We start from the raw sequence: 57,671 nt of genomic DNA, 5'->3' as shown, positions 1-57,671 counted from the left end.
TTCTATCCCCTCCAACATGTTCTTATATTTTAGCTAATTGAATAAACTATTAAAAATATTATTTTAGGTACCTCTATTGAAGAAACTACATACCATAATAAAAGGAACTTTATATTTAACAATAGCCGGATTCATCAGCCGGATTATTGGCTTTTTTTATAGAATATTCCTCTCCCATACAATAGGTGCAGAAGGTATGGGAATTTATCAACTTATTTTTCCCGTTTACATTCTTTGCTTTTCTTTAACGGTATCAGGAATACATACTGGAATTTCACGATTTACTTCTGCTAAGCTGGCTACCAATGATTTAAAAGGAGCTCTTAAAGTATTATATGCAGGACTTATTTTGGCCTTAGTACCATCTGTTTTAATTGCATATTTAATTTACTCAAACTCTGGGTATATCGCAATTCATTTTTTGAAGGAAGAAAGATGTAGTGACCTTTTGAAAATTATAGCTTTCTCTGTTCCGTTTGGAGCGATACACACTTGTATAAATGGTTATTACTATGGAACAAAAAAAGCTGGCGTTCCTGCATTTTCTCAATTAATTGAACAAGTGATTCGGGTGATTAGTGTATATGTCATCTATGTTGTTGTAACAGATAAAGGAATTCCTGTCACTGCATCCATTGCAGCAATTGGAATCGTTACAGGAGAAATTGCATCTGCCTTATTTACAGTTACTGCAATTTTACTTCAGACAAATGTATCACATTCAACTTACCTAAATGGTCGCATTCCTTCTTATTATTTTAAGAATATATTTACTTTGTCTTTACCACTCACGGCTAATCGAGTTGTTATTACGTTATTGCAAAGTGTAGAAGCTGTCCTTATTCCCATACAGCTTCGAAAATATGGTCTAACAAACAGTGAGGCTTTAAGCATTTATGGTATATTAAATGGTATGGCACTGCCACTTATTTTGTTCCCGTCCTCTTTTACGAATTCTTTGTCTGTCATGTTACTTCCAGACGTTGCAGAGGCACAAGCCGCTTCTAATACGAATCGCATACAACGTACCTCAAAAGTAACCATTCAGTATTGTATCATCCTTGGAATATTATGCACGGGAATCTTTTTATGTTTTGGAGATGACATGGGGCGTATTATATTTAACAGTTCCCTATCTGGTGACTTTGTTGTAACGTTAGCGTGGATTTGTCCATTTCTATATTTGTCAACTACACTGACTAGTATTTTACATGGCTTAGGCAAAACAACTGTAACTTTTTTACATAGCCTTGCCTCTATCTTTATTCGAATTGCCTTTATCCTAATTTGTGTTCCACGTTTTGGAATACAAGGATACTTATGGGGATTATTGGCAGGACAATTGGCTATGACATTTTTAAATTACATTGTTTTAAATCTATACGTACCAATTTCCATATCACTTTATCAATGGGTTGTTAAGCCACTAGGTGTGTTATGTATTTCTATATGTTTCGGTGTATATACAAGCGTTTTATTAAAACATCTAAACTGGCAAAACAATCTAATCAATGTTGGTATTTCATGCACCTCAATTTGCATTGTTTATTTATTAATTTTATATTACCTAAAGCTTTTTCCGAGTAAGTCATAAATAATTAATAAAGGAACTGAATATTTTTACTAAAGTTTGACTAAGTATACAATCGACAACACATCTAAAATGTATTATAATAGTTTCAGTTCAAGCTTTGATACCATTGGTTACTAGAATAAAATCAATTGTGACCAAGCATAAAAGTTGAAAATACGTGTATATGAGGAGATAACCATGAGTTTTAAGTTTATAAGAAAATTACCTGTTCCAGAAGAAATAAGAGAACAATACCCTCTTTCAAAAGAATTAGTTAAAATAAAATCTGAACGTGATGCTCAAATCCGTGATGTGATTACTGGTGCATCCAATAAATTTTTGGTAATCATTGGACCATGTTCTGCCGATAATGAAGACGCCGTTTGTGATTATGTAAGCAGACTTACTAGGGTACAAGAACAAGTAAAAGATAAGTTGATTTTAATCCCAAGAATTTACACAAACAAACCTAGAACTACTGGTGAAGGATATAAAGGTATGGTACATCAGCCTGATCCTGAAAAAGAACCTGATTTATTTGCAGGTTTAATTGCAATGCGAAAAATGCATATTCGTGCAATTGAAGAAAGTGAACTTACTGCTGCTGATGAAATGCTTTATCCTGATAACTGGAGATATTTATCGGACATCTTATCCTATGTTGCCATTGGTGCACGTTCTGTTGAAAACCAGCAGCATCGTCTTACCGTAAGTGGTATGGAGATTCCTGCTGGAATGAAAAATCCAACCAGTGGTGACTTTTCTGTTATGCTTAATTCTGCTGTGGCTGCTCAATTGGGACATAGCTTCATCTATAGAGGTTGGGAAGTGCAAACTGATGGTAATGAATTAACGCACTGTATCTTAAGAGGCTCCGTAAACAAACGTGGGCAAAGCATTCCTAATTACCATTATGAAGATTTGAATCTATTATTAAATCTTTATAATGAACGTGATCTTGTAAACCCTGCCGTAATTGTTGATGCGAACCATGCAAATTCTAACAAACAGTATGCAGAGCAAATTCGCATTGTAAAAGAAGTAATGCATAGCCGTATTCTCTCACCTGACATCAATCGTTTTGTAAAGGGTGTTATGATAGAAAGTTATATTGAACCAGGATGTCAAAAAATTAGTGAACACATTTATGGTAAATCCATTACAGATCCTTGTCTGGGATGGGATTCTTCTGAACGACTCATTTATGAAATTGCGGAACTTAATCGCTAACAATCGTAAGTAAAGCTCACCCGCGGGGGTGAGCTTTTTTATATACTTCTCGTATTTTATTATGACTCATACTTGCATAAATTTGAGTCGTTGATATATCAGAATGCCCTAGCATTTCTTGAACTGATTTTAAGTCTGCACCGTTTTCTACTAGATGTGCTGCAAAAGAGTGTCTTAAGGTATGTGGTGTAATCTCAGAATTAATTCCTGCTTTTTTTGCATAGTGTTTGATTAATTTCCAAAATCCTTGTCTACTCATGGGCTTTCCTGAGCAATTTGTAAATAACAATTGATTTGATTCGTCATCTATTATTTGATTTCTTGCTTGATTCAAATAGTTCTCCAAAGCCATCTTTGCATTTTTGCCAAACGGAATGATTCTTTCTTTATTCTTATCATGACAAATTATGTAGCCCATATACAGATTAACATCTATGCATCTTAATGAAATAAGTTCGGTTACGCGGATACCTGTAGCATAAAGTAACTCTAGCATAGCTTTATCGCGAATCTCCTTAGGTGTTAAACATTTAGCCTGATTAAGTAATAGTTCTACTTCCTTTACGGTTAAAACATCTGGAACCTTCTTTTCTATTTTCGGTGACTTTAGCAATTCAGAAACATCACTCTTAATTTTGCCCTCTTTAAACATAAAATTAAAAAAAGCTTTAATCGATGCAATATTTCTCGATATGGTGGTTATAGCAAAACCTTTACGCTCAAGATATAGAATATAAGAATTCAGATTCGTAAAACTAATTTTACTAATGTCACTTATATTTTGTTGTTTAAAATAAGCTTCCATCTTCTTTAAATCTCTTTGATACGAAAGTTCCGTATTACCTGTTGTCTTTTTAACATCATGTAAATACCCGATAAATGCTACAATGTCTTGTTCCATTTTTTTCCCTCACAATTTTTACCAAAATGTTACAAATATATTATATAATTAGTATTATAATAAGAAAATGACGTAAAATCAAACATAATTTTACGTCAAAATTTTGGTTTACTGTGTTACATACAACATATACATTTTATAAGAATCAAAACTACTACATGTTGTAATAATTTCTTAATTTTTTTACTAATTTATAGGAATCGATTGTAACCTTCTAGGTATTTAAGTTGATTATACTTATAACCTTTTTTAAAATAATAGGATTAATATAAGATTCTAAGACAACTCCAAAAGATATTGCTATTAACCCAACTCCAATAAATAATATATATTGCAACCATTTTTGCTTTTTCAATGTACTTCTACCAGAAATTTTTAAATCAATTAGCTTATCGCAATATAATAGATATACGGGTATGTATATTAAAAATTGTGGGAACACTGCACTTAAGCATATCATAATACCCTTCATACCAAATTTTAATATGGCAACTGATAATAAGACACCACTGGAAAATCCAAGCCAGAGAATAAATGCGCCTATCACAAAGATACCTATATTGGTAACTCCTAATATACATATAACTAAAAATAACTTGATTCTTTCTTGAAATACATACATTAGAAGTCTATTATAATTAATCTGTGTATATTTAAAATGAAGTAAAAAATATTCTCCTAATAATCCTACTCCTAATATATATGCTTTTCCAAAAATATTTGTAAACAAAATGCCTATCAAAAATCCAACCATAAAAAGAATGATAAAAAATCTCTTATGAATAATTTTAAATTTTAGAATGATCCTCACCCAACTGAACATGCTGTTTATTCATTATATGCATCTGTACTAATTTGAATACCATATTTTCGTGTGTATCTTAGGTAGAATGAAAATTAACAATATTTTGTTTTATACGCTAACAATGCAGAAATTGTCTTGGCATCTTGTATTTCACCTGTGAAAATTTTATTGCATAACTCATCAATGTCATAAGCTTCCACATCGATAAACTCGTCTTCATCTAGATTCTGACTTGTCTTTACCAGATTCTTAGCTACAAAAACATCAATTCTTTCATTACAAAATGCAACTGCAGTTCTTATACTAATCAAAAATTCCAGATTATTTGATTGAAATCCTGTCTCTTCTTCTAATTCTCTTTTTGCACAGGTAAGCATAGGTTCATCACTTGTATTTAAACCTCCTGCAGGAATCTCAACAGTGAAGCGATCTATTGCATTTCTATATTGCTTTACCATAAGAATTTTTCCATCTTCTGTAACGGGTACAACTGCTGCTGCTCCTTTATGACCAATAAAATCCCATTCTGCCACTGTTCCATTTGGAATTTCCACATAATCTTTATATAGACTTATAATCCTTCCAGTATGTACCAGTTCTCTTTTTAACCGATAATATTTTTCTGCCATTCTATTCTCCTATTCTTGCATTTAGGTAGTTATTATACATTTTTATTTTATCTTTTCCGCCTTTTCATAACATGCATCAGTAGCTTTTATAATTGCATTACGAAATCCGTATTCTTCTAAGGCTGCAACTCCTGCTATTGTCGTACCTCCTGGGGAGCAAACCTGATCTTTTAATTTTGCTGGATGTTCTTTTGTAACAAGTACCATTTCAGCCGCTCCTTTCACCGTTTGAGCAACAAATTCGTATGCCTTGTCTCTTGGAAGACCGTATTTTACTGCACTATCAGCTAACGCTTCTATAAACATATATACATAAGCTGGTGAACTTCCACTGGCGCATGTCACAGCACTCATCAAACGTTCCTCTACATATTCCACCTTACTAAATGATTGCAATAGTTGATATACCGTTTCTATTTCCTCTTGTGAAAATAATCCTTTATCATATGTGATTCCCGTCATACCCATTCCTAGTAAAGCAGGGGTATTTGGCATTACTCTAATAATTCTTTTATCCGTTCCAAGCTTAATATTAAGTTCATCAATTGTAATGCCTGGTGCTATTGATATTACTATTTGCTCATTCGTTATCACATATTTTATATTTTTTATAACGGTTTCATAGTATTGTGGTTTTACTGCCAATATAATGTATTTATTGTTGTTTGCACACTCTGCATTACTGCTAAAGTAATGTACTCCTGTCTCTTCCATTATCTTTTTACACTGTTCTTGATTTACATCTGTAAATGTTATATCTTCTTTAGAAAAGGTATTTAAAGAACCTTTTAGCATGGCATAGCCCATATTGCCCATACCTATAAATCCTATTTTTGACATATAATTACTCCTTTACAACTTTTACATAATCTGTTTATATAAGATATATGAAGTTACCTATAATTAACATACGCTAGTTTCAAAGCAACCACTCCTGTACACTTGTCATCTTTTTGTATAATAGAACAGTTTAAGAACTTTCTTATTATACAAAAAAGGCCTTATAAACAAAGTTTATAAGGCTTTTTCAATCATCAATTCATATAAATCCATGCGAATCTTACTTCGCGTAGTCAATTACACGTGATTCACGTATAACATTAACTTTTATCTGGCCAGGATATTCTAATTCTGATTCAATCTGTTTAGAAATATCTCTTGCCATAAGTATCATATCAGCATCTGTTACCTGCTCTGGAATTACCATAATTCGAATCTCTCTTCCGGCCTGAATTGCAAAAGATTTATCAACGCCTTTATATACATTAGCGATGTCTTCAAGTTGTTTCAATCTGTTTGTGTACGTTTCTAGTGTTTCTCTTCTTGCACCCGGTCTAGCGGCAGAAATTGTATCTGCAGCCTGTACAATACATGCAATTAGTGTTTCCGGTTCAACGTCACCATGATGTGATTCTACTGCATTAATAACGGTTGGTGATTCCTTGTATTTTCTACATAAGTCAACACCCAATTGAATATGTGAGCCTTCCATTTCATGATCGACAGCTTTACCAATATCGTGTAGTAAACCTGCTCTTTTCGCCAATCTAATATCAACACCAATTTCAGATGCTAATAAACCTGACAAATGTGCTACTTCGATTGAATGCTTTAATGCATTCTGTCCATAGCTTGTTCTAAACCTCATTTTACCAAGTAATCGGACAAGTTCAGGATGAATTCCATGAACACCGACTTCAAGCGTTGCCGCCTCACCCTCTTCACGCATCATTAATTCCACTTCTTTTTGAGCTTTATCAACCATTTCCTCAATTCTAGCTGGATGAATACGTCCATCAACTATAAGTTTTTCAAGTGCGATTCTCGCAACTTCTCTCCTAATTGGATCAAAGCCTGATAAAATAACTGCTTCAGGAGTATCGTCAATAATCAAATCAACTCCCGTCATAGTCTCTAAAGTTCGGATATTTCTACCTTCTCTACCTATAATTCTTCCCTTCATTTCATCATTTGGAAGTTGAACTACAGATATTGTAGTTTCAGCTACATGATCAGCAGCACATTTCTGAATTGCTGTTACTACATATTCCTTTGCCTTTTTGTTTGCTTCTTCTTTCGCTCTGCTTTCTAATTCTTTAATTAGCTTCGCAGTGTCATGTTTCACTTCATCTTCAACAGTTTTCAAAAGATATTCTTTTGCTTGTTCGGAGGTAAGTCCAGAGATTCTTTCTAGTTCCTGTACCCTTTTTTCATGAAGTTCTTCAACTTCTTGTTTTTGTTTATTTAATAATTCTTCTTTTGCTGCAAATCCAGCTTCTCTCTTTTCTATGGCTTCAGACTTTTTATCCAAAGCTTCTTCCTTTGATAAAACACGTCTCTCATAACGCTGTATTTCAGCTCTTCTTTCTTTCGATTCTCTTTCGAGCTCATTCTTTGTTTTGAGTGACTCTTCTTTGGCCTCAAGTAAAGCTTCACGTTTTTTTGTTTCTGCAGTTTTAATGGCTTCATCTATTATTTCTCTTGCTTTTTCCTCTGCATCTCCCAACTTCTTTTCTACAATCTTTTTGCGATAGGAAATAGCAGCAACACAAGTAATAGGAACAGCTACAACAAGCGTGATAAATGCAACTAATATAATATCAGCTATTGACACAGGAGCACCTCCTTATTTAGTTTTCATTGTACAAAATACAATACTTAAATTTTATACTGTTTTAAACATTATGTCAAGTAGACACTACATTTTTTATCATTTTCATAGCAATCAATTTTGTATAATTATTCACCAAAATCGATTACATTCTCATTTTCTTCTTTCATCTTTTCAATTGCTTTATCGATATCTTCGTACTGAAAGCCTTTCCTACATAAGTACATATAAAGCTTTCTTCTTTGATTATGATCTATCTCATTTATATTACTCACTTTTTTCTTAATCAATTTTATAATTGCATTACTTTCATCAATCTCAATGGAATTATAAATACAATTAATTACTTCTTTTGATATACCTTTTTGTTTTAACTGTGAGGTTATTTCTAGTTTACTTTTGAACTTACTTTTATATTCTATAAAACGTTGTACATAACTTTCATCATTAATATAATTATATCCTTTTACATATTCAATCGCTTTCCCTATAATATCTTCTGTATAAAAACCGTCTTTTAATTTATTCCTTAATTCTTGTTCTGTTCGATCCATCTTTTTTAATAGATATAAGGTTCTCTTCTTGGCGCGCTTTAGTATAATCTCTTCTTTTATTTTTATATAATCTTCTTCTGCTAGCTCTTTTCCTAATTCTATTTTAAAATAATTCAGTTCGCTTTTGTATAATACAAAAGCGAACTGCTCATCCAAGTATATCTTATATCTACCCTTGGTATATTCCTCCAATGCTGTAACTAACATTATTCTTCCTCTTGTTGGACAGCTTGATCTTCTGGTTTGATTCCAGTAATTCCATACTGTTCTCTAACCTTAATTTCAACCTCTTCCATAATCTCTTTATGCTCTTTTAGGAAAATCTTAGCATTCTCTCTTCCTTGCCCTATCTTGTCACCTTCATATGCATACCACGCACCACTCTTACTAATAACACCGATATTAGCAGCCAAATCCAGTATATCTCCTTCTCTGGAAATTCCTTGTCCAAACATAATGTCAAACTCCGCTTCTTTGAAAGGAGGTGCTATCTTATTCTTAACAATCTTAACTCTTGTTCTATTTCCAATTACTTCTCCGCCTTGTTTTAATGTCTCAATTCTTCTTACATCTAAACGAATGGAGGAATAAAACTTCAACGCACGTCCACCTGTTGTAGTCTCTGGACTTCCAAACATTACACCAACTTTTTCTCGTAGCTGATTAATAAAAATTACAATACAATTTGATTTACTGATGACAGCAGTTAACTTTCTAAGCGCCTGAGACATAAGTCTCGCCTGTAAACCAACATGAGAATCACCCATGTCTCCATCTATTTCTGCTTTTGGAACTAATGCTGCTACAGAGTCTACAATAACAATATCAATTGCCCCAGAACGTACCATGGTCTCAGTAATCTCTAACGCCTGTTCTCCATTATCCGGTTGAGATATGTATAAATTATCGATATCTACTCCTATATTCTTGGCATAGGCAGGATCTAATGCATGTTCTGCATCAATAAATCCAGCAATACCACCCCTTTTTTGCATCTCTGCAACCATATGTAAAGCTACTGTAGTCTTACCACTTGATTCTGGTCCATATATTTCAACAATTCTTCCCTTAGGTATACCACCCATTCCAAGTGCAATATCTAAACTTAATGAGCCTGTTGGTACAGTTTCCACATTCATGCCAGTACCCGCATCACCAAGTTTCATAACGGAACCTTTACCAAACTGCTTTTCAATATTTGCTAATGCAGCATCCAATGCTTTTAATTTATCTTCTTTTACCATGACAGTCTCCTTTATGCGAACCTATGTTCGTTTTCTTATTATAATATTATTATACATTCGTCTACTTGTCAATCTTTTTATAATATAAAAATAAAATTTGAAATCACATCACTATTTCTTTTTATTAATTATTTAATCACATGATACATGAAGTGGAAATAAGGAAGAATAAAGATTATTCATTTAATCATTTAAAGACATTCGCGGTTAAGGTTGGATATACTGTCCGAACCATTAACCGCTCATACAGAAATACCAGATAGAAGGATTTATCGACTATAAAGCAAACACCGTAAAATACCTTCTGGTTGCTTTCTTAGACATAGAAAGCAGACTTTTGTTACCTGCTGAAATAAAATTGAAAACTTGAAATATCCACTCTTTTTGAAAAACTCGTTCTTTTAGCTCTCCCCTTGCTGAAAAAATTGAAATATTTTCAATGGATGATTCCATGCACCAATGTTGTGATTTAAACTTCACTCTTGTCCTTATTGACTGTACCGGTATATTGGTGCATCTTTGATAAGTACATGAATCTAACTTGATTCAAAGCATACTTAATCGACTTGACTAACTAAAAACTACTTCTACCGACAACCCCTTTTTTTCTGATATGAACTAAATCTTCTATCATACATAAGTAATCAGGTTATACACGTAAAATATTGGGGATTTATTAAAGATTACCGTATTATACAGCCACTAGGCATCTTGGAACGAAAGTTCCGGACATTTCCACTCATACTCCCCAGCCGAACATGACTGAAAGGCATAAAGACAATTATGTAAAGTCAACATGCTTCTTGAATACCTCTTTCGATATCAATTTCACATTTCTTACATATAATACCATATCATTTTTTAAAAATCAACCCTTTTTTACTTTTTTTTACAAAAAAATTAGTACTAATTATCCATTTTATTAATTCCTTAGTAATAGTCTTTGGTTAGAGATACTAAAGAAAGAAATAACGTTACTTATTAATAGAATATATTTAATTTATCTGAACATATTTTTGTAATTGTGACTTTGCATCCGTAAATGTAATGATTTTTTTATGTTAAATTTGTCTCATTTGACCTTAACCTTGCAAGTAACCTTTTTCCCATTACTGCTCTTTACGCTTATCACACAACTCCCTTTTTTCTTAGCAACTATTTTCCCCTTTTTATTAACCGTTGCTATTTTTTTGTTACTGCTAGTCCACGTAAGCTTATCTGTAGCGCTGATTGGAGTCTGTGTAACAACAAGAGTTGTACTCTTTCCTTTCTTCAAGGTTATATTCTTTTTATTTAATTTGAGTTTACTTGTACTTACTTTACTTTTAACAACCTTTATTTTACAGGTGGCTGTTGCACCACTTTTTGTGACAACCTTTACGGTTACATACTTATTTGATGTTTTTACACCTTTTAAGGTGATTGTATTACCTTTTAAAGAAGCTTTTAATATCTTATTGTTTGAAGAAGTAACACTTACAATGGGATCATCTGAATAGGTGGATGATTTTATTGCTAATGCCTTAGTTGTCTTACCTTTTTGAAGATTGAACTTAGTAGCATTTAACTTTATTATCCCTGGCTTTCTTTCTTCCTCTGGATTTTTTTTATTTCCATTGTCTGTGTCATTATCGTTTTTTCCGCTATCTGTTGTTGTAGAATCATCTGTCACCGTTATTTTGCAATATGCTTTTGTATGCAAACTGTTATCGTTACTATATGCGATTGCTTCTATATAGGTTGAACCTTTACCTACCGCCGTAATCAGTCCATCCGATGTAATCTTAGCAACTTTCTCATTTTGGCTTGACCAGTATGGTTCTTTAGTATTCTCTCCACGGGTTGCTTTAATTACCTTTTTATCTCCCTTTTTTATCGTGATAGCAGAATCACTCAAGGAAATAGTGGGGTTAATCACATTTTCTTGAACTTCAACAATATAATAGGCTTCATACCCATTAATCTCACCGATAATCCATGCTGAACCAGCTCCAACTGCTGTAACTAATCCTGTTTTACTTACAGTTGCTACATTAGGCCTATTAGATCTATATGATAACGTATCCGTGGTATTTGATGGAACAATAGTAGGAATGATTTGAAAGGTCTCTCCATTTTTTAATTCCCCAGTTGTCTGATTGAATTGAATGGATTGAGCTTTTATTTCAGCTGGAGTTGTTGGTTCTTTTACTTCGTTTGGATCTGTTACTGTAATAGTCAAATATTCACTTGTAGCATTGGCTATGATTTCTTCTAAATAAGAACATGACGATGCTTTTACTGTAGCAGTACCCGCTTTGAGGGCAACTATATTTCCACTTTTATCCAAACTAATGATTTCGTTATTTGAAACAGTAGACCACTTAAATATATCTGTAGTGTCTTCTGGAGTTACAGTTGCAAAAAGCTGATAACTGTCTCCTATTTTCAAGTTCAGAGAGTATCCAGTATTGGTTTTTAAAACTTTTTCATTCGTATTAATTGTTACGCTTGTCGCTTTCTTTTCATACGGGATCACTTCAAAGTCATAACTTATACTTTGCCCTTTACACGTTGCTGTAATTGTAGCCGTACCGACACCAGAAGCTTTTAACACTCCACTTGTCTTATCATAAGTAATAACCTCTTCTCCTGCTTTATCTGGATTATTTACTATATTAATTAAAGTATCTTGTGTAAGATTCGATGGTACTACTACAAGTGGCATTTCATATTCTGAATACTGATCAATGCGATTTCCCCTACCACTATTAAAACTCGTATTAAAGTTTACTGAACTTGCTCCACTGTAAGATACATCCACGTTAAAAGAGGCTGTAACTCCGCTTCGACTACCAGTAGCAGTAATCGTTGCAGTTTGTGTACCTTCTACATACCCCTTGTACACGGTTAGGATATATTTTCCATCTCTACTTTCTACCTTTGCCAATCTATCCCTTGTAGATGTGAACGTAATTGGTTCATTTGCATTTACTGGATCAGTTTCCAAAATAATTTCACACTCATTTTCTACGTAAGTGTCGAAGGAAAGTGTAGTATCATTAATAACTTTATTGTTACTATCTTTAATTGTAATATTTTTTGAATCTATTATTGATGGATCAATAATATTCACTTTACACACATTACTATCAATATAATTATCAATGTAATCATAAACTTTGAATTTTGTAATATATAATTCATTTTGGCCCACTTTTGTTCCAGTAATAAACAGTCTACCATTCTCTCCATATTCAAACTGTGCAGCTCCTGGTCCTGTAAATGTACGAGTATCAATTACGTGAAATCCTACATAGGAATCCTCTGGACCATATATTACTGGGATTTCTGTTCTCTCATTTAGATTGATAGAGATTTCATCTGGTAAGGTTATGCTAGTAAGTGGAATCCAATCGTGATATACAAATGGATCATTAAATGCTTTCGCATATGCTTCAGCCGGAGAATCTTTATATCCATATATACGAAATACATTTCTTGTATAACTTGAAAATATTCTATTTGCATCAGTTCCGTATTCTAATTCTGTATCTTTGTAAATAACAATTTTCCTTAAAGAGCTACATGCCTGAAAGGAAGAAGTTCTGATTAACTCAACCGAACTTGGTATCTCTATCTCCAATAGATTTTTACATCCCCAAAATGATAACTTTTCTAACAATTTTAATGTATTTGGTAATTCAACCGTTTCAATTACTAGATTACTTTCAAAAGCGCGAGCACCTATTGTAACAACAGGTCTTTCTTCGATATATTCAGGAATAATCATATGTGAGGAAGCTCCATTATATCCTGTAATTGTTATTTCATCATTCTCATCAATTACATAAGATAGTCCGCTTCCTGTTGTATAAGTAGTTGTATTTTCCTCTGCCTGAACTGGAGTATATGTCCCCATAAGCATTACAATACATAATATGTATGCCATTAACTTCTTTAGTCTTTTCATTATACTTCCCCCAAGTATATTTTTCTATCTTTAATAATTCCCCTTATATTATATGGTAATAAAGAAGCACGGTATATTAACCGTGCTCTTTTATTTTATACTTTTAGAGAAGTTCTGTCAATATTTGCCGTTAGATATTATATTTTATATAAAGAGTATCTTCACCTTTTGCAAGGAATCGATTAAATTCTCTATTTTCAATCTTAATTGCTACATTAATATCTGAATGTGTTTTTACAAATCCTTTGCTAAATACAAATTTAAAATCTTCACTAGAGGCATTCATAATCATAATTTTATTGGTCTTAACCAAATAGAATTCATCTTGTTTCTTCGCCCTAGTTCTTCCAATTAATTTGTATTTCCCATTCTCTCTCATCGTATATATTTTTACATTAGTAAGTATAAAGAATAAGAAAATTAAAAACATTCCTACTCCAGCCGCACCAACGACAACTGCCATCATTGGAAATTGATTTGATTCTTTTGTAACCTGCTCAGCTTCCTGATTAACACTTTCAACGGTCTGTGGCTCTTTCGTAACCTCTTCCTCTAAAGTCTCTTCCACTGTTTCTTCCGTAGTAATTACAGGTGTAGGAGTTGGAGTAATAGGTTTTGTCGGAGTTGGTTTTGGTTTGTTTGGAGTAGGGTTATCTGGTGTAGGTGAATCAGGAACATTAGGCATTGGATCTGGCACATCTGGCCTCGTACTTTGTGTACTTACTTTAATTCCTGTATTAGTCTTCTTAGTAATACCTTTTTCTGTATAAGAAACATTTATCTTTGCTTGATTAACTGCAAGATTTTTACCATCAAGAATTTCATAATTAGTTACTACCTGCTGACTCTTATCTGTATAATATGCAGTAACTACCATACCCTTTTTTTCAAAGTTTTCTTTGGCATAATATGATTTTTTGTCTGGCGGTGTTGTTACCTTAATATAAGATAATGCCTTGTTTTCTGAGATAGTGGTGGTTACCTTATTTCCTGCATAGTCAGAAACTGTTACTTTATATGTTACCTCTGCATTAATACTTGTATCTAGCGTAGTGTTGTGCTTATCCTGAATCTGTATCATAGTCTCATTGATATATGCACTCTTTATTCCAGATAATTCATCACTTAATGTAACTTTAGCATTAGCCTTACCGTTTATCCATTCCCCTAATTCTGAATTAACAAGAGGTATATCTTTATCAATCTTTGTAACATCAACTACTTCAGATACTTCATGTCCAGCTGCATCAATAGCCGCCACGTTAAATGTAGCATTTTTCTCCACATCAAATGTAAAGAAGGAAGCTTTACCTACAGTCTTAAATTTTACCTCTTCTCCATTTAATAACATCTTGGAGATTGCACTTGTATCATCTTTTGCAGTAACCTTTATTGTAACTGTTTGATTGGTCCAATCCGTTGGATTTCCTTCTACCATTAGGCTAGGGGAATCAAAATCCATTGTTGTTACAACTATCGCATTAGAACTTGTTGAATTTTCCACAATATCATCGGTCACTACTCGATAAGTACCATTTTCTCTTGCTCGAAATAATACCTTTACCATTTCATTGTTTCCGCCAACTACTTTGTCATTTACAACATTTGTCGTTTTGCTGAAAAACTGCTTATTTACTGCTAATCTAAGTTTATTAGTAAAGTTTTGGATAAAGCTACCTTCATAAGTATTAAGCTTTTCTTCATCTTTAACATAAGCTTGCTTTTCAAAGTCAATTCCAGTGTCTTTCCATTCGCCGCTTTCTTCTAAGCGTTGAAGCTTAATGGAATTCAATCCACTTTCACTATCCTTTGCATAAGCATAAATTTCATATCCATTTTCTTCTGATGCCCATTGCTCAGTTTCTACATTTACTACTAGTGTTGGATTAACTGGATCGATATTTGGTACTTCTAGCGCTTCTTCATCCTTCATTTCATTATAATTTCCTACACTATCAAGCGCACTCACTTTATAAAATCCGTTAATATGAGTTAAGTAATTTGCAGATAGCAAATCTTTTTCGCCCGAAAAATATTGGATGTATATCTCATTAAAATCATTATTTTCATCCAGCTCCATGACAGAAAGTGACTTTAATCCCGAATCCATATCTTGACCTGCTGCAGTTAGTTCCACTCCTGTAGCTTCATTAACCCATTCCTCTGTATTTGGTGTAATTCCAAGAGAATTTCCATCCGGTGGATTATCATCAATGTTATCTACATAGATCACATCTGTTGAGTACGTGATGTTCTTTACTCTATCATAAACAGCTAAACGATAATAACCATTCTGTTTTACAACCATATTTACCTTTTCTAAAGTGGTTTCACCTAAATATGTGTAGGTGCTTTCGTTTATCCATTCATCTGTTCCATTTTCACTTCTTTCTAATACGAATTGTAAAAGTCCAGATTCTTCATCTTGGCCTTCACATTCAAAGATAACACCAGTTTCAGAATTTACCCAATCGTTCGTTAACTTTGTAAATCTAGCAACAACAGGTTTAATCATATCTACTTTAATATCTGTTGTTCCTACTTCTGAATCATTTCCAGCTACGTCCGTTGCATAATACTCAAATGTATTGATACCAGTCTTAAATGGTCCATATTCTTTAACATATATTTTGGATTTTTCTTCATTTACAGATGTATCGTTATTACAAGTAAGGGTGCCAACTCCACTTGCTTCATCTGTTGCAGTAACCTTTAATCTAACATCATCTTTATACCAACCACCTGATGTATCTGAATATCCTTCTCCGCCTATAATCTCTGCTGATACAATTGGTTTGATTTTATCGATTATATCTATAATAATTATACCTGGGAATGGTTTCTTTGGATCAGTCGGATCCAATGGATTGGTTGGATCAACTACTTCACTTCCACCTTGACTCTTATCAGATGTCATTTCGTAACCTACCATATCTACCGCTTTTACTCGATAGTAGCCATTTTCTTCAATGGGAAAATCGTATGTTTGTCTTGTGTTTTCTCCATTGAAATTTGTTGTGAGATAATCACTCCATGAACCTGATTCGTATTTTTGTACTACGAGTTTTGCTAAGCCAGACATCTTATCAGTTGCCCCTGCGGTTAAAGTAACACTACTATTGGTCCATTTTTGTGTATCCGCACTTGCAGTTACATCAATTGGAGTTGTACTATCAATTTTTATAATACTTTGTCCATCATCAGAATAATTTCCTGCATAATCAAGAGCATTGTAATCTACTGTTGTAACACCCTCATCATCTATTAGTTCTTTATGGATATATTGAAATACCTCTGCTGAATCAAATTCTTTATTTGTTTTTATTCCTCCCATTTTAAGATAAAGATTCTTAAGACCACTTACACCATACTCTTTGACTAAAAGTTTTAGTGTCATTTTATGTTTAAACCAACCATTTGAGGACTTATCACCAATTTCCTCTGGAGTAATAACTGGTTTTTCTTTATCAATTTTATTAATTACAAACTCATTTCCACTAATGGTTTCATAACCTACTCTATCAACTGCTTTGAAACGATAGGTTCCATTTTCTTTAATGGCTGCCTGCTTTGTAACTAAGGTTGTCTCATAGGAAGCACTTACTTGTGTGTAATCTTTCCACTCACCTGTTTCCTCATTCTTTCTTTGAACAATAAACTTACTCATTCCAGATAGTAAGTCTCTTGCAGACATAGTTACTGTAATATCTTTGTTGGTCCATGAATCTTGATTATTAGACCAACTTAAATCAATCGGAGCTGATGCATCTACATAAACCTCTGTATTCCCTGTTGCAGATGAATTTCCAGCATGATCCGTTGCTTTGTATCGATAATTATTTACACCTTCTTTTTGTGTCTGTAATTGGACTATAGAGTTAGTTGTTAAAAGTCCATTATACTCTAGTTCTTTTAAGCCACTCACACCTTCATCTGTTGCTGTAATGGTTATAGTAGCTGAACCTCTATACCATTTATCAACTGGTGGACCTTCATTTCCCTTTACTGTTGCAACAATAGTTGGTGCTTCCTTGTCAATCTTAGTGATATGGATTGTTTGATCGGATGTTTTACTATATCCAACTAAATCCTCTGCTTTAACACGATAGTATCCGTTTTTACTTGCTAATACTGTTTTCGTTTGAGGGCTCGTTACCCCCTCAAAAGTAAATTCTTGATACTTTGTCCATTTTGCATTATCACTTGAATATTCTACTTCCATTCTTTTCAAACCTGAATATTTGTCAGTACCAGTGATTGAAAGAGAAACATCTTTGTTTGTAAAAAAAGATGCTCCACCTGCAATCGAAACCGTAGGACTTGATTTATCTACACTTAGCGAAATAGTTTGTGAATTTGTATTTCCAGCATTATCAGAAGCTTCATATTTGTATGATGTTGTTCCTTCTGGCACACTTACTTTATAGCCATTTGATTTTCCCTCATTATTAACTTTAAAACTTGCAACTCCACTTTCACTATCTGACACATTAAATGTTACCGAAGTATCTCCTTTGTACCATCCATTTGTATCTTTTTGTGAAGGTGTTGCACTTATTGTTGGAGCTGTTCCATCAACATTTACGGTTGCACTTTTATCTCCTGTTGAATTTCCTGCTACATCCTCCGCAGAATATGTAATATTATTAACCCCACTTGCTAATGTAAAAGTATAAGGATTTGATCTTGGAGCTCCATTTACCGTTAACGTCTTAACGTCACTCTCCTTATCCTCTGCCGTTATCGTTACAGTTGTATTTAATGGATACCAGTTATTGGTTGGGTTACCATTTACAGCAAGTGTAACTGTTGGTGGAGTGTTATCTTCCACAATGTCTACCTTGTCATCATAATAGTAGTAATAAGTTACATTTCCCATAACATTTCCAACCGCTGCTGATCCTCCCTCATCACCAACTAGCTGAATTGATTCACAAAGGAAATTAATTGAATTATATTCGTCAATGGAATAGATATACGTGAATTTTCCCGAATCCTGTGACTTAACTTTACCTACCAAGCCGCTAGCCTTTCCTCTAAGATAGAATAAACCATTATCTCCACCTCCATGATTGTAATTATCTACATTATTATAGTTAGTATCCTTTTTAAATTGCCAAATATCTAATTTTTCGGATGCAAAACCAGACGAATGTTCCATTAACCATGAAAGCTTCACCTTCGTTCCCTTTGGTACATAAACCTTTCCATTTATTGTTTTAGCTTTTACTTTTTTACCCTTTTTATCTACGTAGCTAATACTTGGCGAAACTTCCTTATACTTTGCAACATTACAATAGGACGATTTTCTCCAATCTGACACATGCCACCCATAATCAATATTAGTATCGTTATAATTTTTTGCATTTGCTGCATAAACTTGCAATGGTGTAGATACCTGCAAAAATATAGTAAGTATTAGCATCCATGCTAAGCTTTCTTTCAATTTTTGTTGAAAATTAAAAGCAGCTAAGCGATTATATTTTTTCTTTTTCATTCTTTACTCCTTTTTTACCTAACTTTGTGCATTATAAAAGATTAGACGATTCCTCTATTCTAAAAATACACTTTAATTCTTACGTCTTTTTAATTTGGAAGTTGTTACATGAGACTAACAAAGCTTTAGATTTCAGCCTTGTAATTATAGATTGATTTGAAATGCATGCATTGTTAATACATGCAATAATAGACCTAAATATCTAAGAAATAAATATTTACAAAACCTCTTTTAATACTAAAATCATCCCCTATTCATTTATAATATAAAAACTGGATATTTTGGCTGAAACGCCTAAAAAGAAATAAACGAAAAAGTGTAATTGAAATTTAACACTTTTGTATTTTTATGTTATCACATATTCCTTTAAATTGCAAACATATGTTATAATTTTTATATAGAACCTGATTATCTACCACTATTTGCAGTTCATTCCTATTAGAAAAATACACAAACTTTATCTTTAACAATATTATCTTTGAAAGGATACTTAATATGAATCAATTAATATTTTTTCTTATTCTTTACTTTTGTCTTATCAACATCGTTGGACTTTCTTTCATGAGGATTGACAAACAAAAAGCAAGGAGGCATCAGTGGAGAATTTCTGAGAAAACATTCTTTATAATCGCTATTGTTGGTGGAAGTTTAGGTTCCTTGTGTGGAATGTATTTGTTTCGCCACAAAACGAAGCACAAAGCTTTTGTACTCGGCATCCCTTTGATTTTGATTTTACACATAGCAATTCTCTTTTTTATCCTATATAAACAATATATGTAATTCAACAAAGTGCCTGAATTTAGATATATGCTTTTATCATAAAAGAAAATGAAAGACAGTATAAAATCTATCTTTCATTTTCTTTTATAAGTAAGGATAATACACTCTATATTCTTTACATTACTCTTGTTCTTTCTTTTTTAATACAAGTGCTATTTCTAACTCTTCGAGCTGTTTTTCATCTACTACATCTGGAGCTTCGGTCATTAAGCAGGAAGCATCCTTAATCTTTGGAAATGCTATCACGTCTCTGATACTTTCTTCTTTTGCCATAAGCATAATTAGACGGTCTAAACCATATGCCAAACCAGCATGAGGAGGTACTCCGTATTTAAATGCATTTAGCAAGAAACCAAAACGTTCATAGGCTTCTTCTTTTGTAAATCCAAGAAGTTCAAACATTTTTTCCTGCACATCATTCTGATAGATTCTTACACTACCACCACCAATTTCGGTACCATTTAACACGATGTCATATGCCTTTGCACGTGCCTTTTCTGGCGCTGTTTCTAATAATTCCAAGTCTTCTTCCATCGGCATAGTAAACGGATGATGCATGGCTACGAATCGTTTTTGCTCTTCTGACCACTCAAATAGTGGGAATTCAGTTACCCATAGGAAATTATATTTATCTTGATCAATCAATTCTAAATTCTTTGCTATTTCTAATCTTAAATTACCTAAAACGTCATAGACAACTTTATCAACATCTGCGGCGAATAGTAGCAAGTCACCATTTTCCGCACCCATACTAGTAGCTAAATTCTTTAACTCTTCTTCTGTCATGAATTTTGAAAAAGAAGATTTGTAGCTTCCATCTTCGCCAATGCAAAGATATGCAAGTCCTTTTGCCCCAAAATCTTTGGCGAAAGCAACCAAGGCATCAATTTTTTTACGAGGCATAGCACCTTGCCCTTTGACATTAATACCTCTTACAGAACCACCATTTTCCAATGCCCCTGTAAACACACCAAATCCACAGCCCTTTACTACATCAGATACATTCTTTAGTTCCATACCAAAACGAGTATCTGGTTTATCAGAACCATAGCGATCCATTGCCTCTTGCCATGTCATTCTTTGAATTGGAAGGGCTACATCAATACCAATTGTTTCTTTAAAAAGCTTTTGCAATAATTTTTCATTTACATCAATAACATCATCGATATCTACAAAAGATAACTCCATATCGATTTGTGTAAACTCAGGTTGTCTATCTGCTCTTAAATCTTCATCACGAAAACACTTTGCTATTTGAAAATATCGATCATATCCTGAACACATAAGTAACTGCTTAAACAACTGCGGTGACTGTGGTAAAGCGTAGAAATTTCCAGGGTGAACACGGCTTGGTACGAGATAGTCTCTTGCACCTTCTGGTGTACTTTTTTGCAAAATAGGAGTTTCAATTTCTAAAAATCCCTCTTCTGCCAAAAAGGTGCGAACAATTGTAGCCGCTTGACTTCTAAGTATTAGATTTCTTTGGATGTCTGGTCTTCTTAAGTCCAAATATCGATATTTTAATCTAAGTTCTTCTTTTGTTTTAGAGCCTTCTTCAATTGGAAATGGTGGCGTTTGTGCTTCTGATAACACAGTAAGCTTTGTTGCTCTAATTTCGATATCCCCTGTCGCAAGATTTTCATTCACAGCTCCTGTACGTGCTACTACCTTTCCCACTACTGCTATTACGAATTCACTTCTTAGTTTTTCTGCTTTTGCAAATCCCTCTGCTTTTACATCTGCTTCTTCAAATATAATTTGCAAAATACCTGAGCGATCGCGAAGATCAACAAAAATAATACCACCTTTATTTCTACTTTTTTGCACCCAGCCCATAACGGTAACTTCTTCTCCGATATTAGCATTCGTTATCTCTGTACATCTATGGGTTCTGTGTAACCCTTTCATTGACTCTGCCATAATTTCCTCCATCTTTTCCACTGTTATCTTAGATTCACCATTCTAATTTCACGAAATAGTCCTTTTACTAAGCTATTCATTACTTTGGCTTATTATATAGGATGCAATCTGATTTAACGCAAGTTCAGTCTGTTCTCCAGACTCCATATTTTTTACCCTAGCTTGATTTTCTTCTAGCTCTTGGGAACCTATGATAACTGTGTATTTTGCCCCTAACTTATTCGCATATTTCATTTGTGCTTTTACACTACGATCCATATAATCTGTTTCTACAATTATACCACTTCTTCTTACTTCATTCACTAACTGATATGCTTTTGCTTTTGCTTCTTTACCAAGAATACCGACATAGAGCTGAACACTTTTTTTGGGCTCCAGTTCCACTCCTTCTTTTTCTAAAAAGTAAAGGATTCGTTCAATCCCCATTCCAAAACCAACCGATGGAATATCTTGTTTTTCGTCAATCTCGTGAATCAAACCATCATAGCGTCCTCCACCACATAAAGTAAAGCCCTCCAAATTAACGAATTCAAATACTGTCTTTGTATAATAATCAAGTCCACGAACGATTCCAGTATCAATTTCAAAAGGGATATTTAACTCTTTTAATAAATACTGTAGTTCCTCCCAGTGTTTGCTACATTCTTCATCTAAATATTCAATCGTTCTAGGCGCATCTTTTACAATTTCTTTGCAAGTCTCAACCTTACAATCTAGAACACGAAGAGGATTTTTTTGCATTCTTTCTTTACAAGTTGGACATAATTTATCCTCATGCTTTTTTAAGTATAAAAGCAAAGCTTCGTTATATGTTTTTCTACACTCAGAACAACCAATACTATTAATATGAAGCTTAGCATCCTTTAAACCTAATTTATTAATTAAAGTCGTAATCAAAGTAATTAGTTCAACTTCTGCAAGTGGTGACTTAGAACCAACAAATTCAACCCCGAACTGATGGTGTTGTCTTAATCTTCCACTTTGAGGTTTTTCATAGCGAAATGCTGGTGTAATATAGAACAATTTCGTTGGTCCAGGCTCCGCATACATGTTGTTCTCAAGATAGGCACGCATAACAGAAGCGGTTCCTTCTGGCTTTAAGGTAATGCTTCGATCTCCTTTATCAAGAAAAGTATACATCTCTTTTTGTACTACATCTGTTGTCTCTCCCACACCTCTTTGAAATAAAACAGTATGTTCAAACATTGGCGTTATAATTTCACTCATATTATAAGTAACAGCAAGCTCTCTTGCCATTTTCTCAACAACACTTCGTTTGTGCATATTTTCGCCAAACCAATCTTGGACACCTCTTGGGGCCTGTGTAATCATAATAATCTCCTCCATATTATCTATCTTTGTAAAACTTCACTATCCTAAATATCATATAAACTTAAACTATTTTCACTATTTACAACACGCATAAAAGCTAGAAAAACTTCCATATCAAAATTTTTTACTTCTTCAATCATGAGTTCTACAGCTACATCTACATCAAATGCAGAGCGGTATGGCCGATCTGAAATTAGAGCAGCAAATACATCACATACTCTCAAAATTCTTGCACCAATGGGAATATCGGATTCTTTTAAATTATCTGGATACCCAGAACCATCAAAATTCTCATGATGATATAAAACAGCTTTTGATACAAAATCAGAATACCCTTTTTTCTTTAGTATTTCATAACCATATATGGAGTGCATTTGAATGTATTTCATTTCTTCAATGGCTAGCGTATTTTCATCTCTACCATATAGATAGTCTGATAATCTTAGCTTTCCTATATCATGAAGCATACCAGCCTGAGCAAGCTCATAACATATTTCATCTTTTAAATGTAATTCTTTGGCAATGTGATAAGCCAAATTACTCACGCACATACCATGAACAAGATTATAATACATGTCATAATTAATAATCTCTTCCTTTTTAAGTGGTATGGATGCTTTCTTCATTATCTTCTCCTTATCTAAGTCAAAAATTGACAGTAGAGCCATTGGTTCAATACTATCTAAAAGTTAGCAGACAAAAAACTTCTTTTTCTCTCTATCATCTCATCAATTCTATTAATATAATTATCAACATCTTTTACATTCTCAATCCGCTCAATGCGATAACCATCTGGAAATACAATTTTTGTGGAAGCTCCTGCACCCAGAGCAATAATGGTTTGCTTTTCTTCCATAATTAATATATTGTATATTCCTTCTTTGCCTGGTTTTGCATAACCAACATTTTCAAGATTTCCAGCCATATTTTGCTGACGGTACAAATAATAAGGAGTAGCATCAATTTTATTTGCATATTCTCGTGTTAAATCTATAATTTCACTATTATTTGTTATTTCGTATTGTTGATAATTTTCCTTAAACATATTTAGTCTTGCCGCTCTTTTAATTGCAAGGGAGTGTACGGTAATACTATCTGGATTCAATGCAACAATTTCCTCCATGGTATGCCTTACCATTTGTTTATCTTCGCCTGGTAATCCCACAATCAAATCCATATTGATATTATCAAGACCAACTTCTCTTGCCATTTGATAAGCTTCATGAATCTGTGTTACAGTATGTTTTCTTCCAATTAAATCTAATGTCTGTTGATTCATTGTTTGGGGATTAATTGAGATACGGCTAACGTTATTCTCTTTTAAAACTTTAAATTTATCTAGCGTTACACTATCTGGACGTCCCGCTTCGACCGTCAATTCACACAAATGTGAATAATCAAAGGAGGAGGCTAATTTCTTTAATAGGCGATCTAGTTGGTTTGCATTTAAGGTGGTCGGAGTTCCTCCGCCAATGTATATCGTATTTAAGATTTTATTTTGAAATGCTTTGGCCGTAAATTCGATTTCTTTACACAAAGCATCTAAGTATTCATCGACTCTTTTTTCCCACATAACGATTGGATAAGAGGTAAAGGAACAATAAAGGCAAGTCGTAGGACAAAACGGAATCCCGATATAGATACTATATCCTTCTTTATAGTCTATTTTTTCAAGTACCTTTAGTTCTCTTTTTGCAATATCAATACTTAGCTCAATCTTCTCATCAGTGGCAAGATAGGTTTCTTTCATATAGGTTCTTATCTCGTCATTTGAATAGCCTTGTTCCATTAAGGAAACTGGTATTTTCGTTGGTCGAATCCCCGTAAGCGTTCCCCAAGGAAGTACGCGCTTTGTAAATTCACTTAATAAGTTATATAAAAGATGTTTTACTATATTCTTATCCTTTACTCTATCATCTGGTGTTAAATTTGCTTTTCCTTCAACCAGATTACTACTATCCATATGATATATTTTAATTTCAATGCAGTTTTCGATATAAAACACATGAATCACTGCCTCTATCTGTGTTTTTTCATCTAATTTCGAATCTTCGTCAATGCTTTTTGTCTGCACCTCGTCCTTTGGATAAAAAGCCTTTACAAGGGAAAATATATCATATTCAAACTCTCTTTTATTTTGTTGTATCTTTATCATTTATTCTTTTATTTAGCCTATCTAATATATGGGTTAAAATTCCTTTCATGAATGATGCTTGTCTCACCTTCGTGGCCTGGATATACAATTATTTCATCCTCTAGCACCATTAACTTTTCCTTTATACTATGAACTAAAGTAGACATGCTGCCTGTAGGAAAATCTGTTCTACCAACAGATTCTTCAAATAATGTATCTCCACTAAGCATCAATTTTTCTTTTATAAACAAATAACAAACGCCTCCTGCTGTATGGCCAGGCGTATGCAAAACTTTCACCTTCGTATGAAGTAAATCCAATACTTCACCATCTTTTACAAATCGATCTGCTTTTACAATACATGGCTCTCCTCCCATTCCTATGGAAAGATTCAAGGATGGATCTGCAAGAATTTGATTTTCGGCCTCATGTGCAACAATTGGTACTTGATATATGTCACGTAATTCATTTGCAGCCAAAATATGATCAAAATGTCCATGTGTAAGCAATATTGCTTGTAAATTAAGATTTTTTTCATCTATCAATTGCTCTATCATTTTTGCATTATCTGCTGGATCAACTATGATAACTTCACTCGTCTCATCGTTGTAGATCAGATAACAATTGGTTCTTACCATACCAAGCTGGTATTTTTCCACTATAATTGCCATAATCTCCTCCTGTTATCGTTGCTAGTACTGCCTTATCCCGTTGTTCTTTCAATGTCAAGAACCGATTCTACACGACGTAGTTTATCAATGATTCGATTTAATTCATCTCGTCCGTGAATTTCAAAGGCAATGGAAATACTGGCTGTTCCTTGTTTGCTTGTTCGACAGTTCATAGATGTAACATCTGTCTTTGTTTCGGTAAATATCTTCGATATATCCACTAAAATGCCCGTTCTATTATTTGCAAATATCATAATTTCAGCTGTATACATCTCACTGCCCGTCGCATTTTCTGCCTGCTGCCACTCCGCATCAATCAAACGTACTCTTTCTCCATCTGATAAATTAATAATATTGATACAGTCTGTTCTATGAATTGAAACGCCTCTACCTCTGGTTATAAATCCAACAATTTCATCACCTGGTACGGGACTACAGCATTTTGAAAAACGAACTGCAACATCATGGATACCCTTTACAACGATACCCCCCTTTGATTTCACAACTCGAATCTTTTCTTTGCTTTCTGTTACACTATCTAAAACTTCAGAATCTGATATTGCCTTTTTATGCGTTTTATCATACTCTTCAACAAGTTTATTAATGACTTGCCCTTCTTTTAATCCACCGTGGCCAATCGCCGCATTTACAGAATCCCAATCCTTAAAGCCGTACTTTCTCATAATAACTGTCATATATTCAGGCTTTAAAATATCTGATAACGTAATGCTCTTCGTCTTACAATACTGAATGAGCATTTCCTTTCCTTTTACAATATTATCCTCTTTTAACTCGTTCTTAAACCACTGATTGATCTTGCTTTTTGCTTGTGTACTTTTAACAATATTTAACCAATCTCTACTAGGACCTTTTGAATTTTGTGATGTTAAAATTTCGACTCTGTCACCATTTTGAAGAACATAATCAATGGTTACTAATTTTCCATTTACTCTTGCTCCCACCATCTTATTGCCTACCGCACTATGAATGCTGTATGCAAAATCGATTGGAGTAGAGCCGTTTGGTAAATTCTTTACATCTCCTGAAGGAGTAAAGCAATATACATTCTCTGAAAAAATATCAAAATCACTTTTAATCAGACTCATAAACTCTTTGTTGTCAGACATATCCTTTTGCCATTCAAGAATCTGCCTTAACCAGCTAAGTTTAGCCGCCTCTTGCTCTTCTACATGCTTGCCGTCAGATGCTTCTTTATATTTCCAGTGTGCCGCAATACCATATTCCGCTGTTCGATGCATCTCAAAGGTACGAATCTGAATTTCAAAAGGATGACCATTTGGTCCAATTAAAGTAGTATGCAAGGATTGATACATATTAGGCTTTGGCATCGCAATATAATCCTTAAAACGCCCTGGTATCGGTTTGTATAACTCATGAATGATTCCAAGTGCCGCATAGCAATCCTTTACCGTTTCTACAATAATGCGTACTGCAAAAAGATCATATATCTGGTCTATCGTCTTATCTTGATTGACCATTTTTTTATAAATGCTAAAAAAATGCTTAATTCTTCCATCAATCTTTGCTTCTATTCCAGCATTATCGATATGACTTTTAACCTCGTCGACAATATTTTGAACAAATAACTCTCGCTCACTTTTCCTTAAGTTAATTTTCTCAACCAGATCATAGTACACTTGAGGTTCTAAATACTTTAAGGATAGATCATCAAGCTCTGTCTTAATTTTTGAAATACCAAGTCTTTGTGCAATTGGAGCATAAATATCCATGGTTTCTCTAGCAATCTCTATCTGCTTCTCAGGCCTCATGTATTTTAGCGTTCTCATATTATGAAGTCTGTCGGCTAACTTGATAAGAATAACACGTATATCTTTTGCCATTGCCAAAAACATTTTACGAAGATTTTCTGCTTGCACCTCTACCTTATCCATAGAATAAGATAATTGACCTAACTTGGTTACACCATCTACTAACAATGCCACTTCTTCACTGAATTCTTCTATAATTTCGTCTGCGGTCATAACCGTATCTTCCACTACATCATGAAGAAGCCCTGCAACAATCGTTTCTTTATCAAGTTCTAATTCAGCCAGTATAATTGCAACACAAAGAGGGTGAATGATATATGGTTCACCTGATTTTCTAACTTGCCCATCATGAGCAGTTTTGGCAATATTGTATGCTTTCTCAATTAAAGAAATATCTGTTGAAGGATGATATTTTCTGACACTATCAATCAATTCTTTATATAGAACATCAGGACTGGTAAAATCTGCCGGTGCCTTCACATTACTATCATCCACTTTTACTTCCTGCAATTTACTCATTATCTGTTTTCCTTGTTCATTCGACATATATTCACCATCTTAGTCTTTACATTTGATTCTTATTATAATTTTTTTTGTCTTTATGTGCAATAGTAAATTCAAAAAATAGGTAACTATGGAAATTCTTCCGATAATCACCTACTTCTTATTCTTGATATAAACTAATCTAATTCTATGAAACGAGTCTATTTACCTGAATATCGTATTACAGATTCAACATTATATCCTTGTAATTTGTCTCTACCTTTTAAGCCTTCTAACTCCATTAAAAATACTATTTTTACTACTTCTCCACCTAATTCTTCAATTAAAGAAACAATTGCTTCAATGGTTCCGCCTGTTGCCATTAGGTCATCTATAATAATAACCTTTTGACCTGGTTTGATTGAATCTCTATGCATTTCAATTATGGCAGTACCATATTCTAAGTCGTATTCCTTTTCGATTGTTTCGCAAGGAAGTTTTCCTTTTTTTCTAACAGGAATAAATGCTTTTCTTAAATTATACGCAATCGGAACGCCAAATATAAAACCTCTGGATTCTGGTCCAACGATTACATCACAATCTACATCCTTTATTAATTCTTGCATCGAATCAATGGCTAAATGTAAGCCTTCCGCATCCTGTAATACGGACGTAACATCTCGAAAGATAATACCTTCTTCTGGAAAATCAGGTATACTTCTTACGTATTCTTCAATCTTTTTCATCTAACAAATCTCCATTTCTATTTATAATAGAACCTATTCAAAATGTAATCTTTTTGTTCTATTATTATTACAGCTTTATTTTCTATCATTTTTATGAAGTCATAAGACAAAACTGTAACCAATTTAAAACTCATACCGATTCATTATATCATTTTTAATAGTACCATGCAATAAAAAAATGGAGATTACTCTATTAGTCATTGTTATTTTAAAGACTTTGGTTTAACAAGTAGTTTAATTTTATCTTTTCGCTTACTCTTCTTCGGGAATTTCTTCTTCTCCAATATCTTCTTTTGGTTCTTCAAGACCATCTATTACAATCCCATTCTTTTTTGCATAATCCCATAATGCCGCATGAATGGCTTCTTCTGCTAACAAAGAACAATGTACTTTCACTGGTGGAAGGCCGTCCAAAGCCTCCATTACTGCTTTATTGGTTACTAACATAGCTTCTTTAATTGTTTTACCCTTAACCAATTCTGTTGCCATACTACTTGTTGCTACAGCAGCACCACAACCAAATGTCTTAAACTTTACATCTTCAATCACGTCACCCTCTATTTTAAGAAATACACGCATAATATCTCCGCATTTTGCATTTCCTACCGTACCTACTCCACTTGCATCCTCAATCTCACCCATGTTTCTTGGGTTTTTAAAATGGTCCATTACTTTTTCTGTATACATAAAATCGCCTCTTTCTTTTTATAAACTACTTGTTTTGATTTTTTAAAAAATCTTCATATAATGGTGACATATTTCTAAGCCTATTTACTATATCTTTTAGTTGCTTCACTACAAAATCTAACTGCTCTTTGGTTGTAGAATGGCTTAATGTCATTCTTAATGAGCCATGCGCTATTTCGTGTGGAAGACCAATTGCCAGTAATACATGAGATGGATCTAGGGAACCTGAAGTACATGCTGATCCACTTGATGCACAAATACCTTCCATATCAAGTGAAATAAGCAATGACTCTCCTTCTATAAAACGAAAACAAAAGTTAACATTGTTTGGCAATCTCTTGGTCCGATGTCCATTCAATCGTACATAGTCAATATTTTTTTCAATCTGGTCAATTAAATAGTCTCTATTCTCAATTAAATATTTTGTTCTTTCTTCTAACTGTTCGTATGCAATCTTTGCTGCTGCTCCAAGTCCTACAATACCAGGAACATTTTCCGTTCCAGCTCTTCTTTGTCTTTCTTGCGCTCCACCATGAATAAAGGCCTTAAGTTTAATATTCTTTCTTACATATAAAAATCCAACGCCCTTAGGTCCATTTACTTTATGACCACTTGCACTTAGTAGATCAATATTCATTTCATTTACATCGATTGGAACATGACCAAATGCTTGAACTGCATCTGTATGAAATATGACATCATGTCTTTTGGCTATTTCACCAATTTCCTTAATCGGCTGAATGGTCCCAATTTCATTATTCGCAAACATAATCGTAATTAAAATCGTATCTTTACGTATGCTTTTTTCTAATTCATTCAAATCAACTAGTCCATCTTCGTCTACATTTAAATAAGTTATTTCATATCCTTGTTTTTCTAAGTATTCGCACGTATGCAGTACCGCATGATGTTCAATCTTGGAAGTAATAATATGTTTTCCTTTTTCCTTATAAGATTCTGCTATTCCTTTAATTGCCCAATTATCACTTTCTGTTCCGCCATTGGTAAAATAAATTTCTCTATCTAATGCGCCAATTGCACCTGAAACTCTTTCTCTTGCTAGATTAATAGCTTTTTTACTTTCAGAAGCTATGCTATAAACACTGGATGGATTCCCATAATAATCTACAAAATATGGTTGCATCTCTTCAAATACTGCTTTGTCTAACTGCGTTGTAGCTGCATTATCCAAATATATAATTTCATTCATAAATTTACCTCCTAAAATTGAATCACGCTTCTATTTCCTAGTATTTTACTAGGATTAATTATATTTGAATATACCATTTGATTTTCTACTTGTCAACTAGGAAATGGTTAATCTTCATATACATTATACATCAAATCTGATAGATTAAAACTTTTTTTGAAGAACTTTGTAATTTTTTTATAAATCTATTGACATAATCAGTTCAATCATGTATATTCAATTCATAGTTATCCGATATGATTTACGACATTTTTCCATCCTAGTTCAAACCATCTATTTATTGTAGAAATAAGTTATACACACTAAGAAAGAAATGAGGTAATTACTATGAGTTCAATTAACGAAAGACCTTTAAAATTTGAAACCAAACAATTACATGTAGGTCAGGAATCACCAGATCCAGCAACAGATGCCAGAGCTGTACCAATTTACCAAACTTCTTCCTATGTATTTCATAACAGTGATCATGCTGCTGCTCGTTTTAGCCTAGCAGATGCTGGTAACATCTATGGAAGACTTACCAATCCAACCCAGGATGCTTTTGAAAAAAGAATTGCTTCCTTAGAAGGTGGAATTGCTGCTTTAGCACTTGCTTCAGGGGCTGCTGCCGTTACCTATGCACTACAATCACTTGCACATTCTGGTGATCACATTATTTCTTCCAAGTATATTTATGGTGGCTCTTATAATCTATTAGAACATACTTTTTCAGATTTTGGTATTTCTACTACCTTTGTCGACCCTGATAAAGAAAACAGCTTCGAAGAAGCAATTCGTGAAAATACCAAGGCTATTTTCATTGAAAGTATTGGAAACCCAAATGCTAATTTGGTTGATATTGAAAAAATCGCTAAAATTGCACACGATCATAAAATTCCGCTTGTTGTAGATAATACATTTGCAACTCCTTATCTGTTACGCCCAATTGAATACGGTGCTGACATAGTCGTTCACTCTGCAACAAAGTACATTGGTGGACATGGTACTGCACTTGGTGGTGTTATCATTGATAGCGGTAAATTTGACTGGATTCACTCTGGAAAGTTTCCACACCTTGTTGAACCAAATCCTAGCTATCATGGCATTAGTTTTGCAAAAGATGTCGGCGCAGCTGCTTATATCACAAGCATTCGTGCTCTCTTGCTTAGAGATACAGGTGCTTCGATTGCTCCATTACACTCTTTCCTTTTCCTTCAAGGTCTTGAAACCTTATCATTAAGGCTAGAGCGCCATGTGGAAAATGCACTTAAGATTGTTGATTATCTAAGTAAACATCCAAAGGTGGAATCCGTAAATCATCCATCCATTGCTGGAAATAAATACAATGAATTATACAAACAGTACTTTCCAAATGGTGGAATTGCTATTTTTACGTTTGATATTAAAGGCGGAGAACAGGAAGCAAAAGACTTCATTGACAAATTACAGATTTTCTCGTTACTTGCAAATGTTGCAGACGTAAAATCATTAGTGATTCACCCTTATACTACAACTCACGCTCAACTTAACGAAGAAGAACTTAAAAATGTAGATATTAAGCCAAATACAATTCGTCTTTCCATCGGAACAGAACACATTGATGATTTGCTATTTGATCTAGAAGAGGCGTTTCATTAATTGCATGACAAAACCGTAGGCTCTGTCTACGGTTTTACTTCTAACAAAGATGTATTGGCATTTATCAAAATACCTGTCACATAACGATTACTTGTTATGGACTTTTTCGTTGTTGTAAATAAATCGCTATGATCCATAATATTTATAGCAACAAAATGATGTGTTATCACTTCATTCGTCAAAATTAATTATTTCTTTTGTTCCATCATTAAAATGATAGTTCTATTTTATCATGAACCAATCATTCGTCAAGAAATTTATAAATAAAATAAAAAAATAAGAAGGTGATATTATGAAAATTTCAACAAAAGGACGTTATGCTTTAAGGCTTATGCTTGATTTGGCTTTATATGAAGATGAAGGATATGTAAAAATAAAGGACATTGCAAAAAGACAGGACTTGTCAGACAAATATTTAGAACAAATCATTACAATCTTAAGTCGTGCCGGATATGTAAAAAGTATTCGAGGCGCATCGGGCGGCTATAAACTTGCTAAACTACCCGCGGAATATACAGTTGGTATGATTTTAAGATTAACAGAAGGAAGTCTTGCACCTGTATCATGCCTAGACGGTGATGTCAGCGAATGTGCCCGTTATGATAATTGTGCTACTTTAGAAGTGTGGAAACGCTTAAACGATGCAATCAACGAAGTAGTAGATAATATTACACTCGCAGATTTAATGGAAATACAAACAGAAAAAAATCAACTAAATTTTGTTATCTAGGTAATAAATAATCTTATTTTCTTATCGCCAGTTGCTTATTGCCAACTGGCGATAAATTATTTATAATGTTTAAAAACAATGTTCCCTTTTATGTATTAGGATAACTAAAATATCTCTCTACATAAAATAATAACTCTTTGTATCAACGCATGAAAGAATGCTTAAAGGATAATGATAATGCAAGTAAACAAAAAAGAAACCTTACGATATCTGGGTTACAAAGGTCAAGATATTGATGCAAAATTAGAAACATTAATTGAAGAAGCTTCAAAAGAATTAGAAATATCAATCAATCCCAAAAGTGTACACAAAGAATTTTCCTGTAACGTAATAGACGAAACAACTGTTTTACTTGGCCCAATTAAAATAACAAGTAAAAACCTTGCAAAAAATTTAAAAGGTTGTGACAGTGCTATTATTTTTGCAGCCACCATTGGTTCCTCTGTAGATACACTTATAAAACGTTATTCTATTACCAATCTTGCAAAAGCTTCTGTCATTCAAGCAGCTGGTGCTGCTTTGATTGAGACTTTTTGTGATTCTTTGGAAGACTCCATTCGCTTGGATGCAACCAAAAGAGATTTATATTTACGCCCACGCTTTAGCCCAGGCTATGGTGATTTGTCGCTGGAGCATCAAAGAGAAATCTTTAATATACTAGAATGCAGTAAACGAATTGGCTTATCATTAACAGATACCTGTCTTATGGTTCCTTCCAAAAGTGTTACTGCTATCATTGGACTTTCTAAAATTAAAAACAATTGTTTGAAACAAAAATGCACAACCTGTTCAAGTACACAATGCGAATACAGAGATGCATAAAGGGCTATACGCTTTAAATCTAATTTATACCAGGAGGATAACATGACAAAATTTATTGACAAATTAGGAACAAAGATGCTTTTTTTTGATGGCGCAATGGGAACAATTCTTCAAAGCAAAGGATTGCAGCCTGGTGAAATACCTGAGTTATGGAATATGACTCATACTGATACTATTTTAGAGATTCATAAAAGCTATCTTGCTGCCGGTTGTGACATCATAAAGGCGAATACCTTTGGAGCGAATCCTTTTAAAATGAAAGATACAGGCTATAGCTGTGAGGAAATCGTGAGCAAGGGAATTGAGATTGCTAAAGAAGCCGTTTTACAGTCTAAAAAAGACGCTTATGTTGCTCTAGATATCGGTTCCGTAGGAAAACTATTAAAACCTCTTGGAGAATTGGAATTTGAAGACGCTTATGAAGCTTTTAAAGTAATATGCGTGGCAGGTGAAAAAGCAGGGGCAGATTTAATTCTAATTGAAACCGTAAGCGATACCTATGAAATAAAAGCTGCTGTCTTGGCAGCAAAAGAAAATACCAAGCTTCCTATAATAGTTACAATGATTTTCGATGAAGGAGGCAAGCTTCTTACTGGCGCTGATATTTTTGCTGCAACTGCAATGTTAGAAGGTTTAAGAGTTGATGCAATTGGTTTTAATTGTGGACTTGGTCCAGTTCAAATGCAAAAACTGTTGCCAGAACTTCACAGAGTTTGTTCTCTTCCAATCGTAATGAATCCAAATGCGGGTCTTCCTGTGGTAGTAGATGGACAGACTATGTTTAATGTTAATCCCGAAGAATTTGCATTGGTCATGAAAGAAATCGCATTAAGTGGTGCTTCTATACTAGGTGGCTGCTGTGGCACGACTCCTGAGCATATAAAAGCTACAATTGAGCTTTGCAAAGATATAAAACCATTGGAAGTAATGGATAAAGGTCTTTCAGTTATTTCCTCTTACAGCCATGCGGTTGAATTAAACAATCGTCCTAAAATTATAGGTGAAAGAATTAATCCAACTGGTAAATCTAGATTTAAACAAGCACTTCGCGACAATGATTTGGAATATATTTTAAAAGAAGCACTTGCTCAACAAGATAACGGTGCACATATCCTTGATGTTAATGTAGGTCTTCCTGAAATCGATGAAGTGTCTATGATGGAACGAACCATAACAGGAATTCAGTCTATCATAGATTTACCTCTTCAAATCGATACTTCTGATATTACTGCAATGGAAAAAGCAATGCGAATCTATAATGGAAAGCCACTGATTAACTCCGTTAATGGGAAACAAGAATCGATGAATGCAGTATTTCCTCTTGTAGCAAAATACGGAGGTATGGTTGTTTGCCTTACCTTAGACGAAACAGGAATTCCTGAAACAGCACAAGGTAGAATTGACATAGCAAAAAAAATTGTTTCTGAAGCTTCAAAGTACGGTATTTCTAAAAAAGACTTAGTAATGGATACCTTAGCTATGACGATTAGTACTGGTCAGGAGAACTCAGATATTACTTTGGATGCATTAGATTACATCCGCCATAAAATGGAAATCCATACCGTACTAGGTGTATCTAATATATCGTTTGGGCTTCCTCAACGAGAAAATATAAATACAGCGTTTTTTACCATAGCCTTAGCCAGAGGCTTAAGTGCAGGTATTATCAATCCTGGAAGCGAAGCTATGATGAACGCATACAATGCATATTGTGCTATAAACGGCAGTGATGAACAATGTATCGGTTATATCAATCGATATTCCGCAGTAGCGCAACAAACATCAAACATCAAGCAGTCTGGACAGGTTTCTCTCTTTGATGCAGTCGTAAAAGGGCTATCAGAAAGTGCATACACAGCGGCCAAAGAACTTTTAAAGAAAAAGGAACCGCTAACACTCATTGACGAAGACCTAATTCCTGCACTCGATAAAGTTGGACAAGGCTTTGAAAACAAAACATTGTTTCTACCACAACTTCTTATGAGTGCTGAAGCTGCGAAAGCTGGATTTGATGCCATCAAAGAAGTTTTGGCAAAAAAAGGAACAACCTCCTCTTCAAAAGGAACAATTATAGTTGCTACGGTAAAAGGAGACATTCATGATATTGGAAAGAACATTGTAAAAGTTCTCTTGGAAAATTATAGTTTTCACGTAATAGATTTAGGAAAAGATGTTAGTCCAGAATTAATTGTAGAAACAGCTCTTGAGCACAACGTTAAATTAATCGGGCTAAGTGCTTTGATGACCACTACCGTTGCAAATATGGAGATTACAATTAAGCAGATAAAGACTGCAATTCCTGATTGTAAAGTCATGGTAGGCGGTGCGGTACTTACGCAAACTTATGCTGATATGATTGGCGCTGACTTTTATTCAAAGGATGCTATGGGCTCTATTCGTTATGCAAATGAGTTATTTGAAGTGTAAAAAATAAAGCAACTTAAAATGATTTTGCATTACAAAACAGCCAAGTGCATAACACTTGGCTGTTTTAAGTAAAGGCAATTCATTACCTGTATTTATTCCTTTATTTTACGTGATGTTGCAATGGCAAGTGAGCCTGGTCCTATGTGGCATGAAACACTTAAAGATAAATCATCTACATAAATGGATACCCCTGGATAAATCTCTTGCAATTCTTCTTTTAAACGATTCGCCGCTTCTTCATTCGCACTATGAGCAACAAACAAGGAAACATCCATTGCATTTAATCCTCCAAAACGTTGGTCAATATCATCGTGGATAGCCTTCATCATAATAGATTTCGCTTGCTTAATCGTTTTGGCTTTTGCAAATGCTTCTAGCTTCTCACCTTGAATCTGTAAAACTGGCTTAAGTCTTAACATGGTACCAAGTGCCGCTGCTGCTGGGGTTATTCTACCACCCTTTTTTAGATACTTCAAAGTATCTACCATGATATATATACTAGATTCAAATTTGTTTTTTTCTAGAATTTCTTTTACTTCATTTGCTGATTTTCCTTTGTTTACTAGTTCGATTGCATCTAAGACAGACTGTCTTTGAGTTACTGATATTCTTTGATTGTTCACCACTTCAACTTTATCTTCATAATCCTGGGCTAATACCATAGCAGTACTACAAGATCCGCTTAATCCACTCGACATTGGAATATGTACAATTTCGTCATATTCTTTTAAAGCCTCATCCCACAAAGACGTCACAGATTCTATGGAAGGCTGAGAAGTTGATATATCAGCATCTGCTTCTAACTTAGCATAAAATTCTTCGACTGACAGATTGATGTCCTCAAAGTACTCTGCCCCATCAATTGTAAATGGCATTGGAAGTACAAATATACCTAATTTCTTTGCTTCAGCTTGCGTTATTCCACTGTTGCTATCTGTTATGATTGCTACTCTATTCAAAATATTTTATCCTCCATATATCATTACATTCAAATACTATAATAAGCATTTTATCATCTATTACGTTTAAAAACAAGACTAGAACCTGATATAATATTAGGTAGAGGATGCTTTAGTGCCTTCTATCAAAAAATCACCTTATGTGCCTTGGCCTCTTCATGCGTTAATTTAACAAGAATAATATCTGGTCCGATTTGACATATGTGATTCCACGGAATAATATACTCTGAATCTCTTCCAAATATCCCACATAACCTTGCAGGACCTGGAACAATGATATCTGTTATCTTCCCAGTGCATTCATTGAATATAATATCAGAGACACAGCCAATTACGCAGCAATCACATAGATTAATTACCTGTTTGTCTTTAAAATCACAAAGTCGCATACAACCACCAAAGATTTCTTTCTATCATTATATTAACAACACTAAGATTTTGTTATTAAATACGAAAAAAAGTGTGAGTCTTCCTCACACTTTGAATTCTAGGCAAATAAATTCAAAATAGAACCTCAAACGTTGCCAAAGTCATCGCAAAAAAACAAATTACAATCATCAAAAAAATAGCCCCCTTATCATATATAAATGCATCTTTTTCTACCTTTACATTTGTTAACAATACTTCAACTCCCAATGCTATAAGCATAATTGGCCAAAGCTTATATATCGTTTCATAGCGAAGTGTTGGAAGAAACATGTGAATAAAAAACAAAGTTCCAAACACAATTAAACATAAACCTAATGTAATCGTTCCAACTCTATGCGTTCTCATTTTCTTCAAGCTCCTTTTTCTTCCCTCTTATCATCGAAATACCAAAGAGAATGATTCCTATACCAAGTACAAACTGAGGAACCATATTTCCGATTCTATAAACAATTGAACCAAAATAATCAGGAAGAATATAATAAATAAATTCATAAGAATTATTCCATAATATTGTCAGCCCACTAAATAAAAGTACTCCCCCGATGATAGAATGATATTTTTTAACAAGCCCTTTCTTATCAGCGATAAATGCCTCCAAATGAAATGCATAATCATCAGTAATGCTATAGAATTCTTCTTCACTTAGTGATTTTAAATTATGAACATTAAAAAAGCTATAAAACCATAACAATGGTAGTCCAAATAAAAATACTCCTGTATTAAAGAAACTGCACAATGCAATCAAAAGCCAAAAAAGCGTCATGATACTAATTCCTTGTTTCATAAATCCCATATACATCTCTCCTGCACCAGGGATTAGGGAAAATATGAACGTCCAAAATCCATTTTTTTGTTTTGTCATTAATTCTTACCTCCATTTATAATTTGATTTGAAAAATACGTCATAATATCTACTATCTCGTTACTTTTTTCATTCAGTTTCTCACTAATTGAAACGGATGGCGATGCCTTATCTTTATAATCCAATAACCTTTCCGTTGTATTCACATAACTTATTGAGATGAGTAAAATCAATGCGCCCAAAACTGCTGCAGTTGTTTTTAAACTGTAAAAAAACAGCTCTGTTTTCTTTGATGTTTTTTTAATGTGTATATTTACTTGTACATCTGCCTTATGTACACGTTTTAATATATCTTCTTTCAAATAGGAAGGAGCCTGAATCATTTCTTCATTTTCTAACTCCATCCACCTATCCGTGCAAAAACTACAAGTATCCAAATGTTTAAGAACTTCTATTAATTCTTTACTATCCAAAGTTCCTTTTTGAAATTTTTTTAATACTTTATCATCAATGTGCATTTAGTCACTCCTCTCTAAGATTTTCTTTATCAGCGCCTTAGCCCGATATAACTGGGTTTGTATTGTCTTTATGTTTTTTCCATTTCTCTTTGCTATTTCTTGAACAGATAATTCTTTATAGTAGTGTTCTAATGCTACCTCTTGATAGGGAGTTGCTAACTGCTTACAGATAAAAAGTACTTCTTTCTTTGATTCCTTCATCAAATAATCTTCTTCTGGTGAAATGGAATCGGATGCTAATTCTAAAAAATATGTATCGCTGGTAGGAACACTTCTTCGTCCTGCTTGTTTTATAAAATCCAAACATTTATTAGCCGCTATTTTTCCTAACCATGCCTTTTCATATGTTCGATCAAACTCAGATAGTTTTTTATATGCGGATAAAAATACTTCTTGCGTTAAATCTTCTGCATCGAAACTATTTCCAATCGTCTTATAGCATATCGAATATACTAAATTTTGATAGTTCTCGATTAGATATTCAAAATATTCCTCTTGATTAATTTTATCCGCCTCCTTTTTTATCTGTTCATTTATTATAACGAATTAAAATTCAATCTGTCTTCAACTTTCTGAACTTTTTTTAATTTTTTTTAAATGAAAAAAGACCATTCTGTATTTTTGCTAGAATGGTCTTAGTTTATTTAGTTTATTTATTTTATAAATTCTGATTTACACATTGGACAAGAAATGGTTATCTTCTCCCTCGACTTAATAATTCGTATTGTTTGTTTACAAGAAGGACATTGGCAATATTTATGTTGCTTATCTTTTACTCTTGCCACTTTTACATACAATGGTTTTAAAATGGGTGACAAACACTTCATAAAGCGTACATTTTCCTTATATCTTGCAATATGTTGTTTGGAAAACATTCTATAAAGACAATATAAAAAAGGAAACCAACATAATAATCCCATGTCATTACTTTCTATTATTAAAGTAGTAGCAGCCATAATCAAAGTAATAACCAATAATGCAATATTTAATTGATCGATACCATGCCTGCCAATAAAAGCACTTTTCATCCTATTCATGATGTTACCTCTTTCACAGATTGTAATTCAACAATTTGTAGAAACGATATAAGCTTCTACTTTATTTTTAAATAATTTCTCATATTCTTTAATGCACTTTTTTCAAGTCTTGATACTTGGGCTTGTGATATATTAATCTCACTTGCCACTTCCATTTGTGTCTTTCCTTCAAAAAATCTTAATTTAATAATATAGCTTTCTCTTTCATTTAATTTTTTCATAGCTTCACTAAGAGAAATTTCTTCTACCCAATTTTCTTCCTTATTCTTCTTATCGCTAATTTGATCCATTACATAAAGCGTGTCTCCACCTTCTGTATAAACAGGTTCATATAAACTAACTGGATTTTGAATTGCATCCAGTGCAAATGCTATATCTTCTTTACTAATACCAATCTCTGTTGCAATTTCATTTATCGTAGGCTCTTTGGAATTCTTTTTTATCAGATTTTCTTTTGCATAAATTGCTTTATACGCGGTATCACGAAGTGAACGACTTACTCTGATTGAATTGTTATCGCGTAGATATCTTCTTATCTCTCCGATAATCATTGGAACCGCATACGTTGAGAATTTTACATCTAATGTTGAATCAAAATTATCAATTGCTTTAATAAGACCAATGCAACCAATTTGAAATAAATCGTCTACATTTTCATTGCTATTAGAAAAACGTTTAATTACGCTGAGAACCAATCTTAAGTTTCCTTTTATATATGTCTCTCTAGCAGTTTCATCACCCTGCTTAATCTTTTCAAAAAGAAGCTCTTTTTCATCATTTTTAAGTAAAGGTAACTTAGATGTGTTTACACCACAAATTTCAACTTTATTAAGCGCCATAGTAAGATCCCTCCTAGATTTTTCTAGTAAAAGTCTTCTCACTATAAAGCATGACTATACCTGTCTATCATGAAATTTTATAAAATTTTAGTCCTTGACAATTGCGATAGATGAGTAGAAAAGAATATGTTAATTTAACTAGACATATTATAATCTACTACTTTTATTCTTTCAACTATTATTTTGCTTTTTCTAATCAAGAATTATTATCAAAAGCGTAGTCTTGACAAAGAACACTATCTTTGTTAACATTAAAATAAAATATAAGCTCTTTTAATGCTTATTGTAAAGGAGAATCGTATGGCTAAACTAAATGAAAATTACTTAAATCTAAAAGAAAGTTATTTATTCTCAGAAATTGCTCATAGAGTGGAAAAATATTCTACTGCCAATCCTGATAAAAAAGTAATTCGCCTTGGTATTGGCGATGTTACGCTTCCTATTGGAAGCACGATGATTCATGCACTTCACGAAGGTGTTGATGCAATGGCTTCCTCGGATTCCTTTAAAGGATATGGTCCAGAAAGAGGTTATGATTTTGTTCGTAACGCAATTGTTGAATACTATGGAAGAAATGGCGTATCAGTAGAAGCGGATGAAATCTTTGTTTCAGATGGAGCAAAGAGTGATACAGGTAATATTACCGATTTATTTGATAAAGATAACATTGTAATGGTTCCAGATCCTGTATACCCAGTTTATGTTGATACAAATACTATGGACGGAAGAAATATTATCTATATTGATGCAAATGTTGAGAATAATTTCTTACCAATGCCAGATAAAAATGTTCATGCAGATATTATATACCTTTGTTCACCAAACAATCCAACAGGTGCAACTTATTCAAAAGAACAGTTAAAAGAATGGGTTGATTACGCGTTATTAAATGATGCAATTATATTATTTGACTCTGCATACGAGGCTTTTATTACAGATGAATCTCTTCCAAGAAGTATTTTTGCAATCGAAGGTGCTAAAAAATGTGCCATTGAATTTTGTTCCTTGTCAAAAACAGCTGGATTTACTGGTACAAGATGTGGATATACTGTAGTTCCTAAAGAGCTTACCATTACCGCTTCCAATGGAACAGTTATGTCTCTGAATGCTATGTGGAATCGTAGACAATCGACTAAATTTAACGGTGTATCTTATATCGTACAAAAGGGTGCTGCTGCTGCTTTTTCAAAAGAAGGAATGGCACAATCAAGAGAAAACATTAAATTTTATCAAGAAAATGCTAAAATCATTGCTGATACACTTGCAAAGAAAAATATTCGCTTCTTTGGCGGTATTAATTCTCCATACATCTGGTTTGAATGCCCAAATGGTATGGATTCTTGGGCCTTTTTTGATTACTTACTAGAAAATGCTCAAGTGGTTGGTACACCTGGTGCAGGCTTTGGTAAAAACGGACAGAAATTTTTCCGTTTGACTTCGTTTGGAAACAGAGAAAATACCATTGAGGCAATGGAAAGAATCGAAAAACTTCTTTCGAAGTAGCAAATTAATCCGTATAACATAAAAGGAACCCTAACTTGTTTGAGGGTTCCCTTTATATTTTTTTAAAAATAGGTTTTCGTTCTTCAAAGGTAGTAATATATTCAAATCCAGCTTCTCTAATCAAATCTTGTCCTTGTCTAATTGTAGTTGACAAATGTTCTATCCTGTGTGCGTCTGAACCAATCGTAATCACTTCTCCACCGCACTCTTTATAAAGCTTTATTACAGATAAAGAAGGCATCGTTTCATTCATAGACTGTAACAAACCAGATGTATTAACCTCAATTCCTTTGCCTCGTTGTATTACTATCTTAAAAAGTTTTCGAAACCTATCTTCATAAGGATCCAAGTTAAGTCTTACTCCTTCTCTTTGAAACATATAACGAAGCGGGTAGGTAAGGTGACCCACTACATCAAAATCATAGTTCATAGCAAGCTCAATCAATGCTTCTATGTAGTCTTCATATACTTTATTACAATCCAGTTTCTTAAAATCATATTCATACACATCAACATCATCTCGGATGTTATGAATGGAACCAATCACAAAATCTAAAGTATAATCTTGTAAAAATTGCTTTGCTTCCACAGGATTTGCTTGTGGTTGTCCTAATTCAATTCCTTTTCGAATCGTAAGCCTACCTTCAAATTTTTCTTTCATTTGGTCAATTTCGTTATATAACTGCCTGCAATCTAGAACGTCTCCATAAGGCTTATTACTAAAGATGTCCATATGATCTGTTAATGCAATTTCATCCATACCTAATTCTATCGCTTTGTTGCATATATCTTCTATTCTTTCAACTCCATCAAAGGAATACCTTGTGTGAATATGATAATCTGCTAAATACATATTATTAACCAAGCCTTTCTTTTATTCTGCTCCGATTATACACCACTTCCTACTTGCTGTAAAGGAATACTCCCCTTAAATACTCTCCTAACCCCTACTCTTTGCTAGTGCGCCTACAAAAAGAGGTTCCCATTAGGAACCCCTTTTAAAAGTCTTATTCAGTTAAATCACGCATACTTAGATTAATTCTACCCATTTTATCAACTTCAATTACTTTTACAGTAACAACATCACCAATATTTACAACGTCTTCCACTTTATTAACACGTTCTTTTGATAATTTAGAAATGTGAATTAAACCATCTTTATTTGGAGCTAATTCAACAAACGCTCCAAATTGCATAATTCTAACAACTTTACCTGTCATAACTTGACCTGCCTCAATATCAGTTACGATAGCTAAAATGATTTCTTTTGCTCTTTCAATACCTGTTGCATCAATGCCACAGATTGATACTTTTCCGTCATCTGTGATATCAATCTTAACACCAGTTTCTTCAATAATTTTATTAATTGTCTTACCTTTTTGTCCAATAATCTCGCTAATCTTTGCTGGATCAACCTGAATCTGTACAATCTTAGGCGCGTATTTACCAACTTCTTCTCTTGGCTTATCAATGGTAGGAATAAGAACTTCATTTAAAATAAAGGTTCTGGCTTCCTTTGTCTTTCTGATAGCCTCTTCAATAATTGGTCTGGTCAAACCATGAATTTTTATATCCATTTGAATTGCTGTGATACCATCATGTGTACCAGCAACCTTAAAGTCCATGTCACCAAAGAAATCTTCCAGTCCTTGAATATCTGTTAATACAATATATTCATCGTCTGTATCACCAGTCACTAATCCTGTTGAGATACCTGCTACTGGTTTTTTGATTGGTACACCTGCTGCCATCAATGACAACGTAGACGCACAGATACTTGCCTGAGATGTAGAACCATTTGACTCAAACGTCTCTGACACAGTTCTGATTGCATATGGAAATTCTTCTTCACTAGGAAGCACTGGAATCAATGCTTTTTCCGCTAATGCTCCATGTCCAATTTCACGACGACCTGGTCCTCTAGATGGCTTTGTCTCACCAACTGAATATGATGGGAAGTTATAGTGATGCATATAACGTTTGGACTTTTCTGCTTCATCCAGTCCATCAATTCTTTGCGCATCTGATAATGGCGCTAAGGTTGTAATCGTACAAATCTGAGTCTGTCCACGTGTAAACATACCTGATCCATGAACTCTAGGTATAATATCAATTTCAGCAGAAAGCTTTCTGATTTCATCAACTGCTCTTCCATCTGGACGTTTCTGATCCTTTAATATCATCTTACGAACAGTCTTCTTCTGATACTGATACAATGCTTCGTCAATAAGAGAAAGCCACTCTTCTTTTTCCGCAAATGCCTCATTAAATTTATCTCTAATAATTCTTATATTTTCTTCTCTTACTTGTTTTACATCTGTAAATACAGCTTCTTCCATTTCTTGTGGAGTAACAATCTCCTTCATTGCTGCAAATAATTCTTCTGGTATTGCACAGCTTTCGTAGGCATGTTTTTGCTTTCCGCACTCTGCTACGATTTTATTAATAAACTCAATTACCTTTTGGTTTAACTCATGAGCTGCAAAAATAGCCTCTATCATTTTATCTTCTGGAACTTCATTTGCTCCAGCTTCAATCATGATAACTTTTTCGCTTGTAGAAGCTACTGTTAGTTGTAAATCTGAAATTGATTTTTGTTCTGCATTTGGATTAAATACAAATTCACCATTTACCAAACCAACTTGTGTGGTCGCACAAGGACCATCAAATGGAATATCTGAAATCGCTGTTGCGATTGCTGAACCAAGCATTGCAGTTAATTCTGGACTACAGTCAGGATCAACCGATAAAACAAGATTATTCAAAGTAACATCATTTCTATAATCCTTTGGAAATAATGGACGCATCGGTCTATCGATAACTCTGGAAGTAAGAATTGCATTCTCTGATGCCTTACCTTCTCTTTTGTTAAATCCTCCTGGGATTTTTCCTACTGCATATAATTTTTCTTCATACTCCACACTAAGAGGGAAAAAATCTATTCCTTCTCTAGGCTTTTCAGATGCAGTAGCAGTTGATAAAACAACTGTCTCTCCATAATGCATAAGTGCAGCACCATTCGCTTGCGCTGCCACACGGCCTACATCAACTGTTAATGTTCTGCCAGCCAATTCCATTGAAAAACTTTTAAACATACTGTATCTCCTTTTACTTTTTATAGTGGCAAAAGATACCGAAACTACTGAAAAACATACTTTAAAATATACGTAAAATATACTTTTCAGTGGTCTCGGGTACATTCTTTTACCTATTTTCTTTTTAAAGCTAAAATAGGAACGTCAAATAAGATTTCCTATTATATAAATATAGGGCGGATTCCTCCGCCCTAATTCTAGCATTTGGCAAAGATTACTTTCTGAGTCCTAAACGCTCAATTAAAGCACGATATCTTTCGATATCAGTTTTCTTTAAATATGCAAGTAATCCTCTTCTTTGACCAACCATTTTGAAAAGTCCTCTTCTTGAATGGTGATCTTTGTTGTTGCTTTTCAAATGCTCAGTTAACTCAGTGATTCTTTCAGTCAAAATTGCAATCTGAACTTCAGGTGATCCTGTATCTCCTTCTGTTCTAGCATAAGCCTTAATAATTTCAGCCTTTTTTTCCTTTGAAATCATTTTAATTTCCTCCTTCATTTTAAACCGCCAAACAAGATAAGCAATAAGTCGCTTAATTTGTTATGAATACTAAGAATTAGGTCGGAGTGTCCAAATTCTGAATATTGGCTAATTTTTCATACCTGAGATAGTATAACATATATAAAAAATTATGTAAATACTATTTTTATTTCCTATTTATTATATACATCAAGAATACATTCTCTTAATAAGGTAAGTGCACGAACTACAGACTGCTCTCTAATTTTAGCTCTGTTTCCTTTAAAGTGAAATTCTTTTACTGTTACTTTATCGTTAATATAGCATGCAATATATACCAATCCAACTGGTTTTTCTTCTGTACCGCCATCTGGGCCTGCTATTCCTGTAATAGAAACACAGAGATCAGAATCCGTTGCAAAGACACCACCTTTAGCCATTTCTTTAGCTGTCTTTTCACTCACAGCCCCAAATTTTTTTAATGTACTTTTTTGTACGCTTAATATTTTACGTTTGGACTTATTCGAATAAGTGATAAATCCTTGTCGAAACACTTCAGATACGCCAGGTACATTAACCAATCTCGCCGCCAACATACCACCAGTACAGGATTCAGCTGTAGTAAGAGTAAGCTCATTTTTTGTCAATAACTTTATAACTGCTTCTTCTAATGTCTCATTTTCATCAGTAGAAAATACATTGTTTCCAAACCTTGCTTTTAATTCTTTTACAACTGGTTTAATTAACTTTTTAGCCTCTTCTTCATCTCTTGCTTTTGCAGTCACCCTTAGATGAACTTCCCCAACTTTTGCATAAGGAGCAATGGTTGGGTTGCTTTGTTCTGAAATAAGGTCTTGAATCATAGTTTCTGCCGTACTCTCTCCAATACCACATAATTTCACAATTTGTGAATAAATGATTTCTGGCTGTAGTTTATTCAAATAACCATAAATCTCCTCCATAAACATCGGAATTAATTCATTTGGAGGACCTGGAAGCATAATAATCGATTTATTATTTTCTTCTATGATAATTCCTGGGGCTGTTCCATTGTTATTATCTACGACAATAGCACCTTCTGGTATCAGAGCCTGCTTCCAGTTGTTTTCTGTTATAGTTTTTACCTGACTCTTATTAAAATATTCCGTAATTCTTTCCTTGGTATGAGTATCTTCTACAAGTGCTTTTCCCATTACCTTTGCCGCAACTTCCTTCGTTAAATCATCTTGTGTAGGACCAAGCCCGCCTGTTAAAATGACTACATCCGAACGATTAAGCGCCACCTGAAGTGTTTCTTCCAAACGATTAAAATTATCGCCCACTGTTGTTTGATAATATAACGATAGTCCAAGTGCAGCACATTTTTCTGCTAGAAAACTTGCATTTGTATTGACTGTATTGCCTAGTAAAAGTTCCGTTCCAACCGATATCAATTCAACAACCATTACTTAACACTCCTTTCCCTTAAAACATCCTTATTCTTTATCAAATAATCCAACAGGGATACAATTGTCAAAATTAATGCCAGATAAATAAAAATGTTTTCCAGAATAACAAAATAACTTGCCTGAATATCTATTATTAATAAAATAATCATAATCATCTGTGCTACAGTCTTAAACTTACCCCAATAACTAGCGGCTATAACCACCCCATTATCCGAAGCAACAAGACGAAATCCACTGATAATAAACTCACGACTTATGATTGTAATAACAATCCACGCTGATAAGGCCTGAAGTTCTACAAATGAAATTAAAGCTGCACTCACCAATAGCTTGTCCGCAAGAGGATCCATAAACTTTCCAAAGTTTGTTACCAACTTATACTTACGTGCCAGATACCCATCTAAAAAATCAGTAAAACTAGCAATTACAAATAAGGTCAATGCAATGTATTTGCTATTGGCTCCCATAAAATCGGTCAGCATAAAGATTAAAAAAAATGGAATCATGATTACCCTTAAAATAGTTAATTTATTCGGTAAATTCATCTACAATCTCTCCTATCAAATCATACTCTACTGCACCAGTTACTTTTACTTTTACAAAATCTCCCGATATTAATTCTTCATCGGTATGAACGAAGATGTATCCATCTACATTTGGAGCATCTTTATAGGTTCTTCCAACATAAGCATTTTCATCTACTACTTTACCTTCGATTAAAACCGTTACGATTCTACCAACCATCTTATCTTCATTATCAAATACAATTTCTTGCTGAAGTTCCATTAGTTCAGCCCGACGTTCTTCCTTAACCTCTTCTTCCACTTGATTGTCCATCAAAGCCGCTGGCGTATTCTCTTCAGGAGAATAGGTAAATACACCCAAACGATCGAATTCCATTTCATCAATAAAATCCACAAGTTCTTCATGCTGCTCTTTTGTTTCACCTGGGAAACCTGTGATTAACGTGGTACGAAGTGCAATATCTGAAATCTCATTTCTAAGCTTTTCAATAATTTGTACTAGCTGGGCCTTATTGGTTCTTCTACCCATTCTTTTTAATATCTCATCATTAGCATGTTGAATTGGCAAATCAAGATAATGACATATTTTCGGTTCTGTTTTAATCGTTTCAATAAGCTCATCTGTAATTTCTTCTGGATAGCAGTATTGAATACGAATCCAGACAATTCCTCTGATTTTACATAGCTCTTTTAATAAAGCTGGAAGTCTTTTTTCGCCATACAAATCCATACCATAAAGCGTTGTTTCTTGTGCAACTAAGATCAACTCCTTTATCCCTTGTTCTGCAAGAGATTTTGCTTCTTCGATTAATTCTTCCATCGGTACGCTTCGATAATTACCGCGGATTTTTGGAATGATACAATAGGTACAATGTTTATTACATCCTTCTGCTATTTTTAAATGTGCATAATAGCCTCCTGTTGTAACCACTCGATTGCCTTTTTGTGCTGGTATTCGGTCTATATTTTCTATAAACTGAGCTTTTTGCCCTTTTAAACTTGTGTTTACCGCATCTAAAATACTATCAATTGATGTGGTTCCTATAATAGCATCCACTTCTTTAATTTCTTCTTGGATTTCTTGCTTATATCTTTGTGCCATACATCCAGCTGCAATTAATGCTTTGCAGCTACCTGTTTTTTTATACTCTGCCATTTCTAAAAGCGTATTAATACTCTCTTCTTTTGCATCATTGATAAAGCAACAGGTATTTACAACAATTACATCTGCCTGTGTTTCATCATCCGTAAATTCAAATCCTCCCTTGGAAAGAATTCCAAGCATAATTTCTGTATCGACAAGATTTTTATCACAGCCGAGTGAAATAAATAATAATTTCATACATAATCTCCTAATTCCGAATAAGCTAAAGTAGCAAGCCACTTTACTTGTCATAAATTCTATCAAAAAAGCTAATTTCTTTTTTGACCTTAGTATTTATTCTAACCTTTCAACCTTAAAAGGTCAACAATAAATACATTATCCTTGATTTTCAATCAACACTTTTTCTTTGATTCGGCTGCTTTATGTCACATTATATACTGTCTAACATATTATATTATTAAGTTAAAAACTAAAATATGCATGAAATTTATATAAATAGAAAGGAAAATGTATAGTGGCTCTGGGGTCATTATACTGGGTATTATATATGAAAAAAGCAATAATTACCGGTATTACAGGGCAAGATGGCTCTTATTTAGCTGAATTTTTACTTGATAAAGGTTATGAGGTACATGGAATTATTCGTAGAAGCAGTTCCCAAAATACCCAGCGAATTGATCATTTGTCAACAGGAAAATTCGCAGAAGAAGAAAAATTTGTTCTTCATTTTGGAGATTTAAGTGATTCTAACAACTTAAATAAACTTATCTATCATATTGAGCCTGACGAAATCTATAATCTTGGAGCTCAAAGCCATGTAAAAATATCTTTTGATGTACCCGAATTTACATCAGATGTGAATGCAATAGGAACATTAAGACTATTAGAAAGTATTAAAGAAGTAAACCCTAACATTCGATTTTACCAAGCATCTTCTAGTGAATTATTTGGAAAAGTAAAAGAAACTCCACAATCTGAAAACACTCCTTTTAATCCTAGAAGTCCCTATGCTGTAGCAAAGCTCTATGCCTATTGGATTACAGTAAATTATAGGGATGCATACGAATTATTTGCAACGAATGGTATATTATTCAATCATGAGTCTCCTCGCAGAGGCAAAACATTTGTGACTAGAAAGATCACTACTGGGATTAGTAATATCATAAAGGGAAGGCAAGATAAAATTATCTTAGGAAATATTGATGCGAAAAGAGATTGGGGTTTTGCAGGTGATTATGTAGAAGCAATGTGGCTAATGCTTCAACAGGATTCCCCAGACGATTATGTGGTAGCCACTGGCGAAACTCATACCGTTCGAGAATTCTGTGAACTTGCCTTTGAACATGTAGGTATTGATTTGGTATGGGATGGCGAAGGCGAGAACGAAAAGGGATTTGATTCCGCAACTGGAAAAGAACTCATTAGTATCAGTAGTCAGTTTTTCAGACCAACGGAAGTAGATCTTCTTCTTGGAGATGCAACAAAAACACAACAAAAATTAAATTGGAAGCCAAAAGTGTCCTTCAAAGAACTTATTCATATGATGGTAGACAGCGATTTAAACAATTATAACAATTTATATAGAAAGGAATATTAACAATGGATAAGGACAGTAAAATATATGTAGCAGGCCATACTGGCATGGTTGGTTCTGCTATTCTAAGAAACTTATATAAAAATGGATACAAAAATATAATCGTTCGAACGCACGCGCAGCTTGACTTAACTGACCAATTGGCAACCCAAGAGTTTTTTCAGACTGAACAACCAGAATATGTCTTTCTTGCCGCTGCAAAGGTTGGGGGAATTATTGCAAACAAAACCTATCCCGCTGAATTTATGACTCAAAATCTTTTAATCGAATGTAACGTAATCAAAAGCGCTTACAAAAGTAATGTTAAAAAACTTATGTTTTTAGGTAGCTCATGTATCTATCCAAAAATATGTCCTCAACCGATTAAAGAAGAGTATTTATTGACCGCACCTCTTGAAACTTCAAACGAGGCATATGCACTTGCTAAGATTACAGGAATCAAGATGTGTCAGCATTATAATACACAATATGGTACTAAATTTATTTCCATTATGCCTTCTAGTATCTATGGTTTGAATGATACCTATGACATGAACAATTCTCATGTTATTCCTGCCTTAATGATGAAGATGCATTCAGCTAAAGAAGAGAACAAACCTAACGTTGAAATATGGGGAACTGGTACACCTTTAAGAGAATTTTTATATGTGGATGATCTTGCCAATGCATGTACTTTTCTTATGAATCACTATGAAGATAGTGAACCGATTAATGTCGGCTCTGGCAAAGAAATCAGTATTAAAGAATTAGCAGAAACCGTAAAAAAGGTAATTGGTTATGAAGGTGAATTGATTTTTGATGCAAGTAAGCCCGATGGAACAATAAGAAAAGTACTTGATAACAGTAAAATTCATAACATGGGCTGGAGGCCAAATGTAGATTTTGAAGAAGGTATTGTAATTGCTTATCATGATTATTTAAATAAATTTAAAATCTGACTATATCTATAAAACACATCATGTAACCTTACTCATAAAATGAGCCTTTGATTTTTCCTAGATCAAAGGCTCATTAGATTTGTATCTTTGTATATTATGTCACTAATCATCATTATCTGTAACAGTACCTTTGACAATTTCCATTGTAGAAGATAATAGTGCCTGCGATTTAACTCGATAAACATTTAATCTCTTCTTTAATTCCTCAAATTCCTGTTGTATTCCTTCTACTTTCAAATTCGCGTTATTTATTATTTTTTGAGCATTAATTTCTGCTTCCCGTATTGTATTATTTGCTTTTTCAGCCGCATTATTGGTTATATTTTCACTGGTGCGTTGTGCTAAAATCAAAGTATGTTGTAGAGACTCTTCTATTGTCTTATAGTGCTTTACTGTTTCTTTCATAATTTCTATTTCAGATTGTAGTTTATCGTTTTCCTTCAGAAGTGTTTCATAATCTTCACGCACTTTGGATAAAATATTATCGATTTGTCCTCTATGATATCCATAGATAAATTCTCTTTTAAAGCAAATGTTTTCTAAATCCTTTGACGTATAGTGCATTTGACCACCTCAATACAAAGCTTCTATTTCATCATATGTTGTTAACAGCAAATATATACTATTTACATTCGTGATAATATATCCATCTTTTTTTGATGAAACTCTTCTTCTGTCAGGACATTCATAGCTCTCAAAACGGATATCTCTTTCATAAGTTCTATTAATGTCGTATCCGTTTCTACCTTTTTTTCTTTTGCATGCTCTTGCACTATTTTTGTGATTGCACTTGCTATTTTATTTGCATTCTTACATTCGAACAATATACTACTTTCAACTAGGTTTTCTCTGTAAGTAATACTTAAAAATATAATACCTTCTCTTTTCTTTTTGTTAAACGCGAAGTCAAATCCGCTAAATGCAAGAATCCTTGATAACCTTTCATTTTTAGATACCTGTTCTCCCGTCCTAAATTCAGCCTTTACAATTTGTTCAACAGGTACAAACATAAAATTATATTTGTTATCTCTAAAAAACACCCCTATTGTCTTTACTACAACATCTCCTGTTTTCTCATCTAGGATATCAGGATATCCACCTAAATATTTTGCTTTACTTATAGCAATTGTCACACCGCTATTTTGTAGATTATCTTTATATACTAACTCATTTTCTTTTTTTTCTCTTATTTTATCGAATAGACTGCTGTTAGAATCCATTTAATCATCTCCTTACGTTTTGAATTCATACAATAACTTTCTACAATGATTACTCCAATTCTTGAAGTAATTGATACCACTCTACTGTTTTCTTAATTCCTTCCTTTAACATTACATAATTTGTTTTTTTAAATTCATTATTTATTTTTTCCACATCCAACCAGGATTCTTCTGGTGAACCATTTACTTCATCAGGTATATCCGGATAAACAACTGAAACGTCTATTAATTCTCCTATTATTTCGGCTACCTGTGCGATTGTATTTTTATAAATTCCCCCTATGTTATAAATATCATCTTTACCGTGTAATAAAACATTCCACATATTTTCCACCGCATCTGTCACATAACAATATGCTCGAACGGCTCTGCCGTGATCCATAAGTTTTAAGTCGCCTTTGTATGCCTTTTGAATAAATGAGCTAATTACCCTTTTATCATCCAATCTCGTTCCTGGTCCATAAGTAGCTGACAAGCGAACGATTTTTGCATCAACACCTTTTCTTCGATATACATTTACAATAGCCTCTCCGCATCGTTTGGCCTCCACATAACATGCTCTTGGCTGATTTGTCATGATCGTACCAATTTCACTTTCTTTAAAAGGAGGAGTGTTAAGTCCAATATATACTTCGCTACTGCTGACAAAGAGAAATTTCCCTCCCTCATTTAATTTTTCAAATAAGAGATACGTTGCTAACGTATTTAGTTTAAGTGTTTTTAGTGGATTTTCCATAAAACGAATCGGCTGTCCATAACTTGCTGCATGAATGATATAGTCTACATTTGGCAAGCTTTTCAAAAAATCAATATCTGTTAGGTCTCCTTGTAACATATGTGCTTGCTCATAATCGAAAAACTCTTTCACAAATGCAAGCGGCTTGCGATTTACGATGCCAAATACTTGAAAAGGCTCCTTCATTTGCTCTCTTATTATCTTTAAACAAGACAAGAAATGTATCCCGATTAACCCTGATGCTCCAGTGATTAGAATTGACTTTCCTTGAAGAGCACTTAAATCAATTTTTTCTAAAATGGTATGCGCATTACTTTCTATCAAATTAGCCTGTTTGCTCATACTCAATCCTCATTTTTCTAATAAATTAGTTTAATATTGGTTTCTGGCCATTCCTTTAAGCGAAGCACTGCGTTAGATAAGCTTGAATATCCATTTCCAATAAAAAAATCACACTCCGTGGCAAGATAGGTGTCTTTAATCACCTCAAAGGTATCTTTTACAAGTTCAACCCCCTTATGCCTTTTATTCGGATAATTTGTATTGCATTGTCTTACAGGGCCTTTGAACGGTATCTTTTTACTGTTACTGATAATTAAAATATCATTGGTATAATATAATTTCTTATATTCCTTTACGATTGCTTTTGAGTCTGTAATAAGAAATAAATGCCTTGCATTATACATATTAAAAAACTGCCATATTGCTGGTGCATAGAAGCTATTTGCACTATAAAGCTGATTAATCTCATGAACCAATGCATTTCCTCTAACATGAGCGCAAACAATTGGTTTTTCATCCCTAAAATTAGGATTTTTGTTGATAAAATTTTGAATCATCTTTTTCACTTCTGGCTTAGGAATTAAATGCTTTTGATACAACTTGCTATATATTTGATGCGGAGTCATCCCATACATAGGATGATCTTGTTTGATAAAAGGAATTAAAGCACTAATAGGATATGACACATCACTAACTACAACGTCTGCATTACTTTCCATCATACTGTTAATGTCTCGATACTCCCATTTTAATTTATCAGGGTCGTCAATCATGACATTACTAAAATTCCAAATAGGAGGATAGTATGTGTTATCCGGATGAACCACATCATAAATGCTGTATTGTGAAAGAGGTTCAAAAAACAATTCAAATGAGTTTAAGCTAATTGAACTGCTATACATACTCTCCATTCCCCAGTAGACGACAGGAATACGATTTGTCAACTGTGCTGCAAGATACATGACCATTACATGCTCAATATCTGCCCACAGGCTATATCCCCATGACTTAATCAATAAAAAACGTCCATTTGCCATTTTTATATACCTCCATATAATTCTGGATAATTTAATCTGTGTTCCAATTTTTGATTTTGTTTTCTTAAAAGTTCTACTTTTGATCGTTTCTTCGCCAATTTTATCTCTTCTTTTAAGGAGTTATATAAAAGTGTGATATGGGACTGTGGCCATTCCTTTAACCTGTTAACCGAAAATGAAACATTTGAATAACCGTTTCCAATAAAATAATCACACTTAGATGCCAAATAGGTATCCACCAACACCTCGATTCCTTTACTTCTCCTGTTAATATAATTATCTACCTGAGTAGCTGAGTGCTCCGAGTTATTTTCACTTCGGTTGGCATCTGTAGAAATAATTATGTCTCCATATAAATCTATATACTCATTTAAAATCTCTTGACTATCTGTAATCATTAATATTTTCTTTATATCAAAATTTTTAATGTATTTTCTAATCTCATAATGGTATCTCTTATTCAAATATGGCAAGTTTGCAACCTCGATTATTTTGTCTGTACCACGTACATGCACTCCTAACAACGGACCACTGTCTTTTAAAAATTTATTATAAAAGTCATCGATTTTCATTAATATATCAGGTTTGAGTCTAAGATATTTATCAATCAAGCATCTGTATATTTGAATGGGAGTAAGCCCATACATCCAATTATCCTTTTTAATATACTCCATAATGGGGCGTGCAAAATAATGAACATCACTGACCACTACATTTGCATCACTGCTCATCATATTTCCGATATCACGATACGTATAGGTAATTTTGTCTAAATCCTCTATCATGATATTCACATAATTCCAAATTGGTGGATAATAGGTGAATTCCGGTCTTGCTACATCCTTCAACGTATAGTTCGACACAGGCTCGTAATACAGTTCAAATGCATTTGTTAAAATGGTATCACTATATAAACTATTGGTTCCCCAGCTAACCACCGGAATACGATTGGTAAGTTCTGCTACCAAAAGCTGTCCAATCAAATGATCCATATCTGCCCAGAATCCCCATCCCCATGCTTTTATGAGAAGAAATCTAGTATCCGACATTATTTAATAAACACCTCCAATTAATCTAATTAATTAAATACTCTCTGTATCTTTTTGAATGAATTTTCTGTTCTCTTAGCCAGTAGTTTATACTTACCGTCCGCTTCTTCTGGAGAATAGCGCCCGCTTTTTTCAAATTCATAAGAAAAATTAAATAACTTATCATACATCCAATAAGTTAATTTTATATTTGTTTCAGCCCAGTCTTTTATATGCGTCACACCATATGACAAGTCAGAGTATCCATAACCAATAAAAAATTCACACATAGAAGCAATATAAGTGTCCAAAAGAACTTCAATACCTTTACTCCTCATATTCATATGATTTTCCAAATAATTTGGTTCACTACTATCACTACTTGGCGTTCGCTCATATTGATTAAAAATCACCATAGAACCGTATACTTTTTGAAATTCTTCAATAATATCTTCTCGATCCGTTACTAGAAATATCTTATCAATATTAAACTTACTAAGCATATTTTTAATTTCTGGATTTAAAAGTTTATAAGGGTCTCCTTTTTGAGTTATATTTAAGAAACGAACAATCTCATATTGTTTAATATTTTCATCTACCTTAAAATGATCAATTCTAGGCTTTGTTTTCTTCCTCTTTGAAAACAAGCTAGGATTCAATGGATGATAAATCATATTCATATGATACCTCTTAATTTGAGGATAAATATCCAATGTGAAGTCTCCTGGTAGGTGTACAGCCAGCGTATGATTAGTATTTTTAAAATTATTATTATAAAATTGTTTTATTTCTTCCATGATATCTGGTTTTAACTTAAGATATTTTTGAAATAAATATCGATAAACTTGTAATGGTGTCATTCCAAATGCGGGATGATTTTTTTTAATAAAAGGAATAATTCTTGTAATATATATATTGATATCGCTTACTATTACATTTGCATTGCTTCCTATAAAATCTCCTAGATTTCTATAATTAAGTCTTTTTTTATTCGGATCGTCTGAAGTTAAGTTATCATATTTCCATATTGGAGGATAATATGAAAAATCTTTATTTATAACATCGTAAATGTTATAAGCAGATATTGGCTCAAAATATAAATCAAAAGCATTATTAAACAGTACCTTTTTATATAAACAAGTGGTTCCCCAATAAACAATCGGAATACGATTCGTTAATTCTGCAACCAAAAGCATTTCCATTAAATGGTGTATATTTTTCCACATATCATGGCTAATTGCCTTTATTAATATATATTTATTTTCTGTCATTATATATAAATCACCTTGTATAATGAACTCATAGGGAAATTCACTACATATTTTCCTTTCTCGATTATTTTCTATATAATCAGTTGTAGACGCTGTGGATTAGTAAAATCACCTACGGCAGCTTCCCTATAAGCTGACTGTTTCCTTTGGAGGCTCTAACCACAGCTCTATGTTTATTTGTTAATTAGTTAGATAACGCATGACGTTTTATATATAGCAAGGATACATTCAGCATAGAGTTTGCGGAAACACAGCGTAAATTTATTACAAAGGAGTGATTCTTTATGTTATTTGTTGGCATTGATGTAGCCAAATCTAAACATGACTGCTGTATCATTGATTCTGATGGTGTTATCATTACGGATTCCCTTCGTATTTCAAATACAAAAGAAGGTTTCGATACACTTTATACCTCAATCATATCTGCGCTTGATTCAAGTGATTTTTCAAACGTAAAAATAGGACTTGAATCGACAGGTCATTACAGCACAAACATTACAA

Annotated in this window: 51 protein-coding genes (1 of these 51 running past the window's edge); 11 read left to right on the top strand and 40 right to left on the bottom strand. The window is 33.5% G+C overall.

The genetic code is table 11. The features are described 5' to 3' along the window. Position 1 carries a 1-nt sliver of a cysteine desulfurase NifS gene (gene nifS / locus F7O84_RS02875; RefSeq protein WP_151141775.1) on the bottom strand. It extends 1,178 nt beyond the left edge of the window, so just 1 of its 1,179 coding nucleotides falls inside the window; the start codon is cut by the window's left edge — 1 of its three bases falls inside, at position 1; its stop codon lies off the left edge, out of view. 75 nt (positions 2 to 76) lie between these two features. On the opposite strand from nifS (F7O84_RS02875), the gene F7O84_RS02870 reads away from it, so the two are divergent. Together F7O84_RS02870 and F7O84_RS02865 are read left to right on the top strand one after the other, a co-directional pair. Next, positions 77 to 1,594 carry a putative polysaccharide biosynthesis protein gene (locus tag F7O84_RS02870; RefSeq protein ID WP_151141773.1) on the top strand — a complete coding sequence of 506 codons (1,518 nt, stop codon included), beginning with the start codon at positions 77 to 79 and terminating at the stop codon, positions 1,592 to 1,594. Between the two features lie 177 nt (positions 1,595 to 1,771). Then, entirely contained in the window at positions 1,772 to 2,803 is a 1,032-nt protein-coding gene (locus F7O84_RS02865; protein WP_151141771.1) for a 3-deoxy-7-phosphoheptulonate synthase, read from the top strand. 16 nt (positions 2,804 to 2,819) lie between these two features. Here the strand turns inward: F7O84_RS02865 and xerD are convergent, their stop codons facing one another. The 10 genes from xerD to F7O84_RS02815 form a co-directional block, all read right to left on the bottom strand. Then, positions 2,820 to 3,704, bottom strand: coding sequence for a site-specific tyrosine recombinase XerD (xerD, locus tag F7O84_RS02860; RefSeq protein WP_151141769.1), 885 nt, complete (start codon positions 3,702 to 3,704; stop codon positions 2,820 to 2,822). Positions 3,705 to 3,918: 214 nt separating this feature from the next. After that, positions 3,919 to 4,515, bottom strand: a complete 597-nt coding sequence (locus tag F7O84_RS02855) for a stage II sporulation protein M (RefSeq protein ID WP_207708035.1) — start codon at positions 4,513 to 4,515, stop codon at positions 3,919 to 3,921. A gap of 86 nt (positions 4,516 to 4,601) precedes the next feature. Further along, positions 4,602 to 5,138: an NUDIX hydrolase gene (locus tag F7O84_RS02850; RefSeq protein ID WP_151141765.1), complete on the bottom strand. Its 537-nt coding sequence runs from the start codon at positions 5,136 to 5,138 to the stop codon at positions 4,602 to 4,604. Between the two features lie 42 nt (positions 5,139 to 5,180). After that, positions 5,181 to 5,978, bottom strand: coding sequence for a pyrroline-5-carboxylate reductase (gene proC, locus F7O84_RS02845; RefSeq protein WP_151141763.1), 798 nt, complete (start codon positions 5,976 to 5,978; stop codon positions 5,181 to 5,183). A 220-nt stretch (positions 5,979 to 6,198) separates the two neighbouring features. Continuing rightward, positions 6,199 to 7,746: a ribonuclease Y gene (gene rny / locus F7O84_RS02840; RefSeq protein WP_478210075.1), complete on the bottom strand. Its 1,548-nt coding sequence runs from the start codon at positions 7,744 to 7,746 to the stop codon at positions 6,199 to 6,201. A gap of 131 nt (positions 7,747 to 7,877) precedes the next feature. Then, entirely contained in the window at positions 7,878 to 8,510 is a 633-nt protein-coding gene (locus tag F7O84_RS02835) for a regulatory protein RecX (protein WP_151141758.1), read from the bottom strand. After that, a complete protein-coding gene (gene recA / locus F7O84_RS02830; RefSeq protein WP_151141756.1) occupies positions 8,510 to 9,547 on the bottom strand; it encodes a recombinase RecA in 1,038 nt (345 codons plus the stop codon). The genes F7O84_RS02835 and recA overlap by 1 nt, the downstream gene beginning before the upstream one ends. A 276-nt stretch (positions 9,548 to 9,823) precedes the next feature. Beyond that, entirely contained in the window at positions 9,824 to 10,027 is a 204-nt protein-coding gene (locus F7O84_RS02825) for a hypothetical protein (protein WP_151141754.1), read from the bottom strand. 592 nt (positions 10,028 to 10,619) lie between these two features. Next, complete coding sequence (locus tag F7O84_RS02820; RefSeq protein ID WP_151141751.1) at positions 10,620 to 13,499, bottom strand: Ig-like domain-containing protein; 2,880 nt, start codon at positions 13,497 to 13,499, stop codon at positions 10,620 to 10,622. 130 nt (positions 13,500 to 13,629) lie between these two features. Further along, the gene (locus tag F7O84_RS02815) at positions 13,630 to 18,996 is read right to left on the bottom strand and encodes a fibronectin type III domain-containing protein (protein WP_151141749.1); all 5,367 of its coding nucleotides are present in this window, start codon (positions 18,994 to 18,996) and stop codon (positions 13,630 to 13,632) included. 495 nt (positions 18,997 to 19,491) lie between these two features. Here F7O84_RS02815 and F7O84_RS02810 point away from each other — a divergent pair, with 495 nt between their 5' ends. After that, positions 19,492 to 19,776 (top strand): DUF1294 domain-containing protein, encoded by a 285-nt coding sequence (locus F7O84_RS02810; protein ID WP_151141747.1) that lies wholly within the window; start codon positions 19,492 to 19,494, stop codon positions 19,774 to 19,776. 120 nt (positions 19,777 to 19,896) lie between these two features. On the opposite strand, the gene aspS is transcribed toward F7O84_RS02810, so the two are convergent. The 9 genes from aspS to nifS (F7O84_RS02765) all read right to left on the bottom strand — a co-directional run bounded on the left by aspS (position 19,897) and on the right by nifS (F7O84_RS02765) (position 30,749). After that, on the bottom strand, positions 19,897 to 21,696 hold the full coding sequence (gene aspS / locus F7O84_RS02805; protein ID WP_151141744.1) for an aspartate--tRNA ligase: 1,800 nt from the start codon (positions 21,694 to 21,696) through the stop codon (positions 19,897 to 19,899). A 72-nt stretch (positions 21,697 to 21,768) separates the two neighbouring features. Then, positions 21,769 to 23,028, bottom strand: coding sequence for a histidine--tRNA ligase (gene hisS, locus F7O84_RS02800; RefSeq protein WP_151141742.1), 1,260 nt, complete (start codon positions 23,026 to 23,028; stop codon positions 21,769 to 21,771). A gap of 44 nt (positions 23,029 to 23,072) precedes the next feature. Next, on the bottom strand, positions 23,073 to 23,654 hold the full coding sequence (locus F7O84_RS02795) for an HD-GYP domain-containing protein (protein ID WP_151141739.1): 582 nt from the start codon (positions 23,652 to 23,654) through the stop codon (positions 23,073 to 23,075). Between the two features lie 56 nt (positions 23,655 to 23,710). After that, positions 23,711 to 25,183, bottom strand: coding sequence for a coproporphyrinogen dehydrogenase HemZ (gene hemZ / locus F7O84_RS02790; protein ID WP_151141735.1), 1,473 nt, complete (start codon positions 25,181 to 25,183; stop codon positions 23,711 to 23,713). Between the two features lie 17 nt (positions 25,184 to 25,200). Further along, entirely contained in the window at positions 25,201 to 25,833 is a 633-nt protein-coding gene (locus F7O84_RS02785) for an MBL fold metallo-hydrolase (RefSeq protein ID WP_151141731.1), read from the bottom strand. 32 nt (positions 25,834 to 25,865) lie between these two features. Continuing rightward, on the bottom strand, positions 25,866 to 28,142 hold the full coding sequence (locus F7O84_RS02780) for a RelA/SpoT family protein (RefSeq protein ID WP_151141728.1): 2,277 nt from the start codon (positions 28,140 to 28,142) through the stop codon (positions 25,866 to 25,868). A gap of 185 nt (positions 28,143 to 28,327) precedes the next feature. Then, entirely contained in the window at positions 28,328 to 28,852 is a 525-nt protein-coding gene (locus tag F7O84_RS02775; RefSeq protein WP_151141726.1) for an adenine phosphoribosyltransferase, read from the bottom strand. A 252-nt stretch (positions 28,853 to 29,104) separates the two neighbouring features. Further along, positions 29,105 to 29,539 carry a Fe-S cluster assembly scaffold protein NifU gene (gene nifU, locus F7O84_RS02770; protein ID WP_151141723.1) on the bottom strand — a complete coding sequence of 145 codons (435 nt, stop codon included), beginning with the start codon at positions 29,537 to 29,539 and terminating at the stop codon, positions 29,105 to 29,107. 25 nt (positions 29,540 to 29,564) lie between these two features. Next, a complete protein-coding gene (nifS, locus tag F7O84_RS02765; RefSeq protein WP_151141720.1) occupies positions 29,565 to 30,749 on the bottom strand; it encodes a cysteine desulfurase NifS in 1,185 nt (394 codons plus the stop codon). Between the two features lie 327 nt (positions 30,750 to 31,076). Between nifS (F7O84_RS02765) and F7O84_RS02760 the strand changes: the two genes are divergently transcribed. From F7O84_RS02760 to F7O84_RS02745, 4 genes are all read left to right on the top strand, one after another. After that, a complete protein-coding gene (locus tag F7O84_RS02760) occupies positions 31,077 to 32,366 on the top strand; it encodes an O-acetylhomoserine aminocarboxypropyltransferase/cysteine synthase family protein (protein WP_151141718.1) in 1,290 nt (429 codons plus the stop codon). A gap of 292 nt (positions 32,367 to 32,658) precedes the next feature. Beyond that, positions 32,659 to 33,096: an RrF2 family transcriptional regulator gene (locus tag F7O84_RS02755; protein ID WP_151141716.1), complete on the top strand. Its 438-nt coding sequence runs from the start codon at positions 32,659 to 32,661 to the stop codon at positions 33,094 to 33,096. Positions 33,097 to 33,273: 177 nt separating this feature from the next. Next, positions 33,274 to 33,918, top strand: a complete 645-nt coding sequence (locus F7O84_RS02750) for a vitamin B12 dependent-methionine synthase activation domain-containing protein (protein ID WP_151141712.1) — start codon at positions 33,274 to 33,276, stop codon at positions 33,916 to 33,918. Positions 33,919 to 33,960: 42 nt separating this feature from the next. Beyond that, complete coding sequence (locus tag F7O84_RS02745; protein WP_151141710.1) at positions 33,961 to 36,345, top strand: homocysteine S-methyltransferase family protein; 2,385 nt, start codon at positions 33,961 to 33,963, stop codon at positions 36,343 to 36,345. 92 nt (positions 36,346 to 36,437) lie between these two features. Here the strand turns inward: F7O84_RS02745 and F7O84_RS02740 are convergent, their stop codons facing one another. From F7O84_RS02740 to sigG, 8 genes are all read right to left on the bottom strand, one after another. Then, positions 36,438 to 37,304, bottom strand: a complete 867-nt coding sequence (locus tag F7O84_RS02740; protein WP_151141708.1) for a DegV family protein — start codon at positions 37,302 to 37,304, stop codon at positions 36,438 to 36,440. 125 nt (positions 37,305 to 37,429) lie between these two features. Beyond that, on the bottom strand, positions 37,430 to 37,693 hold the full coding sequence (locus tag F7O84_RS02735) for a PRC-barrel domain-containing protein (protein ID WP_151141706.1): 264 nt from the start codon (positions 37,691 to 37,693) through the stop codon (positions 37,430 to 37,432). Positions 37,694 to 37,805: 112 nt separating this feature from the next. Beyond that, positions 37,806 to 38,078 (bottom strand): LiaI-LiaF-like domain-containing protein, encoded by a 273-nt coding sequence (locus tag F7O84_RS02730; protein WP_151141704.1) that lies wholly within the window; start codon positions 38,076 to 38,078, stop codon positions 37,806 to 37,808. Beyond that, a complete protein-coding gene (locus F7O84_RS02725; protein WP_151141702.1) occupies positions 38,065 to 38,595 on the bottom strand; it encodes a hypothetical protein in 531 nt (176 codons plus the stop codon). Before F7O84_RS02725 ends, F7O84_RS02730 begins: the two co-directional genes overlap by 14 nt. Further along, entirely contained in the window at positions 38,595 to 39,053 is a 459-nt protein-coding gene (locus F7O84_RS02720; RefSeq protein WP_151141699.1) for a hypothetical protein, read from the bottom strand. Before F7O84_RS02720 ends, F7O84_RS02725 begins: the two co-directional genes overlap by 1 nt. Further along, complete coding sequence (locus F7O84_RS02715; protein WP_279237988.1) at positions 39,054 to 39,527, bottom strand: RNA polymerase sigma factor; 474 nt, start codon at positions 39,525 to 39,527, stop codon at positions 39,054 to 39,056. Between the two features lie 179 nt (positions 39,528 to 39,706). After that, positions 39,707 to 40,090: a hypothetical protein gene (locus F7O84_RS02710; protein WP_151141693.1), complete on the bottom strand. Its 384-nt coding sequence runs from the start codon at positions 40,088 to 40,090 to the stop codon at positions 39,707 to 39,709. Positions 40,091 to 40,146: 56 nt separating this feature from the next. Beyond that, complete coding sequence (gene sigG / locus F7O84_RS02705) at positions 40,147 to 40,929, bottom strand: RNA polymerase sporulation sigma factor SigG (RefSeq protein WP_151141690.1); 783 nt, start codon at positions 40,927 to 40,929, stop codon at positions 40,147 to 40,149. Positions 40,930 to 41,229: 300 nt separating this feature from the next. Here sigG and F7O84_RS02700 point away from each other — a divergent pair, with 300 nt between their 5' ends. Beyond that, positions 41,230 to 42,432 carry an LL-diaminopimelate aminotransferase gene (locus F7O84_RS02700; RefSeq protein ID WP_151141687.1) on the top strand — a complete coding sequence of 401 codons (1,203 nt, stop codon included), beginning with the start codon at positions 41,230 to 41,232 and terminating at the stop codon, positions 42,430 to 42,432. Between the two features lie 52 nt (positions 42,433 to 42,484). Here F7O84_RS02700 and F7O84_RS02695 read toward each other — a convergent pair whose 3' ends face one another. The 6 genes from F7O84_RS02695 to rimO all read right to left on the bottom strand — a co-directional run bounded on the left by F7O84_RS02695 (position 42,485) and on the right by rimO (position 49,301). Next, complete coding sequence (locus F7O84_RS02695) at positions 42,485 to 43,285, bottom strand: histidinol-phosphatase HisJ family protein (RefSeq protein WP_151141683.1); 801 nt, start codon at positions 43,283 to 43,285, stop codon at positions 42,485 to 42,487. A 154-nt stretch (positions 43,286 to 43,439) separates the two neighbouring features. After that, positions 43,440 to 45,527: a polyribonucleotide nucleotidyltransferase gene (locus F7O84_RS02690; RefSeq protein ID WP_151141680.1), complete on the bottom strand. Its 2,088-nt coding sequence runs from the start codon at positions 45,525 to 45,527 to the stop codon at positions 43,440 to 43,442. Positions 45,528 to 45,741: 214 nt separating this feature from the next. Continuing rightward, positions 45,742 to 46,008: a 30S ribosomal protein S15 gene (rpsO, locus tag F7O84_RS02685; RefSeq protein WP_151141677.1), complete on the bottom strand. Its 267-nt coding sequence runs from the start codon at positions 46,006 to 46,008 to the stop codon at positions 45,742 to 45,744. A 173-nt stretch (positions 46,009 to 46,181) separates the two neighbouring features. Continuing rightward, on the bottom strand, positions 46,182 to 47,432 hold the full coding sequence (locus tag F7O84_RS02680) for a competence/damage-inducible protein A (RefSeq protein WP_151141674.1): 1,251 nt from the start codon (positions 47,430 to 47,432) through the stop codon (positions 46,182 to 46,184). Beyond that, positions 47,432 to 47,980: a CDP-diacylglycerol--glycerol-3-phosphate 3-phosphatidyltransferase gene (pgsA, locus tag F7O84_RS02675; RefSeq protein ID WP_151141671.1), complete on the bottom strand. Its 549-nt coding sequence runs from the start codon at positions 47,978 to 47,980 to the stop codon at positions 47,432 to 47,434. Before pgsA ends, F7O84_RS02680 begins: the two co-directional genes overlap by 1 nt. Further along, on the bottom strand, positions 47,964 to 49,301 hold the full coding sequence (gene rimO / locus F7O84_RS02670) for a 30S ribosomal protein S12 methylthiotransferase RimO (RefSeq protein WP_151141668.1): 1,338 nt from the start codon (positions 49,299 to 49,301) through the stop codon (positions 47,964 to 47,966). Before rimO ends, pgsA begins: the two co-directional genes overlap by 17 nt. Before the next feature lie 310 nt (positions 49,302 to 49,611). Here rimO and gmd point away from each other — a divergent pair, with 310 nt between their 5' ends. Both gmd and F7O84_RS02660 read left to right on the top strand, forming a co-directional pair. Beyond that, positions 49,612 to 50,661, top strand: a complete 1,050-nt coding sequence (gene gmd / locus F7O84_RS02665) for a GDP-mannose 4,6-dehydratase (RefSeq protein ID WP_151141665.1) — start codon at positions 49,612 to 49,614, stop codon at positions 50,659 to 50,661. A gap of 2 nt (positions 50,662 to 50,663) precedes the next feature. Next, entirely contained in the window at positions 50,664 to 51,596 is a 933-nt protein-coding gene (locus tag F7O84_RS02660) for a GDP-L-fucose synthase family protein (RefSeq protein WP_151141662.1), read from the top strand. 102 nt (positions 51,597 to 51,698) lie between these two features. On the opposite strand, the gene F7O84_RS02655 is transcribed toward F7O84_RS02660, so the two are convergent. From F7O84_RS02655 to F7O84_RS02630, 6 genes are all read right to left on the bottom strand, one after another. Next, positions 51,699 to 52,160, bottom strand: a complete 462-nt coding sequence (locus tag F7O84_RS02655) for a DivIVA domain-containing protein (RefSeq protein ID WP_151141659.1) — start codon at positions 52,158 to 52,160, stop codon at positions 51,699 to 51,701. Positions 52,161 to 52,222: 62 nt separating this feature from the next. Beyond that, complete coding sequence (locus tag F7O84_RS02650; protein ID WP_151141656.1) at positions 52,223 to 52,816, bottom strand: hypothetical protein; 594 nt, start codon at positions 52,814 to 52,816, stop codon at positions 52,223 to 52,225. A 49-nt stretch (positions 52,817 to 52,865) separates the two neighbouring features. Further along, on the bottom strand, positions 52,866 to 53,894 hold the full coding sequence (locus tag F7O84_RS02645) for an NAD-dependent epimerase/dehydratase family protein (RefSeq protein ID WP_151141654.1): 1,029 nt from the start codon (positions 53,892 to 53,894) through the stop codon (positions 52,866 to 52,868). A 17-nt stretch (positions 53,895 to 53,911) separates the two neighbouring features. Beyond that, the gene (locus tag F7O84_RS02640) at positions 53,912 to 54,871 is read right to left on the bottom strand and encodes an O-fucosyltransferase family protein (protein ID WP_151141651.1); all 960 of its coding nucleotides are present in this window, start codon (positions 54,869 to 54,871) and stop codon (positions 53,912 to 53,914) included. Between the two features lie 2 nt (positions 54,872 to 54,873). Further along, positions 54,874 to 55,920: an O-fucosyltransferase family protein gene (locus F7O84_RS02635; protein ID WP_151141649.1), complete on the bottom strand. Its 1,047-nt coding sequence runs from the start codon at positions 55,918 to 55,920 to the stop codon at positions 54,874 to 54,876. 29 nt (positions 55,921 to 55,949) lie between these two features. Then, positions 55,950 to 57,170, bottom strand: a complete 1,221-nt coding sequence (locus tag F7O84_RS02630) for an O-fucosyltransferase family protein (protein WP_151141646.1) — start codon at positions 57,168 to 57,170, stop codon at positions 55,950 to 55,952. 284 nt (positions 57,171 to 57,454) lie between these two features. Between F7O84_RS02630 and F7O84_RS02625 the strand changes: the two genes are divergently transcribed. Further along, positions 57,455 to 57,671, top strand: a 217-nt coding sequence (locus F7O84_RS02625) for an IS110 family transposase (protein ID WP_151141643.1), incomplete at its 3' end; no start/stop codon positions are given.

The sequence above is a fragment of the Candidatus Galacturonatibacter soehngenii genome (assembly GCF_008830185.1).
In the GTDB taxonomy this organism is placed as follows: Bacteria; Bacillota; Clostridia; order Lachnospirales; family Lachnospiraceae; genus Lachnotalea; species Lachnotalea soehngenii.
The sequence above is the reverse complement of the archived record's forward strand: the minus strand, read 5'-3'. Positions and strand labels throughout refer to the sequence as shown.

Coding starts and splice junctions, on each gene's coding strand:
- F7O84_RS02865 (WP_151141771.1), top strand. CDS start 1,772: ATGAGTTTTAAGTTTATAAGAAAATTACCTGTTCCAGAAGAAATAAGA.
- xerD (WP_151141769.1), bottom strand. CDS start 3,704: ATGGAACAAGACATTGTAGCATTTATCGGGTATTTACATGATGTTAAA.
- F7O84_RS02850 (WP_151141765.1), bottom strand. CDS start 5,138: ATGGCAGAAAAATATTATCGGTTAAAAAGAGAACTGGTACATACTGGA.
- proC (WP_151141763.1), bottom strand. CDS start 5,978: ATGTCAAAAATAGGATTTATAGGTATGGGCAATATGGGCTATGCCATG.
- F7O84_RS02835 (WP_151141758.1), bottom strand. CDS start 8,510: ATGTTAGTTACAGCATTGGAGGAATATACCAAGGGTAGATATAAGATA.
- recA (WP_151141756.1), bottom strand. CDS start 9,547: ATGGTAAAAGAAGATAAATTAAAAGCATTGGATGCTGCATTAGCAAAT.
- F7O84_RS02820 (WP_151141751.1), bottom strand. CDS start 13,499: ATGAAAAGACTAAAGAAGTTAATGGCATACATATTATGTATTGTAATG.
- F7O84_RS02815 (WP_151141749.1), bottom strand. CDS start 18,996: ATGAAAAAGAAAAAATATAATCGCTTAGCTGCTTTTAATTTTCAACAA.
- F7O84_RS02810 (WP_151141747.1), top strand. CDS start 19,492: ATGAATCAATTAATATTTTTTCTTATTCTTTACTTTTGTCTTATCAAC.
- aspS (WP_151141744.1), bottom strand. CDS start 21,696: ATGGCAGAGTCAATGAAAGGGTTACACAGAACCCATAGATGTACAGAG.
- hisS (WP_151141742.1), bottom strand. CDS start 23,028: ATGATTACACAGGCCCCAAGAGGTGTCCAAGATTGGTTTGGCGAAAAT.
- F7O84_RS02795 (WP_151141739.1), bottom strand. CDS start 23,654: ATGAAGAAAGCATCCATACCACTTAAAAAGGAAGAGATTATTAATTAT.
- hemZ (WP_151141735.1), bottom strand. CDS start 25,183: ATGATAAAGATACAACAAAATAAAAGAGAGTTTGAATATGATATATTT.
- F7O84_RS02785 (WP_151141731.1), bottom strand. CDS start 25,833: ATGGCAATTATAGTGGAAAAATACCAGCTTGGTATGGTAAGAACCAAT.
- F7O84_RS02780 (WP_151141728.1), bottom strand. CDS start 28,142: ATGAGTAAATTGCAGGAAGTAAAAGTGGATGATAGTAATGTGAAGGCA.
- F7O84_RS02775 (WP_151141726.1), bottom strand. CDS start 28,852: ATGAAAAAGATTGAAGAATACGTAAGAAGTATACCTGATTTTCCAGAA.
- nifU (WP_151141723.1), bottom strand. CDS start 29,539: ATGTATACAGAAAAAGTAATGGACCATTTTAAAAACCCAAGAAACATG.
- nifS (WP_151141720.1), bottom strand. CDS start 30,749: ATGAATGAAATTATATATTTGGATAATGCAGCTACAACGCAGTTAGAC.
- F7O84_RS02760 (WP_151141718.1), top strand. CDS start 31,077: ATGAGTTCAATTAACGAAAGACCTTTAAAATTTGAAACCAAACAATTA.
- F7O84_RS02755 (WP_151141716.1), top strand. CDS start 32,659: ATGAAAATTTCAACAAAAGGACGTTATGCTTTAAGGCTTATGCTTGAT.
- F7O84_RS02750 (WP_151141712.1), top strand. CDS start 33,274: ATGCAAGTAAACAAAAAAGAAACCTTACGATATCTGGGTTACAAAGGT.
- F7O84_RS02745 (WP_151141710.1), top strand. CDS start 33,961: ATGACAAAATTTATTGACAAATTAGGAACAAAGATGCTTTTTTTTGAT.
- F7O84_RS02735 (WP_151141706.1), bottom strand. CDS start 37,693: ATGCGACTTTGTGATTTTAAAGACAAACAGGTAATTAATCTATGTGAT.
- F7O84_RS02730 (WP_151141704.1), bottom strand. CDS start 38,078: ATGAGAACGCATAGAGTTGGAACGATTACATTAGGTTTATGTTTAATT.
- F7O84_RS02725 (WP_151141702.1), bottom strand. CDS start 38,595: ATGACAAAACAAAAAAATGGATTTTGGACGTTCATATTTTCCCTAATC.
- F7O84_RS02720 (WP_151141699.1), bottom strand. CDS start 39,053: ATGCACATTGATGATAAAGTATTAAAAAAATTTCAAAAAGGAACTTTG.
- F7O84_RS02710 (WP_151141693.1), bottom strand. CDS start 40,090: ATGAATAGGATGAAAAGTGCTTTTATTGGCAGGCATGGTATCGATCAA.
- sigG (WP_151141690.1), bottom strand. CDS start 40,929: ATGGCGCTTAATAAAGTTGAAATTTGTGGTGTAAACACATCTAAGTTA.
- F7O84_RS02700 (WP_151141687.1), top strand. CDS start 41,230: ATGGCTAAACTAAATGAAAATTACTTAAATCTAAAAGAAAGTTATTTA.
- F7O84_RS02695 (WP_151141683.1), bottom strand. CDS start 43,285: ATGTATTTAGCAGATTATCATATTCACACAAGGTATTCCTTTGATGGA.
- F7O84_RS02690 (WP_151141680.1), bottom strand. CDS start 45,527: ATGTTTAAAAGTTTTTCAATGGAATTGGCTGGCAGAACATTAACAGTT.
- rpsO (WP_151141677.1), bottom strand. CDS start 46,008: ATGATTTCAAAGGAAAAAAAGGCTGAAATTATTAAGGCTTATGCTAGA.
- F7O84_RS02680 (WP_151141674.1), bottom strand. CDS start 47,432: ATGGTTGTTGAATTGATATCGGTTGGAACGGAACTTTTACTAGGCAAT.
- pgsA (WP_151141671.1), bottom strand. CDS start 47,980: ATGAATTTACCGAATAAATTAACTATTTTAAGGGTAATCATGATTCCA.
- rimO (WP_151141668.1), bottom strand. CDS start 49,301: ATGAAATTATTATTTATTTCACTCGGCTGTGATAAAAATCTTGTCGAT.
- gmd (WP_151141665.1), top strand. CDS start 49,612: ATGAAAAAAGCAATAATTACCGGTATTACAGGGCAAGATGGCTCTTAT.
- F7O84_RS02660 (WP_151141662.1), top strand. CDS start 50,664: ATGGATAAGGACAGTAAAATATATGTAGCAGGCCATACTGGCATGGTT.
- F7O84_RS02655 (WP_151141659.1), bottom strand. CDS start 52,160: ATGCACTATACGTCAAAGGATTTAGAAAACATTTGCTTTAAAAGAGAA.
- F7O84_RS02650 (WP_151141656.1), bottom strand. CDS start 52,816: ATGGATTCTAACAGCAGTCTATTCGATAAAATAAGAGAAAAAAAAGAA.
- F7O84_RS02645 (WP_151141654.1), bottom strand. CDS start 53,894: ATGAGCAAACAGGCTAATTTGATAGAAAGTAATGCGCATACCATTTTA.
- F7O84_RS02640 (WP_151141651.1), bottom strand. CDS start 54,871: ATGGCAAATGGACGTTTTTTATTGATTAAGTCATGGGGATATAGCCTG.
- F7O84_RS02635 (WP_151141649.1), bottom strand. CDS start 55,920: ATGTCGGATACTAGATTTCTTCTCATAAAAGCATGGGGATGGGGATTC.
- F7O84_RS02630 (WP_151141646.1), bottom strand. CDS start 57,170: ATGACAGAAAATAAATATATATTAATAAAGGCAATTAGCCATGATATG.